Genomic DNA, 56,179 nt, shown 5'->3' with positions numbered 1-56,179 from the left:
CGACAAGCAGATCGACACCGGTTACGAAGCTTGCCGCGGGCGACAGCAGGAACACCGCCGGACCGACCATCTCATCGACCGCTGCCATGCGCTGCATTGGCGTCTGCTCCTCGAAGAGCTTGGTCTGATGAACCATCTCAGGACGCGTGTTCATGGGCGTCGCCGTGTATCCGGGGGAGATAGTGTTGACGCGAATGCCGCGGTCGACCCATTCCATGGCCAAAGACTTCGACATGTGGATGACGCCCGCCTTGGAGGCGTTGTAGTGTGCTTGGTTCAGCCCCCGGTTAACGATCACGCCGGACATCGATGCGATGTTGACGATGGAGCCGCGTCCGTTCTTCAGCATGGCGCGGGCCTCGGCCTGGCAGGAAAGGAATATGCCTTTGAGGTTGATGTCCATCAACGTCTGATATTGATCCTCCTCCATCTCTTCCGCCGGGTTCGCGTTAGCGATGCCTGCAGCGTTGACTGCAAGCGTCAGCGCGCCGAGATCCGCTTCGGTCCGTGCAACGGCATCTCCGAGGGACGATTTGCTCGTGACATCCGCCGCGATCTGGATCGAGCGGCGACCGGCGGCGCGAATATGTTCAGCCGTCTTGGCCAACCCGTCGTCGGTTCTGCGATCGAGCAACGCCACGTCGGCGCCGCATTGCGCAAGGCCGATGGCGATGCGCTGGCCAATGCCGCTCCCGGCTCCGGTAACGAGGGCAACCTGGCCGCTGAGATCGAAAAGGTTGGGGGCGTTCAGAGTGATGTCGGACACCGCTCTTCCTTTCTCTGTCTGGTTAGATGGTAGCTAACTCCATGACCGAAACGTCATTCGCCTGGTCACAATCGAGGATCCCTGCCTGCTTTCCCTGGGCAAGGACGAGTATGCGATTGGAGACTCCGAGAACCTCCTCAAGGTCCGAGCTTACGACGATGACCGCAACGCCCTGTTTGGCAAGATTGACGATGATGTCGTAGATGCCGGCGCGCGCCCCGACGTCGATGCCTCTCGTCGGTTCGTCGAGTACGACGACCTTAGGATCGCGCATGAGCCATTTCGCGATAACGACCTTCTGCTGATTGCCTCCGGACAGGTCCGAGGCATATTGCTCCGCACGGCCCTTCACGCCGAACTTGGCAACTGCCTTCTCTGCAAACGTGCGCTTGACGCGCGGCGTAATCCAACGCCCGCCCAGCTTGTCGAGGTTGGCATAGATAATGTTCTCGCCGATCCGGTGCCCGACAACCAGGCCTTGCTCCTTGCGGTCTTCCGGGACCATGACAATGCCCTTGGCGATCGCATCCGCCGGATCGCGCAGCCTGAGTTCTTCGCCTTCCAGCCTAATGGAACCTGCACTGATTGGGTCCGCGCCCGAAATCGCGCGCACAAGTTCCGTGCGGCCCGCACCGACCAGTCCGGCGATGCCGAGGATTTCCCCCGGCGCGCACATCGAAGGTGACGTCACGGAAAGAGTTGTCCGGCGAGCTCAGCCCCGACACCTGGAGTACCGGATGATCTGTCGGAACCGGAAGGGCCGGGAACAAGCGGTCAAGCGGGCGCCCGACCATGCTCTCCACGATTGTTCGCACCGGAGTCGCGCTGTCTGAGAATTCCTGCACGCGCTCGCCATCGCGAAGAACGACGATCCGATCGGTTATCCGTTTGATCTCTTCCATGCGGTGGGAAATGTAGACGATGCCGACGCCTTCGGACCGAAGCTTTCTAACCTGTTCGAACAGGGCTTCCGTTTCTGCGCCGCCAAGGGCGGCGGTCGGCTCGTCGAGGATCAGGAGCTTTGCGTTGAGCGCCAGCGCCTTGGCGATCTCAATGAGTTGCTGATTTGCGGTGGAAAGGCCGGCAACCGTCCGCGTGGCGGGGATGTGAAGGTTCAACCGAGCGAGCTGCTCCTGAGCCCGACGAACCATTTGGCGACGGTCCACGACGCCGTTCTTCATCGGCCAACGTCCGATGAAGACGTTTTCCGCGATCGACAGCTGCGGCAGAAGCTGCAGTTCCTGGTGGATCAGGACGACGCCCTTGTCGATCGCTTCCCTTGGGGTGGCCGGGGCATAAGGCTGCCCCAGCCATGTCATTGATCCTTCGGAAGGCGTGCGCGACCCGGCGATAATGCCCGATAGCGTTGACTTGCCTGCTCCGTTTTCACCGAGAAGTGCAACCACCTCGCCCGGATAGACGTCCAAGCTGACACCCTTCAATACCTGGAGCGGTCCATAGCTTTTGGATATGTCCCTCAGGCAAAGAACTGGATCAGTCATGGCACACCTCCTCTGGACCTCGGCTTCATTACGGATGGTTGGCGATGAAGCCTGCGACGTTTTCCTTGGTTGTCAGCGTGGCATCCATGAGCTGTACCGGGGGTACCTTTTCTCCGGCGACAAGCTTGGCCGCATTCGCAACCGCATCGCGGCCCATCTTCTGCGTCTGCTGTGTCGCAGTTACGTTGAAGACGCCTTTGCTGAGCGCTTCGAGAGCCGCGGTGTCGCCATCGAAGCCGCCGACCACGATCTTCTGCGACGGATTGGCGACCTTGATCGCCTGCGCGGCGCCAAGTGCCAGGCCGTCGGCCTGTGCGAAGACGATGGAAACATCCGGATTGGCCTGCAGCATATTTTGCATGATCTGGAAGCCTTCGTCCTGGCTCCAGATGTTCGAATATTGCTCGGCGACAACCTTAACGTTTGGATAGGCCTTGAGCGATTCAGCGCAGCCCTTGGAGCGATCGACTTCCGGCGTCGTGCCCTTCTGGCCGTGGATGATGACCATCTTCCCCTTGCCGCCGGCTTCCTTCAGGATGTAGTCGCATACGGCCTTGGCAGATGCGACGGAATCCGTTGCAAGGAAAGTATCGCCGGGAGCTCCCTCGGCGTTGCGGTCAACGTTCACGACCGGGATGCCGGCGTTCTTGGCGAGCTTGACCGGAACCGTCGCAGCCGCCGCGCCTGCCGGAATGTAGATCAGGGCGTCGATTTTCTGGGTCAGAAGGTCCTGGATCTGGTTGACCTGCGTCGGCCCGTCACCCTTTGCGTCGACGGTGATGACTTCGATGCCGCGCTTTTTGGCTTCGGCTTCGACCGACTGCTTGATCTGGTTGAAGAAGTTTGCCTGAAGGTTGGCAACGGCGAGGCCGAGCTTCTTCAGTTCCGCCGCATGTACGGGGCCGAGCATGAGGCCGAGCAGTGCAGCAGACGCGAGCATGGTTCGGGCTATTTTCATTGTATTTTCCTCCGTTGTTTGATGGAACCCTCGGGTATTTCCTCCCCCTCGGGGTATTGATCCGACCCAAAGTTTTGGAGCGGAATTCCACGTCCGCCAATGCGGCGAACCATGCGCGTCAGGCGCGACGCCGACGAATGGTTTCTGCGCCGACCGCGAGCACGATGACGATCCCGATGATCACCTGCTGAAGGAACGGCGAGACGTTGAGAAGATTGAGACCATTGCGAAGCACACCGATGATCAGAACGCCGATCAGCGTTCCACCGATGCCGCCCGCGCCGCCGGAGAGCGAAGTCCCGCCGATGACGACTGCGGCAATGGTGTCCAGTTCATAGCCCAGACCACTGGATGGTTGGACCGAATCTAGCCGTGCGGCGAGCACGATGCCTGCGAGCCCCGCAAGGACGGCACTCACGACATAGACAGCTATCGTTACGAGCGGGACGTTGATGCCGGCCAGGCGTGCGACTTCTGCGTTGCCGCCCACCGCATAGAGCATGCGGCCCTCGGACCGGAAGCGCAGGAAAAGCCACGCAGCAAGAACAACCGCAAGCATCAGGAATACCGTGGCAGTCAGGATGCCGAAATGGCGATCGATTGCGAGCATCATGAACCAGTCGGGGAATCCGACGATCTGCTGGCCGTCCGTAATCATATTTGCGACACCACGAGCCGCAGACATCATCGCAAGCGTGGCGATGAAGGCTGGAACTCTGAACTGCGTCACCAGAAGTCCGACAATCAGGCCTGATATCGCCGAGGCGATCAGCGCAAAGGCGATCGCTACCGGCAGCGGCAGACCCGCGACGTTTGCGGTCCAGCCCATGACCATCATCGCCAAGGCAAGTGCCGAGCCGACGGAAAGATCGATGCCACCGATCAGGATCACGAACGTCATTCCGACGGCCATGATGCCGAGAACGGTGATCTGATCGAGGATGTTGAGGCCGTTTCGAACCGAAAGAAACGTGTCTGTGCTGAGGCTCAGGAAGACGCAAAGGGCGAGCAATCCCACGAGCGGGCCGGTCGCTCCCTTGACCTTGCTCAACCAAGCGCCGGAAGAAAGCCTGTGTTCATTGATATCGAGCGCCATTGCTCCTCCCTATGCGTTGGCTTGTATCCGATATTCGTGCAGGCTAGAATAAATATTCACATCTGCTGGAAAATTCATTAACAATTTGGCTTGTGGCTGTCAACGTCATTTTGCCGCTCGTCGCTCCCCAGGCCGGGCATAAGGGGCTTGACTAATCGGCCTCTTATGCAAAAATATTGCCGATTGAATATTTATTCACCGGAGAATATCCATGGATACGACAGAACTTGAGCGCATCGCCCGCCAGATCCGATTGCGCGATCTCCAGGCCGTCTTTGAAGCGGGCGCCGGCCATATTGGCGGAGAAATGTCGGTCATCGACATTTTGACGGCGCTTTATTTCCGTGTGCTGAATGTTTGGCCCGATCAACCGACGCACCCCGACCGCGACAGGTTCGTTCTTTCCAAGGGACATACTGCATGCGCTTTGTATGTGACGCTCGCCAAGCGCGGCTTCATCCCGGAGGAAGAGATTTCCACCTTTCTGCAGCCGCATTCGAGGCTGAACGGGCATCCGAACTGCAACAAAGTTCCTGGTGTCGAAACCAATACCGGGCCGCTTGGCCACGGCCTTCCGGTTGCCATAGGAATGGCAAAGGCCGCCAAGCTATCAGGCGCGAGATATCATACCTACGTCGTCACCGGTGACGGCGAGATGCAGGAGGGTTCAAACTGGGAAGCGATCATGGCGGCCGCGCAGTTCAAGCTCGACAATTTGACGCTGGTCATCGACCATAACAGGTTCCAGCAGGGCGCGGCCCTGGCAGAAACCAACGATCTTGCCCCGCTTCGTCCGAAGCTTGAAGCTTTCGATTGGGAAGTGACCGAGATCAACGGGAACAATATGAGCGAAGTCGTCTCAGCCCTCGAACACCGGGGATTGAGACCTCACTGCATCGTGGCCCACACCAACAAGGGGCACGGAATCTCGTTCATGCAGGACCGAGTCGACTGGCACCACAAGGTGCCGAGCAAGGAACAATACCAAACCGCATTGGCAGAATTGTCGGAGGCACTGTAATGAACGCGCCAATAAACGCACCCAAGCTCTACGATTGCCGCGACGCATTCGCTGCTACGCTTGAGAGGTTGGCAGCCGAAAACGAAACGATCGTTGCCGTCTGCAACGACTCCGTGGGCTCCTCCAAGCTCGGCGGCTTCAAGGCGAAGTTTGCGGAGCGCCTCGTCAATGTCGGGATCGCTGAGCAGAACATGGTGGGGGTTGGAGCAGGCCTTGCCAACGGAGGGCGCCTTCCGTTCGTGTGCGCCGCCGCTCCGTTTCTCACGGGACGGTCGCTGGAGCAGATCAAGGCGGATATTTCCTATTCGAATGCCAACGTCAAGCTGGTCGGCATTTCTTCCGGACTGGCGTATGGCGAACTCGGCCCAACCCATCACTCGATCGAGGACTTTGCCTGGACGCGGGTTCTGCCCAATCTTCCAGTCATTGCCCCTTGTGACCGCATCGAAACGGCGGCTGCGGTCGAGTGGGCCGCGGCGTATGCCGGGCCCTGTTTCCTGCGTCTGTCTCGCGTAGGAGTGCCGGATCTCCTTCCGGAAGGTCACAAGTTCGAACTCGGCAAGGCAAATCTCCTGCGCCAGGGCTTCGACGTCACCCTTATCGCAAACGGCACCTTAACCCATCGAATCCTGAAGGCTGCCGAGATTCTCGCAGACCGCGGCATCAATGCCAGAGTGCTCAACCTTGCAACGGTTCGTCCAATCGACGAGGACGCCATCATCGCCGCAGCGAAGGAAACCGGAGCGATCGTTACAGCCGAGGAGCATTCGATCTTTGGCGGGCTCGGTTCCGCGGTCGCCGAAGTGGTCGTCGACAATGCTCCGGTCCCGATGAAACGTCTTGGAGTTCCCGGCATCTACGCCCCGACCGGATCCGCCGAGTTCCTGCTCGACGAATTCGGAATGGCGCCGTCCGCAATCGCCGACGCCGCGCAGTCGCTGATCAGCCGCAAGTAACTGGGGTCCCGTGACCAGCCGGGACGCTTTTCTCGTGGCCCGGCCGCCACCTGATCTGGGGAGGATAGAATGCGGGCAATTCTGGCAATCGACCAGGGCACGACCAATTCAAAGGCAGTTCTGGTTTCCGAAACGGGAGAAATCGTCGGCAGAGGTTCGGTTCCTGTCGGCATTTCCTACCCGAAGGCGGGCTGGGTTGAACAGGACCCGCGCCGGCTCTACGCATCGGTCTGCGAAGCGATCGACGCCTGCCTGACGGCCGCCCCCGATGTGACTGTCGAAGCCCTGGCCATTTCCAACCAGCGCGAGTCCGTCACTGCCTGGGACGCCGAAACGGGAGACGCGCTTGGACCGGTGGTAAGCTGGCAGTGCCGTCGAACGGCACGGGATTGCGAACGTCTCATTGCCGAAGGCCACCTTGACCGCGTGCTGGCGCTCACAGGCCTGCCACTGGATCCGATGTTCCCGGGCTCGAAATTCCGATGGCTGCTCGACCGCATTCCGAAGGGGCGTTCGGTCCGGCTCGGCACGATTGACAGCTGGCTTGTCCATTGCCTGACTGGCGGCCGCCGGCATGTCTGCGATGCTTCCAATGCCGCCAGAAGCCAGCTGTTCGATCTCCAGGAGCAGAGATGGAGCGAGGAACTTGGCGAGATCTTCGGCGTCGATATCCCGCTCCTGCCAGAGGTACTCGACAGCTCTGCCGACTTCGGCAGGACGCAAGGGTTGCCAGGCGTGCCGGACGGAACTCCGATAATGGCCGCAATCGGCGACAGCCATGCTGCGCTGTTCGGTCACGGAGCATTCCAGCCCGGCGATGGCAAGGTAACCTTCGGCACCGGCTCTTCGGTGATGACGACGCTTCCGCGATTTGTTCCTCCACGCAACGGCGTCACAACCACCGTTGCATGGCGTTTGAATGGAATGCCGACTTTCGCGTTCGAAGGCAATATTCTCGTTTGCGCCGCCAGTCTCCCATGGATGGCAGGCATTCTCGGCCTTTCGGACGTGGCGGCCCTTGTCGAACTTGCCGCGAGCGCCGAACCGGGCGGACCGGGCTTCGTGCCGGCATTCGTAGGACTGGGCGCACCCTATTGGAACTCCGATGCCCGTGCCCTGTTCTCCCAGATCGACTTCAACACGACACGTGCGCAAATGGCGCGATCGGTCACTGACTCGATCGCCTTCCAGGTACACGACGTGATCGCCGCCATGCGGGCACAGAGCGGCGGCGAACTCGGCGCGCTCTATGTGGATGGTGGACCGAGCCAGAGCCGCTTCCTGATGCAGTGTGTCTCGAACCTCATCGAACATCCCGTGATCCAATGCGAAGCACCCGAGGCTTCTGCCTTGGGCGCCGCTTACCTGGCGGGGCTGTCCCTCGGCTTGTGGAGCGATCTCGACATGGTCGCGAAGCTGCCGCGAAAGTCGCATGTCATTGAGCCACAACCCGTGGATCGAGCGGCACTTCTCGATACCTGGAATGATGCGCTCGCCCGCTCGACGTCCCGCCAAACAAAGGCTAATGGTGAATAAAAATTCACGCCGGGATTACCGATGACTCGCCTCAACGAACTCCGCCTCATTTCAAGGGTCGCCCAGATGTATCACCTGGAGGGACGGCGGCAGGCGGAGATCGCGCAGCACCTTCGCCTTTCGCAAGCGACGGTCTCGCGTATGCTCAAGCGTGCCGAGGCTGAAGATATCGTGCGAACCAGCGTGATCCCTCCCGTCGGCACCTACAGCGAGCTCGAGGGCGCGCTTCGCGAGAAATACAATCTGCCGGAGGCAATCGTCGTCGAATGCACCGAAGATCGCGACGGAGCCATTATGGCCCGTATCGGAGAGGCAGCGGCCCATCTTTTGGAAGTGACGCTTGCGCCAGGCGAGATCATCGGCGTTTCGAGCTGGAGCCAGACTATTTTCAAGATGGTCGAGAACATCCATCCTCAAAAGAGCGCTCAGGCGAAGTATGTCGTCCAGACTCTTGGAGGCATGGGTGATCCTTCCGTGCAGACGCATGCCACACAGCTTACTACTCGTCTGGCTCGGCTGACAGGCGCCGAGCCGAAGCTCCTTTCGGTGCAAGGTGTGACCTCGTCGCGCGAAGCCAAACTCCTGATGCAGGCCGACCCGTTCGTCCGGGAGACGATGGACTTGTTCGGCAGCATAACGCTTGCAATTGTCGGTATCGGCGCGGTCGAACCGTCAGAACTACTCGCCAGATCGGGAAATATCTTCTCCTCGCGGGAACTCGCCGACCTTGCCGAAGCGGGCGCCGTTGGAGACATCTCACTGCGGTTCTTCGACAAGGACGGCAAGCCCGTGAAAACGCCCTTGGACGAACGTGTCATCGGTCTCCCGCTCGAAGAGCTTCAGCGCGTGGATCGAGTGATTGCGTTGGCCGGGGGCGCAAAGAAAACCGACGCAATTGCAGGTGCACTGAGGGTCGGCGTCATAGACACCCTGGTGACAGACAAGTTTACGGCCCACCGCCTCGTGGACTAGATATCACGATTTATTTGATGTGTTTCGTTGTCCACCGTCGCCGCCGGTGTCGTTGGCGGCATTATCACGGATATCGCCAAATTGTTTGAAGCAACTTGCGCGCGAGCAACTGGACCGAGCGACCGTGAGGCACGGGTTGGCTCTTGTCGATTTTTTGCAAATGTATTTACAACTCAGGGGCCGGAAGGCACCGGAAACGGAATATCGAATGAACGAAACAACGACCTTGTCCATCCAGGCGCTTTATGAGCGCGTCGAAGCCCTCCTTATCCGGGCCGGGCTTGATGCAACGCAGGCCAGCGCGCTGGCCCGCGTGATCGTCGCCGGTGAACGCGACGCCTGCAAGTCCCATGGCATCTACCGTATCGAGGGCGTTCTGCGCACGCTGAAGGCTGGCAAGGTCGTGGCCGATGCCATGCCCGAACTCATCGGGGACGAGGCCACAGCCATTGTCAGGGTCGATGCGAAAGGTGGCTTTGCCAATCCGGCCTTCGAACTTGCCCTGCCACACCTTGTCGCCCGCGCCCGCAGCCATGGGGTTGCAGCCCTCGTCGTCAATGATTGCGTCCACTTCTCCGCGCTGTGGCCGGAGGTCGAGGCCTTGACGGATCAGGGACTGGCCGCGCTCGCCATGTGCCCAAGCTACGCCACTGTCGCGCCGACCGGCGGCAACAGCCCGCTCCTGGGCACCAATCCCCTGGCATTCGGCTGGCCGCGCATCGACAATCCGCCTTATGTCTTCGATTTCGCGACCTCGGTTGCTGCCCGTGGCGAGATCGAGCTTTATCGCCGCGCCGGAAAGCCATTGCCGGAAGGCTGGGCGATTGATGCCGGTGGCGCGCCGACCGCGGACCCGACAGCGGCGCTGGCGGGGGCGATGCTGCCGTTCGGTGGCCACAAGGGTTCGGCCATCGGCACGATGATCGAACTTCTGGCCGGAATCTTGATCGGCGATCTGACGAGCCAGGGCGCACTCGAAGTGCTTGGCAGCACGACGCTTGCACCGCGCCATGGTGAACTGGTGCTCGCCTTCTCGCCACAGGCCTTTGCGGCGGGCAGGCCGGGCGACCCCTTCGCACGGGCCGAAATGCTGTTCGAAGCCATTGTCGGCCAGGGCGCGCGCTTGCCCTCGCAGCGTCGCTTCAGGGCCAGAGCGATAGCGGAAAAGGATGGCATCACCCTGACGTCAGCGGAGATAGAACTGCTCGACACGTTGCTTTCGCGCGGTCTCGACGCCGTGTGAACACGAAAAAGCCGCCGGGCGAACCCGGCGGCCCGTACCCTCTCCTGTCAGCCAGTCTGGCCCGTGATTACGCTCTGCAGGTCTGAACTGCGCCCGGCAGCTTGCTCCACTCAGCATACCAGTTGTTGAACAGTCTGAACTGCGCCTCGACATAGCCACGCTGGCTGTCGGACAGTGCATCGGTTTCGTTGAAGTGTAGCGTATATTCCCTGTCGCCCTTCAGAACCATCATATGCTTGAAGAACAGCACCAGATCCGGGCCTTCATCGAAGGACGAAAGAACGGCCAGAGCCTGCTCCAGTTCCTGCGCCCGCTGGCGGGCATCGGCATTACCGGCAGCGGCGGCCTGCGACAGCTTGCACAGATGGATCACTTCCTTGGGCAAAACATTGCCGATACCGGTGATCGCACCCGTTGCGCCGCAATTGACGAAACCGTGGACGACGGCAGTATCGACACCGATCATCAGCGTCACCTCGTCGTCACGGCTGGTGATGTTTTCCGCCGCATAGCGCATGTCGGCAGGACCGCCGAATTCCTTGAAGCCGACGAGGTTCGGATGCTCGGCGCGAAGTGCAAAGAAAAGGTCGGCACGCGTGGCAAAGCCGTAATAGGGGCTGTTGTAGATCACCGCCGGGATATCGCCCCCTGCGGAGAGCACAGCCTTGAAATGAGCCTTCTGGGCAGCAATGACAGTGCCACGCGAAAGAACGCGCGGAATGACCATCAGGCCCCTCGCGCCCACCTTCCGGGCATGGGCCGCATGGGCAACAGCGGAAGCTGTGTTGACAGCGCCCGTGCCGACGATGACGGGGATGCCCGCGTTGACCAGACGCTCAACCCCTTCCATGCGCTGCGCATCACTCAGAAGCGGCCAGTCGCCCATCGAACCGCAATAGACAACGGCGGACATGCCGGCGTCGATCAGTTCCCTACCCTTGCGCACCAGCGCGTCGAAATCGGGGGTGCGGTCTTCCATGCATGGCGTCATCAGGGCGGGAACCACGCCGGAGAAGATATTGGCAGCCATCATTTGCTCCATCGCATGTCGTTTTCAATTGGGGTCCTGACAGGAGGCCAGCCCCGGCATGAAACCTTTCTACATCTTTGTATTTTATCTGTCGACAAAAAATATACAGGCTGACGATCTTGCTCTACAACCGGATGTCCAAGCTGTCGCCACGCACCATCAGTTTCTGTACTTGCAGCACGATCTGCCGGGCATGCTCGCGCGAAAGCTGTTCAGCCCCCGCTTCGTCCCGCGTCTCGATTGCAGCGATGATCTCGTCGTGTTCCTCAACAAAGCGGCGCGGCAGACGGTCCTCATAGGACTGGTAGTAGAGGCGCAGGATGCGCCGGCCCTCGTCCAGAAGACGTTTGAAAAGAGCGGTGAAATAGGCGTTACGCCCGGCTGCTGCGATGGCGAGATGAAAGTCGGCATTGGTGGCGATCACTGCCAAGGCATCCTGGGCTCCGACCGCACGGCTGAAGGCGGCCTGATGCTCGCGGATGGTGACCAGATCCTCCGACCGGTGATATTTCGCCGCAAGCTGGGTGGTCACACGGTACATCAGTACCAGCGCATCAAAATAGGTGTGCATGTTGAGGAAGTCGATCGGCGCCACCATGGTCGAGCGATTGGGCAGTGTGTCCGCCTTTGCGTCCGGCTTGCGCCGGCGGAGCGAGATTGCCGGGCCGCGATGCGAGCAACTGACCGTCGAGCCGCCGATCGAGATACCGGATGGCCCTCCCCTCCCCTCTCTCGCCATCCATCTCGGTCGCACCAAAACATCCACCGGCGAGCAGGACGAGATCGTTTATCTGACCGGTCGGCCGGTGGACGCGCTGAATGCCTGGATGACGACGGCCAAGATTGAGAACGGGAGCGTGTTTCGGGGACCGGACGCTGGGAAAGCGTCTCGCGGCGGGCGCTCGATCCGCAGTCGGTCAGTGCGATCCTCAAGCAGGGGCGGAGATGGCTGGGTTGGACAGCGGGGAGTTTTCGGCACATCGATTGCGGTCAGCCTATTTGACCGAACCCACCAATCGCGGCATCCCATTACCTGAAGCGATGGAGCAATCGCGCCACCGATAAGTGCGGCAGGCGTCGAGCTACTAGGACAGTGCGACACTGCGTAGCGGTCGGGCCACGCAGCGGCTCACACAGGCAAAATTATCCTTGCAATTACGGATCACAACTCCATAAATGCAAGGATGATTAAGCGAAGAATTGAGGCCAAACTCCAGCATCTGTTAGACGAAAGCCCTGCGGTTGCGCTGTTGGGCCCTCGCCAAGTCGGGAAAACGACGTTAGCAATCATTATTGGCGAAACCCGGCCCTCCACCTCGTCCAGATGCTAGGTATCTTCTTGCGACGGCCTCTTTCTGAGCAACTGCTTTGCGTAGGCAGCACCGAATCTTCGACCCCAGCGCCGGATCGTTTCGTAGGATACTATAATGCCGCGCTCCAGCAGCATTTCTTCCACCAGCCGCAGGCCTAACGGGAACCGAAGATACAGCCAGACCGCATGGGCGATGATCTGCGGCGGGAAACGGTGGTTCTTGTAGCTGACGGTCGGCGCGCTCATCACGTCCGGTTATCCGTCAACCGTTAAGCCGAGGACAACCTGACAGCACCCCCGTGCGACCTCGAACTTGTGTGTGCCGTCTATGTGGTGGCGGCCCCCTGCCCCACCACGTGCGCGCCTTCATCGAGCACATGGGTGCAACATTGGGTGATCAGTCCCTGCTGAATGGGACGTCCTGACCCAGAGGGACTATTAGAAAGGCGAATTCGAAACGCCTCGCCCTTCATCTTGCATCAATCACGATACTCTGGCGCCTGCCGGTCGAGGACCCGCCGGATGCTTTCCAGATGCAGCCTTGCGCTTTCCGGATCTCCCTCCCGCATCTGCCGTGCTGCCTCGGCTGCGATCTCCGGCAAAACCGGCAGCAGTTTGCGGCCGGAGCCCATCGCCTTCAACTGGACTTCAGCCGCACGCTCGAGATAGTAGAGGTCGTCCCATGCCTCGGCGATATTCGGCGCGCAGACCATCACCCCGTGGTTTTTCATGAACAGGATATCCTTGTCACCGAGGACAGAGGCGATCCTGTCACCTTCGCTTTCGTCCAGGGCGAGACCGTTGTAATTCTCGTCGACGGCCACGCGACCGTAGAATTTGAGCGCCGTCTGGCCTGCCCAGACCAGCGGTTCGCCTTCCACCATGCTGAGCGCGGTCGCATTCGGCATATGGGTATGAAAGGCGGCCCCCACGCGAGGCGCCATCTTGTGCAGGCGCGCATGGATGAAAAAGGCGGTTGCTTCGGGCACGCCATCGCCGGCAACCACATTGCCGTCGAAATCGCAGATCAGCAGCGACGAGGCGGTCGCCTCCTGAAAGGCCCAGCCAAGGCGGTTGACGATGAAGAGGTCGGGATGACCGGGCACAACAGCCGAGAAGTGGTTGCAGATACCTTCTTCGAGGCCGAGACGCGCCGCCATCCGAAGGCTGGCGGCGAGATCGACCCGTGCTTGCCAAATCTCTTCGGTATCCAGCAAAAGATTGGGCCGCAGAGCAGCGTTGACCTGCGAAATATTCAGTTCGTGAGCCATGTTGGTCTCCTTGTCCTACATCCAGCCTGCCGCGGCAAGGATGGCAGGCACCTTGTCGAGCGTCGAGACGATTCCGTTCGGGCGGTAATCGTCCAGTGGTTTGCGGCCTGTGCCACGATCGATCCAAACCGTGCGAAATCCAAGTTCACGCGCCGCAGCAAGATCGAGATGCGGGCTGGCACAGATATGCACAAGTTCCTCCATGCCGATACCGAGGCTTTTCCAGGCATGATGGAAAATCTGGGAGGAAGGCTTATAGGCACCGGCCTGCTGGGCAGTGATAACCCGGTCTACATGGCCACCCAACTGAGCGACATTGCCGGCAATGACGGCGTCGTCCGTATTCGAGATGATCGCCAGACGAAAACCGGCTGCCTTCAGCTTTTCCAGTGTTGCAACCACTTCCGGAAACGGTGGCATCTTCCCGATCGAGGACGTCAGGATCTCGGCATCCGAGACCTCAAAGGGCAATCCAAATTCGCCCATGGCTCGTTCCAGCGCAAGGGCGCTGACGTCTGCGAAAATCCGGTGAGGGCGTTCCTGTTCCAGCACATGTTCCTGGCGGTCGTAGACAGAGATGAAGGCCGTCTGATCGATGTTTCGACCTTTGGCCGATAGTATCTGGTCCACGGCCGCAAGCAGCCCCTCGTCCCATTGAATGAGCGTCCCGTAGCAATCGAAAGTCAGCCAGGTCGGCTTAGGACCAGAAAGCGTCATGTCTCGTCTCCTTCGTTTTCCCGACATTGACAAAACTTGCATCTATTGCAAAATTAAATCTCATCATCGTCTTCATCGAGAAATCAAATGAGCTTCGGTTTCGATCTGGATCTTCTGAAAACATTTGCTGCGGTCGTCGATTGCAGCGGCTTTACCAAAGCGGCCGAACGGGTACACCTGACACAATCGACGGTGAGCCAGCAAATCAAGAAGCTGGAGGTCAATTTGGGCACCTTGCTGCTGCATCGGGATAAATCGACCGGAACTGTTGAAACGACGGAAGCCGGCGAGTTGCTGTTGAGCTACGCGCGTAAATTACTCGCCATGGCCGATGAAGCCGCCGAGGTCATGCGAAGGCCTTCGGCTCCGCGCACTGTCCGTCTTGGCGTTCCTGAAGATTTTGCCGGGCGGCGCCTTATCGATCTGCTGTCGGGATTCTCGGCCGCATCACCTCATATCAGGCTCGACACGGTCAGCGGATGGAGCATCGAGCTTCGCCGCCTGCTGGATGCGGGCGAGATTGACCTCGCGTTGATCAAGCGCGAGCCTGGCGATGGGGCATGTCTTGCGAGCTGGAAGGAGGAACTGATCTGGGTGGAAAGTGCCACCCGTCCAGTCGAGACGGACCCGGTCCCTCTCGCGGTTTTTCCCGTCGGATGCATCTACCGGGATCGCGCGATCGGCGCGATCGAGCGCAGTGGTCGCCGCTGGCGGATCGCCTATACCAGCCAAGGCCTGATGGGTGTGCAGGCAGCGGTTGCTTCCGGCCTCGGAATCAGTCTGCTACCTTCCGACGCGGTGCTACCCGAACACCGACAACTCGGACCGTTGGACGGGTTTGGTTACCAGCCCGCGTCCGAGATGGCGCTAGTGAAAGGACGGGGGAGCCTCTCTGCAGAGGCGCAGTCCGTCGGGCAATTTCTGGCGGATAGTCTGAGGTCGTAATAAAGGTGCGCTTCGACCTTGCCAACATCTCAGGAAAGACGAAGCGCCACCTTCAAGCCCATGATCTGCAGATCGAGCCCAAACGCAAAACGTTGATCGGCATTGGCTCCGGCAATCTCACGCATCGCAATTGCAGCCAGAGGAAACTTTGCTGCCAGGGAGATTTCGTCCTGGCCCGCTGGTTCCTTTTTGCGTCCAAGACCCTGCTCCTCGATAACGAAGCCGATCACAAAATAGACCAGCGTGAATGCGCCCCAGCTTGCGGTGCGATCGTCAGCTCCGGCTTGCTTGAGAGAGCTGATCAGCAACGAGCCGACACGCAGCACGTTATCGGATAAAGGATAGGTGCCGGCAAAAACACGAGCAGCATCGCGGCGCGACAGCAGGGCGTCGCGCACCTCAGAGGCCACGCGCACAAGCCTCGCATCCCACGCCTCGCCTTCCGGATTGCTTGCGGCGACAGGCTCCATCAGCGCATCCGCCATTCCCTCGAGCAGGGCGTCCTTGTTCGCGAAATGCCAGTAGAGCGACGGCGCCTGAATGTTCAAGGCGTCCGCCAGCTTACGCATCGTCAACCCCTCCATGCCGACATCATCCAACAGCTTCAGCGCCGTCGCGATGACTTCGGTTTTCACGATACGCATGTCCGTCTCCAGTTTTACTGTTGACTCTCTAACATTGTTAGGCACATCTAACAACGTTAGATTGGAGAGCTCCTCATGAAAATGAACTACGATGTTGTTGTTGTCGGCGCCGGACCTGTCGGGCTGTGGCTGGCATGCGAATTGAAGCTTGCCGGTGTGGATGTCGCCGTTCTCGAGCGGCGAACGGAGCGGACGGCGCAGTCGCGTGCGCTCACCGTCCATGGACGTTCGCTCGAAGTGTTTGCCCTGCGCGGTCTCGCCGATCGCTTCCTCAGCACCGGCAAACCGATCCCGACCGGCCACTACGCGGTCCTCGATACAAGGCTGGATTTTTCACCGTTCGACACCCGCTTTCCCTACACGCTGTTTATCCCGCAGGCCGTGACCGAGGAGCGTCTCGAAGAACGCGCGACTGAACTCGGCGTCGTCATCGTGCGGGGCATGGCGGCAACAGGAATTCTGGACGACGGGAGCCGGGTCCACATCTCTACCGACAGCGGAGAGTTTTCCAGCTCCTATGTGGTGGGAGCGGATGGCGCTCGCAGCATCGTGCGGGAACAGGCGGGCATCTCATATGAGGGGGCAGAGGCCCGAAATTCGCTCATGCTTGCAGACGTGGTTCTTGCCTCACCACCGACAAAACCCGTCGTGTCGGTCACCAATGGACATGGTTCGGTCATGATCGCGCCTCTCGGTGACGGTAAGCACCACCGCATCGTGCTCGTGGATCCCCAACGAACCCATGTGCCGCGCACCGAACCGGTCACTCTGGAAGAGGTAGCAGGACCGACCGCGCGCATTATCGGCAAGGACTATCAGCCTCGCGACCCGATCTGGCTTTCGCGTTTCGCCGATGAGACGCGCCTTGCCGGAACCTATCGCAAGGGACGCATCCTGCTCGCCGGCGATGCCGCTCATATCCATGCTCCGATGGGCGGACAAGGCATGAATGTCGGACTGCAGGACGCATTGAATCTCGGCTGGAAACTGGCCGCGGTCGTGAAGAGCGAAGCGCCCGACAAACTGCTTGACACCTATGACGAGGAACGGCGTCCAATAGGACAAATCCTCTACACCAATACCCTGGCGCAGGCTGGGCTCGTCACCCGGTTCGATCCGGCAACCCTTGCCTTGCGGGAGACGCTAAACCAGCTCCTGAAAATTCCTGCGGTCAATCATCGTCTTGCCGGTGAGCTTTCCGGCTTTGACGTCGCCTATGGCACCGATGCGACGGCGGCCGTTGCTGCCGGACGATTGGCGGCAGGGTTACGCATTCCCGATATAGAACTGGTCGGCAAGAACGGCGTATCGATGTCGCTCTACAGCCTGCTGGTCGAAGAACGTTGGCTTCACATTTCCTTCAAACCAGGCGCAACGGTATCCGGGCCGGAATGGTTGCGATCCAGCAGCGTCAAATCCCTGACGGCAGCTCCATCCGACCACGCCGCCCTTCGCGGCGTTCGGGCGTTGCTGGTCAGGCCCGACGGTTATGTCGCCGCTGTCGATCAGGAATAAGGGAGGCATCGATGGAAACTCTAAATCCCCCGTCCCTGACGGGTGTCTTCTCGCACCTGATTGCACAGATCGCCATCACCCCACCTGGCGCGCGGCTTGCCGCCATCTCCGGCCAGGTCGCGGTCGATAGGTCAGGTCAACTCGTCGGTGGAAACGATCAAGCGGCCCAGGCGAGGCAATGCTTCAGCAATGTCCTCGACGCCCTCGCGGCCATAAAGGCGGATCCTAAAGACATCCTGCAAATGAAGATCTACGTGGTCCGCCACGCTCCGGGTCTCGTTCCAGCGATCTTCGGGGCGGGCGCTGACATATTCGGCGAAAAATGGCCGGTTTGCGCAAGCACATGGATCGGCGTCGAAGCACTAGCCATGCCCGAATGGCTCCTCGAGATTGAGGTCTTGGTCGCCCTCCCGTGACAACGCAGTATGGGACGCGGTCCGGGACGCGGGACACCTGCGTCTCATTCCATGAAGGCCGCGCACATGATGCGACCATCACGCCTTGAGCGGAAGCGAACTGGAGCCCCTCATTCCATTGAACTGCGTGGGGTTCACTCCAAACCTGAGTCAGTTTTGGAACGCACCCTGGAATGTGGAAATGTCGCTGGTGTTGTTTGGAAGTTGGAGCTATTTCGCAATTGATGTGGACAGCAGCAACGCCGGTATGGCCGGGTCGTCCGCATCGGTGACAAGCAGGAGATCCAGTCGGTCGCCGCACCCTCGAGCACTGATGCCCTCCACTTTGAATGGCCGGTCAAATTGCTGCAGGGATAACAAGTGTCCATCGTTGCTGAGGATCCCGATTGCAGCGCCGATACAAACCCCTCGTTATTAGCATCTTCGGTATCTTCCGCTAAGGCGCAAAACACCATGTCACCGTTGGACAAAGCCGCTTTATCGGTGAAGCAGAAGGGAACGCCTTCGATCGAACCAAGGTTGATCCGATTGGTGGCGGATGGCGCGATGGAATACGCGTGCGCGTTACACAAGGCATTGAGGACTTGCGAAAGGGAGTAGCGGATTATCGCGTTGTCGACTTGACGCTTGTTGCCGCGCTGGAACAAGCGCTACTCGTCGCCAACGACAACCGCGCCCTCGATGTTGAGGTCGGCGAACATGTCATGAAGCGGACCGAGAATGGGGCCCATATCCAGTTCCTGGGGCGGACCACAGACCGCGCCACTCCCGTCGAGGCCGAGCAGCGCGCCGCGTCCACGGTTTTGCCTTGACATGCTGACGCCTAAGCTTTGAGCGGCCGGCAGGAGGTGATGTCAGCGTGGGTCGAGCACGCGTACAACCTTTCGCCTTGAACCAACAAGAACCTACGGGCCGACATCCCTTCCCGCGTATCGGCGATCGCCACCATCTTCCGTTCGGCAGCGGCCGCACACAACGGCAGTGGTCCGTCGCGCGCCACCTTGATCGTCCAGAGTGTGTCCCGGACGCTCAAGCTTCAGCGAGGGAAGAAAAGCATCGGCCTTGGCAAGCTGGACAAACGCCTCCGATGGCACCCCAGACCGGCGCCAGATATCGTCGACGGAAGCAAAGGCAGTGTCCATGCGTGCCGCGGCGATGCGCAGCGTCAGCGACCGCCAATCCTTTCACCTTCCGGAAACCGAGCCGCACGGCGTCCCGGCCCGAACTGCCTATCCGCTCCAGCAAAAGCATCTTGGGAAAACCAACATCCGACCTCGATGAGCTTGCGTACTGGCGGCGGCAGGCCCGGCCGTATCGTGGCTTTTCACTTCTGGCTGCTACGGCAATCAGTCAACAAATTTGACGATGACCCCCGGTTTGACCATGCCGGCCAGCTCTTCGACGTCCCAATTCGTCAGGCGAACGCAGCCATGCGAACCGACCTTGTCGATCAGTTCGGGCTCGGGCGTTCCGTGGATGCCGTAGGTGGGTTCCGTCAGATCGATCCAGACCGTTCCGACCGGGCCGTTCGGGCCGCCCGCGAGTTGCAGGACCTTCTTGTTGCCGCCCTGCTGAAAATTGATCTTCGGGTTGTAGGTATAGGTGGGCATGCGCGACACACCCTGAATTTTATGTGTGCCTGTGGGCGACGGGGAGCCCTCGCTCCCGATCGTAGCAGGATAGACTGCAAGGAGCGATCCGCCCTCTGCAAAAGCAAAAGCTTCGCCTGATCGCCTGCGTACCTCGATCGTTTTGACCGCGCCGGTTTTTGCGGAACCGGGTATCGCTACCGCGATGGTTTCGCCGGGCGCGAAAGCGGCGGTCGGGTTGAGAGCCTTGAGGAGCCCGATGTCCATGTGGAACCGCTCGCCCAGCTTTTCGGCGACGCTCGTATATCCGAGGCGCTCCATCTTGGCCTGCTCCGCGTAGTCCTTTGGAATGCTGTCGACCAGATCTTTCGCGTCGTCCGCCGTGATTGCATAAGCCTGGACGGCCGGAACATCGTCCATCAGTCCGCGAAGAGCTTCGGGATCCAGTTTTCCATCAACCGGGAGGCCTCGCAGGGCCTCGAACCCGGCGATCGCCTTGATGAGGTTGCTACCCAAATAGCCATCGATAACGCCTGGAGAGGCGCCGGCGCGATCCAGCAGGATCTGCAGACGGACGATGCGGGCATCCGGTTCATTCGGCTTTTGCGGTGGCGCTTCGGTCGGTAGTCCCTCGAAAGACGCTGTGTTGACAGCCTGTGCGTCGAACGGAGCGGCGATCGCCGGACCGCAGAAGGTGAGAGTGATTAAAAGTGATTGGCACAAAACAGCATGTTTCATGGCCATAGAAATAATGATCGCACGAACTTGTTCCGTGTAGTTCGACAGCTGATGTTGGAAAAAATCAGGCATTCCGCATCGTTGGTGAAGGCGGTGTGGCTGGCGCAACGTTTGCGCCAGCCGGTAGAGAGGATATCAGCCTTCGGCATTTTGATTGACGACCGATGTGGCGATCGATGTCAGCGCAAGATCTGTCGCCTGCTCTTCATCGAGTGTCGTCTGCAGGAGCTTGGCGGCATCCTTCATTCCAAGTTCCAGTGCCCAGGTCCTCAGCGTACCGTAGCGCGACATCTCGTAATGTTCGACGGCTTGCGCTGCGGCAAGAAGGCCAGCGTCGAGGGCGGGCGACCCCTCGTATTCCTTCATGATTTCATCGCCTTCATTGGTAATCCCGAGAATGGCGTCGCAGGTCTTCTTTTCCGGCTTGGCGCCGATGATCTTGAACACCTGCTCGAGGCGCTCGACATGCACCTTCGTCTCCGCGAGATGCTTGGCGAATGCGGCCTTAAGCTCCTTGTTCTTGGCAGCCTTTTCCATCTTCGGAAGGGTATCGACGATCTTGCCTTCGGCAAAATAGACGTCCTTCAGTGTATCGTGAAACAGCCCGTCGAGCTTCTTGACTTCCTTGGCCATGATCATCTCCTGATTGCGGCCAGCATCCGGTGACCTCGGTAGGCACGAGTGAATGCGCGTCCCGAAGGACGCGCACGCTGACGTCAGAGCCCGGCGCTGCGATAGCGGCCGCGCTCCTGCTCGATCTGCTCAGGACCGTAGGGGGCGAGGCTGTCGTCGAATTTGGTCCAGCCCTGCTCATTATAAGCGGCACGGCGCTCTGCCGGATCAACCCAGCTAGAGCGCTTGAGGATTGCTTCAGCTTCCGCGACGAGCGTGTCATCGACCTTGGCCGTAACGAGCGAGCCGCCGCGACGGACGCCTTCGGCATAGACGTGGGCATCCTCTTCCGAAACGCCGGAACTCGTCATCGCCCCGATAATCCCGCCGGCAGCGCCACCGGCGACCGCGCCGGCAACTGCGCCCACTGCCGTGGCAGCAAGCCAACCGGCTGCAACGACCGGGCCGACGCCCGGGATGGCCATCAGACCGAGGCCTGTCAGGAGACCGCCGGCACCACCGACGACGGCGCCGATCCCAGCACCTGTGCCGGCGCCTTCGCCGGCATTGGAATCGCCGTGGCGCTTGTCGGCATTGTTCGAGACGATGCTGATGTCCTTCGACGGAACGCCGGATGATTCAAGCGCGCTGACAGCTGCGCTGGCATCGGTATAGTCGTCGAAAAGACCTGTAATGGTTTTCATGGGTATCTCCCTGTGATTATCGTTTTCAATTATTTAGCGACGACGTTGCCCTGATAGTCGAGGGCGATCACGACGGCCTTGCCGTCTTTCATACCCGCAGCCATCCAGATGCCCTTGTCGTCTTTCTTCAGGTCTTTGACACCCGAGAACCCGGCCTTTTCGATGCGGTCTTTAGCCTGGGCTTCGGTGAAGCTATTAGCGCCCTCGACCGGAGCCGTGACATTCTTGGAATCCGGTGTGGCCACGGCCGGCTTATTGCCGTTCGCGTTCGGCGCGGGTGTCGTCTGAGCGAGCGCGACAACCGTTGACGCGCCAAGCAGCGCGGCTGCAAAAATTATCTTTTTCATGAAGGTTCCTTTTATTCGGGTCATGGATCACAGACCCGTGAACACAGAACCCGCCAGCTCTCTATTGGTTCCGCAGCCATCCAACCGCGGACATGCCCAAACGAAGCAGGACTACAGGCGCGGCCTGAAATCTAGGGGCGAAAGAATCGAAACTTAGGTAGTTGCGCCGATGTGATCGCCGGAAAACCCGACTATTAATGTCTTCTACCCCTCCTCGGGGACCTGCGAATGAAGCTTGAACACGCTGCACCGGCGGTACCTGCCCTTCGTGGGTTCGGGCTCGCATGTTGACGCACGAGGGAATTGCGCATTCATGTCGACCATCGCCGCCAGCGCCTTTCTTGCCTTTTCGGTTGCCCTTCCATTCGGCCCGGTTTCGTTGATGTGTGTACAGCGTAGTCTTCTAAGCGGGGCGTTGCGCGGATTGATCTGCGGCGCGGGGGCGTCCACGGCTCATGGATTGTTTGCAATCCTTGCAGTCGTGGGCGCGGACGCCGTGGCCGGATCACTCATTGGCTGGCAACCCGCCGTCCATTTTGCATCAGGTGCCATCCTTATGGCAATCGGCCTAAAGATGGTCATGAGGACGGCAACTGCACCTTCTCTCCTCGACACAAAAGGAGGAGGCGGTGCCGACTATCTGGCTGGCCTGATGCTGGCGTTGACAAACCCTGCGACAGTTCTTCCCTACCTGGCACTCGCCGGTTCCGGCCTGTTTGTCGGCAGGGACGGCTTTTTCACCCTACCCTTGACCGTCGCCGGTGTCCTTCTTGGCAGCGCTGCCTGGTATGCAACGCTGAGCGGCTCGGCTTGGGCGCTAAAGGAGCGTCTGCCGAAGCGCGTGTTATCTAATCTTCATCTTGTCGCTGGACCGGCTCTGATTGGAATGGGATTACATATGGCAATGAGGTAACAGCCGGGAGGGCAACCGAGTTGACTCAAGGAGTTTAAGTCGATCATCAAATTTTAGTCTGCCGACAAAAAAATAGTCCCGTAGCAGTTCATTGAGCAATCCAGACAGTCTATAGTTTCCACCTTCCGTTTGAAGGCACGGAAAGCCGGATCTGCCAGACTATTTCATGGTTATCCGTCGAGTGGCCCGGTTTCGATATTATAACCGGCGTTAACAGCAAGACCAAAGGTCGCTGCATGGAACGGGCTTGATGCTGCTGGAAAGAGAAGCCGCGACAGAAACGTTGGTGGCGACATTGCGTGAAGCGTCCACTGGCCGGGGACGCATGGTCGTGATCGAAGGCGAACCTGGCATCGGCAAGACCGCCCTGCTGCAGTCATTCTGCGACATGATGGACGCAAAGCTCAGAGTCCACTGGGGATGGAACGATCCCTTCACGACGCCGAGACCGCTCGGCGCCCTTCACGACATGGTGGCGACCTTTAACTCGGAAGTGGGTGACATGCTGCGCAACGGCGCATCGCCGGACCTCATCTTCTCGACCGTGCTCAATGCGCTTGCGCGCGCGGCGGAACCGTCGATTCTCATTTTCGAAGATCTTCACTGGGCCGATCACGCGACATTGGATCTCATACGTTTCCTTGGGCGACGGGTCTCGCTGCTGAAAGTCATGATCGTGGTGACGATCAGGCCGACCGAGCTTGACCGAGACCATCCGGCAACCATCCTTTTGGGAGATCTGCCGACAGCCGCTGTCACCCGAATAGCCCTGATGCCTCTGTCGCGCGAAGCCGTAGACATGCTTGCCGGGGACCGGAAAGAAGATGGTGACCTCTATCGAGCCACTGGGGGCAATCCTTTCTTCGTGACGGAATTGCTCGCGGATGGCAATGGTGGCGAAGGGCACTTGCCGGTTTCGATCCGGGACGCAGTGTGGGCACGATGGTCGCGCCTGCCTGCCGCCATCCGTTCGTTTCTGGAGATGATCAGCATCCTGCCGAGCGGTGTGCCTGCGTTCATGCTACCGCATTTGATAGGCGAGGACGCGGACCGGGTGGTCGATCAGAGTATCGAGCGGGGATTACTCAGGCGCGACGAAAAGGGAGCGCTTATTTTTCGCCACGAGCTCGCCCGGCAAGCCACTCTCGAACGAATCTCGCCAGCCAATCAGCGCGTTCTTCATGCCCACATGGACGATATTTTCGCAGCGCTGCCAAACGCCGAAAGCAACACCAACCTCCTGGCGCAACGGCTCCACCATATCGCGCTGTCGGGCAATGCCGAGCGCTTGCTCCAGCTCGCCCCGAAGGCCGCGGCACAGGCGGCATTGCTTGGCGCCCATCAGCAAGCGGCAAACCATCTGGCGACCGCCCTAGACCATGTCGCCCTGGCACCACCGCCGCTTGCAGCCCAGCTTTATGAAGATTGGGCCCACGAGACCTTCCTGGCAGGAAGCGTCTCCTCGGATGAAACCATGCGTGCCTATAATTTTGCGATCTCGCTTTGGCGCTCACAGACACAAATCGAGAGGGTCGGGCTCAATCTCTGCCGTCTTGCCCGCCTGCACTGGCGCCGGGGCGAGACCGATCGGGCAATCGCCTATACCGAGGACGCGGTTCGCGAACTGGAAAGCCTGCCGGCGTGCAGGGAACTTGCGCTCGCCTACAGCACGCGATCGCAATTTCTCATGCTGCAGGACCAGTTCGAAGAGGCGATCGTCTGGGGCGAACGCGCGATCGAACTTTCTGACAGGCTGGGCGAGGTCGAGACGAGGATCCATGCTCTCAACAATGTGGGGACGTCACTTATATTTTCCGGGCAATCCGGCGGCAGCGGCCTGCTGGAGGAAAGTCTCGCCCTGTCGTTGCAGCACGGATTTCACGACCATGCCTCGCGGGCCTACACCAATTTTGCCGAAGGCTGCATGTTGGCCAGGGAATTCGAGATGGCCGAAAGGCTGATGACGGAAGGGATTTCCTACTGCGTCCAGTATGATCTCGATGCAGCAGCACATTATCTGCTTGGGCGGCACGCCCAGCTGCGGATGGAGCAGGGCCGCCTGCACGAAGCCCAGATGATTTCCGAAGGCGTCATGTCCAAAACGGGTTTTCCGCGGGTCATGCGGCTGCCTGCCTTTCTGGTTCTTGCACGCGTGAAGATGCGACTCGGTCAGGCGGAGGGGGTCGATCTTCTGAACGAGGCACTCGGACAAGGCGTGACGACCACCGAGCCTCAACGGATCATCCCGGTCCGGCTCGCCCTTCTGGAGGCGGCCTGGCTGCGGGAAAACCGCGATGAGGCACGCGAACATGTCGACGCACTCGTCGACATAGGACTTAAGCAACTGTCCTCATGGGATCTCGGCGAGATGCTGGTCTGGCTGCGGCGCCTGTCCCTGCCGATATCGTTCGAAACGCCTGACGCAGACCTGCCGGCGCCGCGCGCTGCGGAACTCGAAGGAAAGTTCGAACAGGCGGCAAACCTTTGGTTGACCCTGGATCAACCCTATGAGGCAGCGCTCTCATTGATGCAGGTCGATGACGAAAGCACGGGCGAGGCCTTGTCCCGCGCCGTCACCTTGTTTGAAGAGCAAGAGGCAAAAGCCGCGGCGGTCTTGGCACGCCGGCGAGCGACGCGTTTGGGTTTGGCGGATGCATTGCCAAAAAGGCGTCGCGGACCTTATACGTCGGCGCGCCAGCATCCACTCGGTCTGACACTCTCGGAAGAGAAAGTTTTATCCCTTCTCGTTCGGGGATTGGGCAACAAGGAGATCGCGCGTACACTTTCGCGTTCGCTGCGCACCATCGAGCATCAGGTCTCATCGGTGCTGGGGAAATTCAACGCGAGCAACCGGTTGGAAGTGCTCCTGAGGGTTCGAAGCGAGCCCTGGCTTGTTCAAAAGGCCCGAGAGAGCGCCGGCCCGAGTTAGCGCTACCGTCGAAGATTTAGGGACATCCACAAGGAGCCCGATACCGGCAATTCCGATGAGGCGCATTTCCCACGCCAGACACGGACCCCATCTCGACGGATCGCAATTGCCGTCTCTTTCATTGATACGTCTAGGCCGATATACTCGTCCATGGCTGTTCTACGTTGATGCTGGGCCCGGCGTCCAGTCGAGATCCAGAGGGGCATGGCTCCCGCGATTACCCCATGTGGATGCCCCCGCCGGCCGGCATTGTCGTATGATGCCTGAGAAGGAGTATTCCGCCGGACGTCCAAATATATGGATTGGTGATGCGAAAGCCCTGTATCTCATACTCGTTTGTCCTTTCGATTTGCGCACATAGACTTGCGGCAAACAATCGGCTGCGAGCTCTTCGGCCTTTGCGTCACCGCCGATCTGACGGCCATGAGACTGCATGTGATGCCCCTGTTCGTGGGCAAGTGGAAACATCTCTTCGCAGTGGCCATTTGCGCCATCAGCAGGCCTATTACCGATGAGCTAGTTGAGAAATTGGCAATCAGTTCGCGTCGCAAAATGAGATTTTGGGGCTTTGATCAATAGCCTATTCCACCTCTAGCGGTTTCCGGCGCCCTTATCCCTGCACTGAACAGAGCCACAACCTGTCCACGTGAAATCGGCCGTGACAACAGGAAACCCTGTAAGTTGTCGCATCCAAGCAAGATCAAGGCGTCTCGTTGTTCGTCAGTCTCGACTCCCTCGGCCGTCGTATCCAACCCCTGAGCACGAGCCATGGTAATAATCGCCTCCACGACGGCTCTACTTCGGCGTTGAGCGATGTCCTGAATAAACGATTTGTCGATCTTGATCCGGTCTACAATTATGTTCTGGATCCTGGAGAATGACGAGTGTCCGGTTCCGAAGTCATCAATGGCGAGCCGCACGCCCGCTTCTCTCAACATCTCAACGTTGCGGGTGGTCTGCTCTTCTCCACTGACCGCCAGACTCTCGGTGATCTCAACTTCGAGGCGGTTCGGCTCGACGCCCCACTTCGCCAGTGTCGATAGGACACGCAGAGGATACCCAGGAGACCCGAGCTCAACGGCCGAGGCATTGATCGCGACATCTATCGACGGCAGATCAGCGAGCATGCTACACGCGTCCTCAAGGACGAGAGCTCCAATTTCATGAATGACGCCAATCTCCTCCGCGAGGGGGATGAACACGTCAGGAGGAATGAGGCCCAGTTCCGGATGCCGCCACCGCGAGAGCGCCTCCAATGAGCATGGGAGGACACTATTGGCAGGGTAGACGGGTTGATAGAAGATCTCGATCTGCGCTCTGCGTTCCAGCGCCGCACGCAGGTCGTGCTCCAGGCGCCTACGCTTGCGAAGGAGATCGTCCATATGGTCTCCGAAGATCGCGTAGGTGTTACGTCCGGCCGCCTTCGCATGATAGAGCGCGATATCGGCTCTGCGTGTCAGTTCGACGGCATCTAACCCACCGGTTGCTAGCGCGGCACCGACGCTCGCCCCAACCACAACATGAGCGCCATCGATGTCAAAGGGTTCGCGTAGGCGTTTTACGATACTCTCCGCCAGAATGCCGACTTCTTGAAACTCGTAGCTCTCAGCCAGGACGGTAAACTCGTCACCTCCGATCCGGCCAATCAGGGCGTTCGGAAGGAGATCAACGAGCCGTAGCGCGACGAGAGAAATCAGTTTATCCCCAGTCGGATGCCCGTAGGTGTCATTGACCGCCTTGAAACGGTCGAGGTCTACGAAAAGCACACCGAGGTTATCTTGCGGCAGTGCGCTCTCGAGCCGGCTGGTAAGCTCCCGTTCGAAATGAGCCCTGTTGGCCAATCCTGTGAGGCTGTCGTGCAAGGCGAGATGTTGAAGTTCCTGGCGGCTAGACGCGAGCCTGACGGAGCGCTTCCAGATTGCTCGCCCTGCAAGGCTGGCGGCACCGTATATTGAGAGGACAGAAAGTCCGATCACGGGAAGCGTCGCATAAAAGACGCTCAAGCCCGGCTCGAATGGATGCCAGTTGAAGAAACCGATCAGCCGCCCAGATGCGGACTTGAGGGGGATTTGAGAATGGCTCTTGTCCTGAGGTTCATGAACGGTGAACTGCATCTCCGCGAACTGGTACTCGTTGGCGATCTCGGTGAGAAAATCACCGTCCAGGAAACGCACGGCGACGTGCAGGTTCTCCTCGCCTGCCCGCTGCTCAATCTCGCCGGTGTCGGAAGTGATTGGTTTAACGCTCACGATCGCAGGTCTTTGCCCAACATATGTCAGGTCGCTTTGCCCGATCGAAAGGACAGTATCCGAAACCCCTTCTTGGTCGGCCGCGCTCAGCCTCCCACGAAGGCGCCTGGCCAATGGCAGGTAAGATTCACGTAAGTCGTCTGCAGAAGGCGCGTTGTCTGACACCGCGATGAACTGATAAATTAACAATCCTTCGGGAGAGAGCACCACTGCGGCGTCGTGGCCGAAGTAGGTGTTCATCCACTGCCCCAGGTTGGTGCCGAGCCACTCGAGATCGCCGGCCTTGGTCTTGATGACGGCGTCATCCCAAACGGTCGCACTCTCTTGATCGTGGGCCACCGAGGCTTGCATTTTGGAGACAATCAGAGTGACCAGGTCCTTCTGACGTGCCGCAGCCACCTGATCGGCATTAGCCGCGGCCCAGTACAATGTTCCTAGGAGCAGCCCTCCGACTAATGCCGATGCGATCGTGGGGAGGAGCCATTTCAAGAACCACTGCGACTGACTGATCATGCAAATATCTGCCTTTTCGTATTTAAGCAGAGAATAAAACGCGCAGATTAAGCCTCCCGCAATCGATTTGGTTAACGACCGGAAATATCAAGCGAAAATGAAGGATGGCGCAACCTCAACGTGGCACTTGATCAAGCGGGAGGTACAACTTTTCCATGGTGGTATCTCGATCGGAGGACCTGTTGATTCATGCGAACCGCTGTTCCATCATCGGCGAGGCGGGAGAGTCGTGGAGATGAGACCAGATCCTACTCAAGCAATCCTATGTCAGGACGCTGAAGGGCATGCCATAGAGGTGCTCCGCATCCCCGACCAAAAAGGTGATCGCTATTTTTACATCGACAGTCATCGAACCTCTCGGCTGCTCATCCTGCAGGCCGATGGCACCTTCCTGGAAGCTATCAATTCGAGACGGTTTTGGCCGATTTCAATAAAGTCCTCCAACATTGTCTTCCCTCGCAAGGGCTGACCTAGCAACATGGGTTGGAGGCGAGATGGTGATGGACATCCTCCCGGAGCGTGCCAACGTCGGAGCGCGGCGGGAACAAGAAGGAGCGCCGCTACCCTCCCCGCGGCACTCCCTCCAGACGTGGCGACCGAAGTCAGACCACGAGAATGTAAACGATCTCGTAGGTATCCGGCTCGACGATCACGATGCGATTGTCGGCGAGCACGAAATAGCGGTACGAGCGATAGGCCGGGAGAATTTCGACGACCCTCGGCGGAAGCGGATGCAGTTCCACCGTTTTGGGGACTGCGACGCCGACCGATACACTGAAGCTCGGCTTGATCGGCTCGACCTTGTTCTCCACGATGACGTTTCGAATTTCGGTCTTCTGCTCGGTTGAGATATTGATGCTGCCTGTGACCTCGTTCGAGGGCCGATCAGCCGAGGCCGCGGTCGTCTCGCTCGACTGGCGTTGCTGGGTACCGATCGCTGTGTTGGTGTCGGAGCTTGTTTGAGTGTTGCTGCCGGCCGCGTTCATATCCTTCTTTTCGGTCGAAGTGCCGGAGCCCTGTGCCGACTGCTTTGTCTGATCAGCGCTCGAACCGGCGGCGGCGTCCTGGTTCATGTTCTTTCTCTGGTCGCCAGTCTGCGCCGAATCGGTGCCAGTCTTGCTCTGGCTCTCCTTCGTGGCAGCGTTCTGGGCGTCCTTCGACGCGCCGCTACCTGCTTCACCGGGCTTGCGAAGCTGCTCCGACTGCGCCTGCTTCTGCGCCGGCTGCTGCTTTGCCTCCGGGCCGTTGCCGCCTGCTGACTGGCTCGAGGCGCCCGCCTCCGGCGTGGTGGCCTTGGTGCCTTGGCTACCCGAGGCAGAACCCTGCTTGGAGGTTCCCTCCTTGGGAAGAAGTCTTGGATCGGCAGAGCCACTCGACGAGTTCTGAGCGAGTGCAGGAAGCGAAAGTGTAGACCCCGCGAGCAGGGCAACGAGAAGGGCTTTCCTATCAAAGAGTCTCATGCTGGTTCTCCATCTTGTGTTTACGGCGCCCACATATCTGGCGACTACCAGGACGCGAGATTTCCAAGCTGATTAATTAATGACGTGCACGACCTTGCGCGTGCTCGGCTCAACCAGCACGGTTTTGCCGCCGACAACGGCGTAACGGTACTTGACGTCCGGGACGTCGACCGTGTGAAGTTCAACCGTATCGGGAAGCGATGCCCCGACGCTGACGGTGACATTCGGAACATCCACGGACTTCACCTTCTGCTTGGTGACGTACTCCTTGATCACCGTTTCCTGCTCCGGGGCGATAACCACGGTCTGTGCCGAAGCAGCGAAAGTTCCTGCCATGGCGGCTACGCCTGCCGCTGCGAAAATCACGTACTTTTTCATCACGTTATCCTTCTTTTCCTTGTTCACGCACTCGCCTCGCGAGGGTATTGGAACAACCCCGGAAGGTTCATCGTGTTCCGGGCTCGGACTTCGGTCCGAATGGTCTGGGACCAAAGGCCCAACCCTCCTCCCCAGCATCGGGTACAAAGGCCTATGGCGCTTGGACCGAAGTCCGAAGGGAGGAACGTGGCAGCTGGGGCCACGTTAGTGGCTCACGGCTTCGGCCGCAGCAACGAAGGAGGAAATCATAGTGAGAAATCAACTCATCCTGGCAACGGCCCTGTTCGCGCTGGCAGGCGGAACGGCCTTTGCTCAGTCATCCACCGTCAATGGAGCCGCCGGCGGTGCGGTAACCGGCGCTATCGTCGGTGGTCCAGTCGGGGCTGCGGTCGGTGGCGTAGTCGGCGCGGTCGCAGGTACGGCGATCGATCCGCCGCCGCCGACTGTCGTCACCTATGTCCGTGACTTGCCCGCACCAACGGAACGGGTCGTCATGAAGGAGAAGGTGGTCGTCGGCCAGCCCTTACCCTCGACTGTCGTCGTCAAGGCAATACCGGACAATCCGAACTACGCCTACGCAGTCGTGAACGAGCAGCGCGTCATCGTCGAGCCTTCCTCGCGGAAGGTCATCCAAGTCATCAACTAATTAGCTGGATCGGGCGTCGGATACACGCCCGATCGTCTTGGATCGGTCCGTGATGTACAATCAGCCCAGAAGCAGCCGCAGCAGCACTCCCGTCCTTATGGTTTTAATGGCCATGGCGGGAATGGTCGTCGCACTTGTCGCACTCAACGACTCGTCGAAGAACTCCTCTGCCCGTGTCTTTATTCCTGAGGACTTGGAACTCAACACCAAATCCTGAAGCAGACGCTTGCCAGGATGCAGAGTTACAAACCTACCCGCGCCGGAAAGAAGAGCAGCGGTGCGGCGGCGGCCTGGGCGGTTTTACTCACCTCCTCTGTGCCGATGAGTGGGCCCTGAAGGGAGCGCCCGGGGACCGTCCTGATCTCAAAGCCATTCGTGCCCATGCAGTAAACAACGGCGATCGCCACACTGCTGAACGCCTCCACCATGAATGATGTCGTGTCGAAGGGTTCTTAACTCGATGCGGCGAATGCCCTTATCTCGATGCCCTCGTGATTTGGGGACCATCGGATTTTGCGAAACTGCGTAGTGGCGATCTGCGGAATCCAGGGCACCCCTACCAGCCGATCGCGCCACCGGCCTTCGGTTAAAAAACAATCTGAAATCGTGGCACACCTCCTAAAGGCAGCACGCCACCAAGCCTTGCGGTGCTATGATATCCAAGCCGCATAAAAGTCGTGCGACGACTCCGCCAAGACGGCGAACATACCTAGTAAACATTCGACACCACCAATGGCCGTAGTGTAGTTTGCCGGGATGAGCCCTTTTTGCGGCCTCTCGCTAAACATCGCCGATGCCCTTGGCATATGAACTCTGCGGGTACGGCGCCTGCATGGGAGCATCGGCCGGAGACTCATCGCGGAACGCAGGTGGGGGGTAGCTCGGAATTGCAGGTGAGCAATGATAGGAGCGGGATCACTTGCGTCGCTGACGGTGCGCCGGGAACAGCATCCTTCCACGGAAGTTCGGTTTGCTAAGCTTCAAGGAGGAAAGCATGCCCCGGTATTACTTCCACGTCCGAACAGCCGGTGTCCTTGAGATAGACCCCGATGGCACTGAGTTTGCAACACCGGCTCTCGCGTATGATGAAGCCGTTAAAGGGGCGCGGGAGATGATGGGAGAGAAGGTCGCCAAAGGCGAGATTGTCGATGGCGAGACCTTCGAAATTACCAGTGAAAGCGGCGAAGTGATCGCCATCCTGCCGTTCAAGTCGGTTGTCCGATTTGAGTGAAGGCCGACATAGGGGGCACAGGTTGTGTAAAGCACGCTCAATCCCCTCTTGAACTCATCTCCGAGCAAGCCTCCGCGAGCATCAAGCGTCGATGATGCCGAAAAGCAGAAACCCGACGAAGGCCCTAATCCACGGGACAAGCCGAAGCCAACTGTCGCCGCCCGCGACATGTTCGTACCTGACCTTCATGTCGATACGCTGATCGCCTCTGCGCAGGTGATGATGTTGCGTGCCCAAAGGTCCGCCCGCAGAAAGGCAACCGGTTGCTGCCGCAGGGTGAGCCCGGTATGACTGTAGCCTTCAATGACGTTGTGGCCGTCCGTCGTTTGCCGAAGAGCAACCTCCGGCTCCCGCTGCTCCGCAATCGCGACCATCTCACGTTCGGCCGCGGCAGCAAACAAGGGCAAGGGTATTGCCAAGTTGTTTGACTTTTGCGTGGGCTGTCCAAGTGGGATGAATATCCCGTGCCAAATGCCGCGTCTGAAAGGCTTCGCTTTGCCCGTGAAATCATCGCCTGTGCGGTATGGGCTTATCATCGCTTCGCGCTCAGCACCGCCGACGTGTAAGACCTGCTCGCCGAACGTGGTGTCATTGTCAGCCGGGAAGCAATCCGGCTTTGGGGTCAATCGCTTCGGGCGGCATTTTGCAGTTTGTGTCCGGCGAGATCGACGTGCGCCTCGCGATAAATGGCACATCGACGAGGTCGGGATCGCGATCCGTGGCAAAAGCATTGGCTATGGCGGGCCATCGACGCGGACGGCCCTGTGCTCGACATTCTGGTTTAGCCACGTCGAAATGCGAAGGCCGTAAGGCGTTTCCTGCGCGACCTGGTTGCTCGGTTCGGCATACCAAGGGTCGTCGTTACGGACAAACTCCGCAGCTACATCAAGCCGATCCGAACCCTCGGGCAGGCGCCGAGTGTCGGGGGCACAAAGGGCTCAATAATGCGGTCGAAGTCTCGCACGGGCCGACACGAACAATTGACAAAAGGCCTGATGTGATGGGATTCGCTCAGACACCCGGCGGTTAAATACTTGCTGCAATCTGCGAGATCCGGCTATGGGATTGATTATTTAAACTAGGTTGTCCAATCTTCCACTCGTAGGCCGGGCACGCGATCAAATTCCCGGCGGTTATTGGTGACCATAATCAGTCCCCGCGAGCGCGCGTGTCCCGCAATCAATTGATCATATGGACCAATCGGAGTTCCGCTACGCGCCAATTCAGCTCGCAGTTGACCGCTATGGTTTGCTGCCATTTCGTCGTACGGCAATACCTCGAGGCGCGCTACGAAGCCCTCCACAACGGAAAGGTTCTTTTCAGGACTGACTGACTTTTCCGCTCCGTAAATCAATTCCATTAAGCAAACCGAGCTGATGCACAGCTGATCATGGGAACGATTAAACGCGTCTCGCACCTGCTGCGGTCGATTTTTGATCGTAAAAATGCAGATATTGGTGTCGAGCATGTACTTCAACATCAAAATGCCTCACGCTCCTGCAAGGCAGGTTGATCACGCTCGCTCATGAAGTCGGATGTCGCCTCCGCTCCTTCAAACCAGCTGTCCCAGATCTCACCAGCTGGTGCAATGATACGAGTGCGTCCCACCGCAACGATGTCGACACGCTTTACATCATCGGGCAGAGCAACCGACTTTGGCAAACGGATCGCTTGACTACGATTGCTCTGGAATACTGCACCCTGCGCCATCTGCACGTTTCCGAATTGCATTGATCACGACGTAATTACATAGCCCTCTTGACGGGATATGTCAATGGGATATACGATTCACGCCTGCTACACATGCGATCCATGCCGCACGAGTCGCTCTCGCCTTGAACCACTAGGAACCTACGGGCCGACATCCCTTCCCGCGTATCGGCGATCGCCACCATCTTCCGTTCGGCCGCGGCCACACACAATGGCAGTGGTCCGTCGCGCAGCACCTTGATCGCCCAGAGTGTGTCCCGACGCTCAAGCTTCAGCGGGGAAGAAAAGCATCGGCCTTGGTAAGCTGGACAAGCGCCTCCGATGGCACACCAGACGGTCGCCACATATCGTCGACGGAAGCAAAGGCAGTGTCCATGCGTGCCGCGGCGACGATAAGAAGTCGATGTTGCCGTCAACATGGCCTGCGCGATTTCCGAAGAGATGTGGAGGCCAAGCCCTTCTTCGCCTTCATCGGTCCACCCATAGCGGGAGCACGCCCCGTGTGAGGCGCACCCGCGCCTGCCAGCGCCACCGGCTGTGAAGCATTTCAGACCTCAGCTTCGTCCCCACCGCTTGAAGGCGGTGGTTACAGCCATGCCCCGACCTGGCCCAGAATCAACTTTGATCCCGGCACTAGCATTGCGCTTGACCGACTGCGCAATCATGGCGCTGAGCTTGCCTCTTCTTGGCCAATCGGCTTCATCCGAAAGTCCAACACCATCGGCAGCGACGAGAACCTTTACAGCCCTCATCATCAACGGCGCAGCGCACCTTGATTTCACCGCCGTCGCTACAGGCGAATGCGTTTTTGAAGGCCCACGGGCATGGCGACATTGTCCGATACCGGCCATGTGTCAACTTTCATGCTCAACCGACTGCCGTCGACCGCGTGAGCCGCCATCACGGATGAAGCGACCAGGCTCACATAAGTACCGAGATCGACGGTTTCTGTTCCGCCGCCGGCGTAGAGAGCGATAGAGGCTCGACAACGACTGGATCCGCCCCCTGCGACCCTCCTGACGGGGGACCTCGACATTGCCCTGAACCACGCCATATCGCGCGAGGTCTTATTCAGCCTAATCGTTGTGCCAGACCTGAAAGCCCGTCTTTAATGTAAAACCGTGCGTCCGCTAGATGCCAGGCTGCGCGGCGGCGGTAGCGGACTTGTCCAGAGGCCGCCTGACCCGAATTTTACGGGGGGGCGCCATCACTGATGGCGGTGCATCCGACAGCGCTTCGCGGGCAGTGGATGCCAAGGTGGAGGTAATGAAGTCAACCTCGTCGAGCGCGGGCGGCGGAATGTCCTGCTCGCGCTCGGCCCACAGAACCGCGCCGACGCGGGTTGTGGGGAACAAGCGCTTCAGCCGGCGGATGAGTATGCCCGCATGCTTTGCGGAGTCCTCGTTGAGAAAGCAAACGACGATGGCGTCTGCTTGCTTCGGTAAGAGGGTCATGGCGCGACGATTGGCGATGTCGGTGTGCTTCGCTACGACAACCTCGGTACCCTGAACCTGGAGAACCTGGGCGAGCATTGCCGCTGACGCGTCGTCGAGCGCGCCCCTGCCTCCGATGCAAAGGATAGTCTTGCCGCGTCCGTCCGGAAGCGCCCCTTCATCCCCATCTAATCCCTCGCCGAGCGTAGTCGGCCGTCCGCTTAGCGTTTCTTTGTTCTCCTGCCCCTTTTCTTCCTGCTCCTCTTCCTGGGCGATTTCGGCTAGGTTCGAGACCAAAGTGATGGCGGTCGCGAAGACCTGTTCCATCTGCTGCTCGGTTAAGACACCTCGACGCCGATCCTTCTCGGCGAGCAGAAGTGCCGGAATGGCAACTTTGCCGTAATAGTCCTCCAAATAATTCTCCTCAAGGATTTCCTCAGCATAATCGGTCGCCTCGTCAGGATCCCCGGCAAGAAGCCTCTGGTAGAGGCGCTCCTTGGGATCAAGTACAGGATCGCTGCCAAAAAGGACCTCCAGGAACTCGAATTGAGGCACGTATCGTCCCAGAACTGCAAGGCACACGGTCAGCGGCGTCGACAGGACAAGACCGACCGGTCCCCAGAGCCATGCCCAAAAGATTGCAGCGACAATGATTGCCAGTGGAGAGAGGCCCGTTCGAGAACCATAGAGCCAGGGTTCCACGATGTTGTTGCTGATCAGTTCCAGCAACAGAAAAATAGCCGCAACCCACAGAACGAGTGTCCAGCCGGGGTCGACGGCAAAGGCCAGAAACATCGGCAGAACCGTTGCTATCGCTGGCCCTATGTAGGGAACAAATCGTAGGACGATTGCGAGCATGCCCCAAAGCGCTGCATTGGGGATCCCTACCGCCCACAGGCCAAGTGCCAAAGGGATCCCGTAAGCACAATTTACCAAAAGCTGCATGAGGAGGTAACGGGCCACGCGGCTGCCCGCCTCCTGGATGGCTTCTGTTGTGCGGTGGAGATCTCCATATCCGACGAGCCGAATGAAGCGGTCGCGAAGTTCCTCGCGCTCCAGAAGCATGAAGATGACAACAACAATGATCAAGCCCAGCGACGCAATGGGACCGAGCAGGGGGCCAATCAGGCTGGTCAGCGTTTCAATAGGACGATTAGGTGAGAATATCTCAACGAGCAGGGGCTCCCTCGGAGGAGATCCGCCACCTGGAGCCGATGGCTGCTTCCCTGCACTGTTTAGTTCGCGACCGACGCTCTCGACAACCGATGTTAGGCGCTGAAGAACACCACTGTCTGTTCCGCTTTCCTGGACGGCCCGGATCTTTGTTATGATGTTATTCTGGTACGCTGGGAGGTCTTGAGCGACGTCAGCAACGTGTCCCGCCACCACAAGCCCGAACAAGACTAGGACAAGGAAAGCGAGCGCGACCGTGATTATCACCGCCAGAATCCTCGGTAGACCAAGCTTTCTTAGTCGAGAGGAAATCGGGGCCAAGGCGAAGGTCAACAAGACCGCAATCGCAAGGGGAAGAAGCACTTCCCTTGCAAAAAACAAAATCGCGATGACCGCGAGAACACTTGCAAATGCGGGCATGCGCGAGGGAGAGGATGGCGAGATCGAATAGACACGGCGGAGGCCCCCGAGGTCATTTTTCAACTCCGCCTCCGATCTGCTGTAGCTGGACAAGGTCGCCGTACGCGTCTTATCGATAGCCTTCAGCAAATAGGGCCCAGATTGGCAACGGCAATGGGATCCTTGTCTTGAATAGACGCTGTTAACCCGTTTGCGTTGCGGCGGCAGCCGCTCAAGAATAGCTCAGCCGCCCCCTTCCATTGTGCCAATCGCCATGAGACGATGCCCATGGATTTCGATTGCTGAGTGCCTCAGGTGGGACAAACAGATTTCGGACTGCGGAGAAGACGCTGACGAAATGGAGATTGTCGAGTGCAGGCCGGGGCCGACATCTACGCCGACTCCAAAACGACGCTATAGCCGATAGAAGCGCGCGGCGTTGTCGTGAAACAAGGCAAGGCGCTCGTCTTGCGTATAATGGGCCGTGATCACCTTGAACCCCTCCAGGATCTTGTCTTAGCTGTCAAACAGCTTGTCGACCGGGAAGTTCGAAGCGCACATACACCTCTCGACGCCACTCCACGACGGGAGCATGATCGGACCAATCAGGGAGAGGGAAAGCCCATAGGGCCGCAGGGCCGCGTCCACCAACCGGTTGAACACCCGGGCAGCGTGGATGGCAAGATATCCCGGAGCAACTGCGGCCTCAGGATGAATATGTTCGTCATGTTCTGACATAGCTCTTACTAGGACGAGCGCGATCATGTTCCAGCGAAAGACAGCTCCAGTGTACTGTCTTCTGGGAAACTCTCGTGGCTCATCCAGGAGTGCCATCACCCAAAGCCATGATGACCAGCCCCACGATGAGGCCGGCTGCGAACAGGTTCAATCCAAAGACGACACTCCTGGCTGACAGGCGTCGCCGCTTGGCGACGCCTGTATCGGCTTGATTGACGGCTGAGGCACCAAAGGCAATGTTTTCCAGGATCGGCTCCGGGGACGGTCGGACCTCCTGCGGAGCCGGTTGTGCAACTCCCGAGGCAAGGGCATTGGCGACCGTGACCTGCCGGATATTCTCTTCGTCGTATTTTACGGTGAATTCTACGGCGCCGCCTGACTGTAACTTCGTCAGGGCTTTCCGAGCTGCTTCGACTTCATCCTCGCCTTCCACGAGCGACGTCTGGGTGACGAGATAATACGGCATGCGGGCTGCTTTCTATTCGCGCGATGCAGCGTGATCGACCAGAACACTTGCCCCGTCAAGGGCACCTCGGCCTTGAACACCTCTCATCCGCTTCCCAAATCATACCTGACCCGCCGGTCCGGGCCCCTCTGGTGAAAGTCTTCGGCGCTTTCGCGATGTCCGACCTTAAACCGACAGATGCCGTACGCCACGGGACCAGAATTATGATCGCAGACATTGCCGCATGGATTTTTACGCTGTTCGTTGTCGATCCGCTTAACGCCGAGATGCGGCAACATCTCGATCGTCCAAACGTGCCGGTAGAAATCGTGCAGCAGTCGCGCCGCTGCCTGGCCATCGAGGTACCACGCCTCATCGACAAGGCCGGCAATGAGCCAGGTTGGGCGACGGCGACCGCGATCGGTATCTCGACCGGGTGGATGTCACCTCAGCGGCTGTTCGACGGAGCCGATCCAGCCTGCAACGCGTTGCGGGGACTAATCGGCACAGAGAACACGCGCGAGGCGGAAGGTTGACCTTGGAAAAACTAGTCTGCGGGCGCAATACCAGCACGGCATCCACGACCTTGTTCCGTCTTGTGGCGGAAGCACGCAGCCGGGATGGTCTGACGATCGCTGATGCCCTCGGGCTCATGGGACGGTCCGGCTTCGGTTTCGTTATGCTTCTCCTGGCACTGCCGGCGCTGATCCCCATTCCCGGTCCCTTCGGGATGATATTCGGCTCCGCGCTTGCGATCGTTTCGCTTCAATTCGCGATCGGGTTCGAATCCCTGTGGCTTCCGTCGCTGCTGGCCAATCGCCGCATATCGGCGAAGGCATTCGAAGCGTTGGAGCGGTATGCGGCGCCGCTGGTCCGGCGGATCGAGCATTTTGTCCGGCCGGGTCGGATGAAGGCGTTCGCCGGGCCGCGCATACCTTACCTGCTTGCGCTTCCGGTCTTCTGCCTTGCGGTCGCCGTCGCTCTGCCAATCCCGTTTGGAAACCTCGCCCCCGTCGCGGCACTCTGTGCCATCGCCATCGGGCTGATCGAGCGTGACGGGCTCGTGGTTCTCCTCGGGCTTGGAATGACACTGATCGCGCTGGCCGTGACAGCAGCGCTCGTTTATGCCGCAGTTGGTGTCATCCCCTGGATTTGAACTCAGCCTGTCGTGCCCTCGGCCTCCTTTCTTGAACGCGAGGAGCATCGATTTCAGATCGTCCTCGCGGACGCGACGCGCGGCTTCATCGGGGCTGACCCAATGAAGCAGACGTCGGCCGCGTTCCTTGAAGTGTCGGACGATTGACGGTCCTACAGGGTGTCGCAACTAATTGCTGCCGTTGCGTTCTGGGGAAGTCGCGAGGACAAACCCCCGTCCCTCAATACATAGTTCGTCGCCCCACGAACACGCTCTCGCGACACTCTTCACCGCAGCCACTCTTGGACCAGCACCGGGCAGCAGCTCTTCCGTCTGCCGACGTCGCTTAAGCTTCTATTTCCCTCCGATGACGATATTCCCGCCCCTACTGTCGGGGTCGGCCATGAGAACAAGCACCTGTTTTGCCAGTTGGCGATCGAGATCCCGCTGCAGGAGATAGTTGAGGCCACCGCAAAGGCCGGGTGGGAAGAGGCCGAGGTGCTGACGGCGATTATCAAGGGTGCGGATAACCTGGTGCTGGCTCATGGATCGAATGCCGATCTCGACGCGCTGCTGAAGGCGCCAGCTGCGTGACCGCGCAAATCAAGATAGACCGTGTTCCCTTGGTCAATCATGAGCCGCCGATCGGTTCTGGGATCACCAACCAGTCCGCTCTGCCTGTCCTGCTTCGCTACGATGTCTGGCGCAACGCAAGCAACCGGCGCGCGGACTCACAGCGTGGACGGCTTGTTTTCATTTTCACCGTCGCAAAGTCTCCTTGCGTTGAGAAGCCCCCATCCAAACACACGGTCTCTCCCGGGCTCTCCGATGTCATCGGTGAACTGCCTGATCTTTGCCTCAAGACCTTCAAGTGACATACCCGGGTTGTTTGCAATCAGCACTGAGACTGCCGCCGTCACGAAAGGGGCGGCGAAGGACGTCCCGGTTTTTTGGCGCGCACCGGTGATGGACGCCGCGGTCCAGACCCCAACACCGGGAGCGGCAATGTCAATGTAATCTCCACGCACCGCCCGACGATAAGGATTGCGCCCCTTGTCGACTGCCGTTACGGCGATCGTGTCGTCATAGGCTGCCGGATAAACAGGCTTTGCGTTCGGGCCATCATTGCCGGCTGCTGCAACGAGGATAACTCCTCGGCCGGCCGCGGCTTTCACCGTCGTTTCGAGCACCGCATTTGCCGGACCGGTCAGGCTCAGGTTGATGACCCTGACATCGCGTTGAACAAGCAGGTCCAATGCACGCACGAGGTCATAAATGCTGGCGATGTCGGTCGACCCTTCAGTTCTTTTAAAGGCATCGACCGCGATGAGTTCTGCCCCGGGCAGGAGACCCGGAACGCGGCTGTCGGATCCACCCACCAGCAGGGCTGCGACGGCTGTGCCATGCTGCGCGCCCGAACCTTTTCCCTCTCCCTCATCAAGGTGGATGACCTCCAGCCGGGAATTTGCCAGGCTCACGTGGTCGGCATTGATCGCCGTATCGATGAGACCGATACGGTGCGGCTTTACACATCCGGCGGTATCGCCCTTTGGCCACCCCACGATCTCACGCACAAGCGTGCAACCCTTGCCCGCGCAGCCTGACTTGTTATCCGATTCCGGCTGATAGAAATGGTTCAAATCGACCGTTGCCGTGGTATCGCGGACAGCAACGGCAGCACGCGCCGCTTCGAGCGTCATCCCCCGCGGCACGATGAGCCGCACCATCTCCTCGTCGATGAGTGAAATTCGGGCACGACTATTGACGGTAAATCCTTCCTGGATCAGTCCGGCGAGCGCATCTTCCCCAAGGCCCACTGTGACGAGCTCGTTTTCCACATGCTCCGGAACTGCGGCTGGACGGCGTACAGCTGCGCGGCGCTCACGGGAAGGCCAGCGAAAGAGCGAGCGGAGGTCGCGCAGGGCATTGCCACCGCGATGATATCCATTGCTGCCGTTTCCGTCGCCGCCACCATTGCTACCACCGCCCTCACCACCGTCATCTCCATCATCGTCATCGGCAATCGCAATAGGAACGGTGAATGCAGCGTCATTCAGACGTAATGGCAAAACGGCGAATGCTACTGCGGCGATTGCGGCAGCGAGGAGGCGCAATGGTTTTATTTTGACTATGAGCAACACGGCAGGTCTCCTGTGGCAGCTTCCCAATCAGCTTTCAGGTCGGGAAGCGCCTTTCGATCAAACTATCTGGGAAATACGTTGGACTCGACAGCTTATTCCCTCGCATGCAAAAAAGCCGGATGACTGACGACATGCTGACTGTCCCAGAACGGCTGGTGGCCTTCCTGCCGAACCTCAGACGCTTTGCGATTTCGCTCTGCCGATCGCGAGAACTCGCGGATGATCTTGTACAGGCCGCCTGCGAACGGGCGATCCTGGGCGCGGACAGTTTTGCGCCCGGCAGCCGGTTCGATGCCTGGATGTTCCGCATCCTGCGCAACCTCTGGATCGATCATCTACGCCGCCAGAAGACCGCCGGTCCACATGACGACATTGACGAGGCACGCGATGTTTCCGTTCCCTCCGGCGAGGCTGCTGCCCATGCTCGCATGGATCTTGTCGCGGTGTCCGCCGCCCTGCAGAAGCTGCCGGACGAACAGCGCGAGGTGCTGGTGTTGATCTGCGTGGAGGATTTCAGCTACCGCGATGCGGCTGAGGTGCTCTCCATCCCGATCGGCACTGTGATGAGCCGGCTGGCGCGTGCGCGGAAGAATCTGATGGAGCTGACGGGAATAAGGTTTGGTGAAGGCCGTTCACCAGATACGAAAGGCAGCGTTCTATGAATAAAATCGACTTCGACGACGAGACATTGATGGCGTTTGCCGATGGCGAGCTGGACGCGGCGGGGAGCCTTGCGCTGGAGGAAGCGCTTGCAACCGATGACGCGCTTGCCGAACGGCTTGCCGTCTTCCTCGATAGCCGTCAGCTGGTGGGCGATGCGATGAAACCGCTGATCGACGAACCGGTGCCAGCGGCGCTCCTCGCGTCGGTGGGCCGCGTGGCGGAGGAGGCCCGGCAGCAAGCAGCAGCAGCGCGGGACAATGTCGTCTCGTTTCGGCAAAAGACGCAACAGCAGCTGCAGCCAACAGCACGGCGCTGGCTTATGCCGATTGCGGCAAGTCTTGTTGCGGTGATCACCGGCGTGGTCGGCTTTACCGTTGGCCGCATGGGGTTCTCCGAAACAGGGACGGCTTCAGAGATCGCCGCGGTCCTCGATCGCGAGGTATCCGGCAAGGATGTGCGGCTTGATGTTTCCGGCACGGTATTGCATGTCGTTGCCACCTTTCGTGATGAGCGCGGCGAACTCTGCCGTGAATATGAGCTGAAGCAGCCTGCACGCAGTACGCTCACCGTCGCCTGCCGTCAGGAAGGCGACTGGGAGACGCGGCTTGCGCTGACAACCCCGCAGGCGGACGGTTACGTGCCGGCCTCCTCGCAGGAAACGATCGACGCATATCTCGCCTCCATCCATGCTGGCTCACCACTTTCCCCCGAGGAAGAGCGCAAGGCGCTTGCACCCTGATACCGTTGTCAGGCGCCTCCGCTGCAATCCCGGTCGACCCGCTCGTGGATGCAGTCGCCTGGCAACAACTTGCTGTCTGAGAAGATCGAGGTCGAAAAGCCCACATCCGGGGTGGCACGAACGGCTCGACCGCACGAAATACATCGTGATGCGTGAGACTTTTCTCCCCCTTGCTGAACAGTATGACGATCGCCCAGGAACAGAGGCCTTGCTGCCCTTCGTGTCGGAGACGGCTTTCCAGGGCGACAGAAAGCAGGCTGGTGGATGAAGGCCGTGCGGCTTGACCTCGACGCAACGGGCAACATCATGCGCGCCCCAGCGGTCGGTCCAGCTCTATCGCGTCACCTGACCACGTTTTTTATGGGAAATTTTTTGGTCCCCCCGGAATAAGCTCCTTCCATCGCCGTTCCTCTCGCATCGCACTACAAGGAGAACAGCGATGGCACTCGCCCTTCTGAAGAAGCCGCAGCCCCGATTGACCTTTCTCTGCCGCGAGGAGGACGAGGGTGTCATCCCGCCGCCGGTGCGCGCCAGGACGGCGCTGCCCGACTGGTTCCGCAAACTGCCCGCTGTCGACGAGACGCGGATCTCGCCCACCAACAGCGGCATCACCGTGAAGCGCTGCATGCCCTTCCTCGACGCCATGGCCGCCGGCTGGGTGATCGGGCTTGCGGCAAGCGTGCGCATGGAAATCTCCGACGGCGGCAAGACGGTCGATTGCGGCTGGGATTTCGATCGCACGCTGGTCAGCAACCATGCCAGCCATCAGGTCGCCGGCAATCCCCGCGAGCCGCTGCCGCCTTGCAAGTTTCATAATTACTGGACCATCCGCACACCGCCTGGCTGGAGCTGCCTGTTCATTCCGCCACTCAACCGGCCGAACGGTGTCTTCGAGGTCGTCGCCGGCGTTGTCGATACCGATACCTACCAGTCGGAAATCCACTTCCCCTTCTTCGCCATCGGCGAGGACGGCCTGCATATGCTGGAACGCGGCACGCCGATCGTCCAGGTCATCCCCTTCCGCCGCGATGCCTCCGATCTCGACGCGGACATTCGTGCCGAAAATGCGCCGGAGAGCGTGGTGCGCAAGACGATCCTGCGCAAGACACTCGCCGCCGACGGCTGGTATCGCAAGTTCGCCCGCGCCCAACGATAGGGTCTAAGCCGGATAAAACGCCTTGGCCGTCGCTGCGCGCCGCAGCGGCGGCAATGCCGCATGTTCCGAAGAAGGAGATTATCCTATTGAAATTATTTCGATTTTATCGGGAATAGGATTCGCCCGCCACCGTTTCTCCTTCGCAGCCAACGAGGCTGTCACTCAAAGGAGAAACACCATGAAGAAGGTCATCGCAATCTTGAGCGCATTCCTGGTGGTCGGCGCCGCAGCCCCCGCGCCCGCCGTCGCCGACGACCCGGTTTACCGCTTCCTGCAGAAGATGACGCGCTCCAGCAAGGCGAGCCAGGCCCGCTACAGCCGCGACCGCGACGACGATCGCCGCGGCGGCTGGAGCTCGAATCGCGACTCCAACAGCTCGTCAAATTCCTCGCGGAATTCCAATTCCAACTCCAACCGCAACTCGAACTCCAACAGCAGCTCCAATTCGTCGAGCAACTCCAGCTCAAACAGTTCGTCCAACTCTTCGAGCAATTCAAGTTCGAATTCTTCCTCCAATTCGTCGTCCGACGACGATTGAGATAGCAACCTGCAAGACCGAAAGGAGGGCGATCATGGCCCTTTATGCAATCGCCCCTCCCGGACCCCACGCCGATCGGCGTGGGGAACTGTCCCCGATGCTGGAGCCGAGCATGCCGCTCGCCCGCGTCAAGCAGATCGTAGCAGTGATCGTGCTGGCTTTCAGCGCCATACTGATCTTTCTCGCGATCGACGGCCTCACCATGAACATGCGGCTGACGCTCGCCGTCTTCGTGGCGACGATCACCGCCTGGACCATCCTCGACCTGCCGGATACGCCCGTGGCGTTGGCGGGTGCTGCCCTCCTGCCGGTCGTCGGCGCGATCGATGAGGACGTGCTCTATCGCTCGCTCGGCAATGATATCGTCTGGTTGATGCTGGCGGCCTTCGTGGTGGCCGGCGTGCTGAGACAGGTCGGGGTGATCGAGCAGATCATCCGCCGGTTACTCGCCCGACTTGCCACCGTTCAGGGCCTGTTCTGGACGGTGACGCTCCTGATCTTCGCAACCGCCTTTATCATCCCCTCGACGTCAGCGCGTGCCGCCATGCTCGCACCGGTTTATCTCGGCCTTTCCGCGGCCATCGATAATGCGCGGATCAACCGCGCGCTTGCACTGCTCTTCCCCTCGGTCATCCTGCTTTCGGCCGGCGCATCGCTGATCGGCGCGGGCGCCCATCTCGTGGCGGCCGGCATGATGGAACGCCTGAGCGGCCAAAGCCCCGATTTCCTCCACTGGATCGCGCTTGCCGGTCCCTTCTCCCTTCTCTGCTCACTGCTGGCCTGTGCCGTGCTGCTGAGGTTTTTCCTCACCCGCGAGGAACGCGCCATGACCATCGCACCACAGGGTAAAAGAGATATGCCGACATCGCTGACACGCCAGCAATGGACCGTTCTCGCCATCACCGGCGCGATGATCCTGCTCTTCGCCGCCCAGCCCCTGCACGGCATCGGCATGCCACTCATCGGTATCGCCGCCGCTCTGCTGCTGGCGACCGAACGGATCTCCGGCCTGGCGCTGAAGGCCGCGCTCAAGGGCGTGGAATGGAACCTGCTGCTGTTCCTCGCCGGCACGCTTGTCATCGGTGAAGCCCTGATAGAGACCGGAACAGCGAACGTGCTGGCCGAACGGGTGGTTGGCCTTGCCGGCAGCAGCATCGCAGCCTGGCCCGCCCTCGTCATCGGCTTTGCCGCCGTCGTTGCGACCCTCTCCCACCTCGCCATCACGTCGCGCACCGCGCGGGCGACCGTGCTCATTCCAGCCCTCGCCCTGCCGCTCGCGGCCCTCGGCGTCGATCCGCTCAATCTCGTGATGGTGGTGACGCTCGCAAGCGGCTTCTGCCAGACACTGATGGTCTCCGCCAAGCCGGTGGCGCTGTTCGGCGCGATGGACCCGCCACCCTTCGGTCAGGGCGACCTGTTGCGGCTCGCCATGATGCTGGTCGTGCCCTTCATGGTGCTGCTCGTCGTCTTCGCCACGCTCGTTTGGCCACTGCAAGGCCTGCCGCTCAGATGATCCTCATGGACAGACCAAAGAAAAGGCCGCCACGTGCGGCCTTTTTTTTATTTAGTCGGCTCATTTATTTTCGGTTCGCCGGAATAGATTCCGAGCCGTCCCGTTCCTCCCCTGTCACATGATCGTCATAGCAGAAAGGAACGCTCCCATGTCTTTCACGGTTCTCGTTGCCCCCTCCGGTTTCAAGGAAAGTCTGTCGGCCGATCAGGCAGCCGACTGCATCGAAAATGGCGTCCTGCGCGCCTTTCCCGGTGTTACTGTCATTAAGGCGCCAATGGTCGACGGCGGCGAGGGTTTCACAAAGGCGCTCGTCAAGGCGACCGGCGGCGTTCTGCATCAAATGACGGTGACCGGTCCGGTCAACGAGCCTGTCGAGGCGCATTTCGGCTTCCTCGGCGGAAGCGGCGAGCTGACCGCGGTCATCGAAATGGCGGCTGCCGCAGGCCTCAGCCTTGTGCCGCGCGACCGGCGCAACCCCTGCTTGACGACGAGCTACGGTGTCGGCGAACTGGTGCGCGCTGCGCTCGACCAAGGCGCACGCCGCATCCTTCTCGGTTGCGGCGACAGCGGCATCAATGATGGCGGCGCCGGCATGGCTGAAGCGCTCGGCATCCGGCTGCTGGACGGCAAGGGAAACCTACTGCCTCGCGGTGGCGCTGCGCTGGCCCATCTTACTGCCATCGATATGTCGGGCCGCGATCCGCGCCTTGAGGGCGTGCGCATCGATGCTGCCGTCAACTGGCATAATGTGTTGCTTGGCGAGCGCGGCGTTGCCCGCGTCTTTGGACCGCAAAAGGGCGCAACGCCGGCGCAGGTGGAAATGCTCGTTGCCGCAATGGAGACGTATGCTGCGGAGATCCGGCGCACGACGGGCATCGAGGTTGGCATGGCGCCCGGATGTGGTGCGTCGGGTGGTCTCGGTGCTGCGGTGTCCGGTCTCCTCGGCGGCGAACTGCACCCGCGTTATGATATCGTCATGCAGTATCTCGAGCTCGACCGTTTCATGGCAAAGGCTGATCTCGTCATCACCGCAGAGGGCAGTCTTGATGGGCAAACGCCGTTCGGCAAGGTGCCTGCGGAGGTGGCGGCTCGGGCAAAGACTGCCGGCGTGCCCGTCATTGCGCTTGCGGGTACCATCGGCAAAGGCGTGCGGCTTAATTTCGAGCATGGCATTGATGCCTTTGCCTCGATCCTGAGCAGGCCGTGCTCGCTGGAGGACGCTATCTTCAGCGCTCCGAAACTCCTATCCAGGGCAGCTGAGGATGCTGCCCGCATGGTGCTGGTCGGGATGAGACTTGGGGCAAGGTCAAGATTTACATCGGAACATCGCAGACCGGAAGCTGCCAACGGCGGAGTAAAAACCGGCCACGCGGCGGTGCAGTGCGCGACCATCAGGATGTAAACGTCTATGTGGCGCAGGGCATTGCGCTCGGTCGCGTTGGTCAGCCTGACGATGTTGGCCGCGCTTTAGCCGCGATTCTATCCGGCGACCCGGAGTGGGCGAACGGCACAACATTCGACATCTCTGCTGAACAGGTCCGCGACGACGAAGTCACCCTCACAACCACCTGCGAAAAGACGAGATAATCATGCCAGAGCCCAATCTGACGCTCATGAGCAGTCCACTTTGCCCGCTCGTTGAGCGGGGCCGTCGTTCTTCTGGAGAAGGGCATGCCGTTCGACCGGATCAATGTTGACGGGGCTGTCGCGTTGTTGGCTTAACGGTGCGCCGAAAGGCAGGCCTGATGAATGCCCTTAGTAGCTCACAAAACGGATGACGAATAGACGCGTCAGGCTGCAGGAAAGGCGAACCATTCCCATCCTCCCTGCCCCGATCTCTTCCGACGGTAAAGGGCTTGATCCGCGTGGCGCATCAGCGTCTGCAAATTTTGCCCGTCCTGCGGATACAGGCTGATTCCGATGCTGGCGCCGATTTTGACGATGGACCCTTCACAGTGGAAAGGAGTTGACAAAGCCTCGCTTACACTTCGGCAGATCGCGTCTGCCTCGGTGGTGTCTTTGAGGTACGGCAAGAGCACGACAAATTCGTCACCGCCGACGCGTCCTACAAGATCCGTAGGTCGCACCGATAGTCGAAGTCTATCCGCTACCATCTTCAACACCGCGTCACCGGCCTCATGCCCAAGTTGGTCGTTGATTGGCTTAAAACCATCGAGGTCAACAAGCAGAACCGCCATCCTCGACGGCTGCGCTTTGCTTCTTGAACTGACTTCACTTTGCCAACCGTCCTGCAGGGCGCGACGATTGGCAAGTCCGGTCAAGGGATCTTCGAGCGCAACCCGACGCATGACATCTTCTGCCAGCTTGCGTTCAGAAATGTCCTCGAAGGTGGCGACTCCGATCCCGATGTCCCAAAGAAGCATGCCTCGATGCTGGGTTGTCTTGAATGTGCCATCCGCACACCGAACTCGCAGCTCCAGCGGCTCGATCTCACTGACACCGGTGTGTTCACCTTGCCATAGTGCAGCCCACCGCTCACGTGCCGTCCTCTGCTCGAGTGGCGTTTCGTAGACCTCAGTGATCCAGTGGTCTACAGTCGGAAAACGCCTTTCGTCATAGCCAAACATACGCTGGAAAGTGCGATTGACGTATCGAATATGCCCGCCGGGAAGTGTAGCCCAGGATAGAGCAACCGGTAAGGCGTCGAGAATACTATATAGATCTCGGTACGAGGGATTATTGCCCTCCGCCGCCCGACCAAACAGCTCTTTCATCAACCCTCCGAAGTACCTCTGGCTGCTGACGCCCGCTGGCTGACAGATCTTCTTTACCAACGCAAATCACTACTTTAAGCGGGAGACGTTAAAGTTCTGCGTTGCCGCGTCTATGAATATCCATCATTGAATGATTTGAGAGGTTACGGATTCAGGTGTATCTGTGTCATGGCTGCCGACGTTGCGGTAACTTCAGGACCGCGCGATATGGACAGCTTCATATCATCCAGGCATCCTCGCTTTTCCAGGAGACGGACGCAGTGCGACCGCGACCTACTCCCGGCTCCTCACTCGACTCTTGTTCAGGTTGTGGCATTATTCCCTCTACGTGGGGGAATGAATGGGTAAGAAGGGTGTTGCTGGCTGGATAATCGCGGGAACCTTTGCGTTCAGCTGGCTGAGCTCCGGTGATCCAAAGTCTAGAGCGCCGACAGAGACGCTCAAGCCGCAGTCGACTTCGCCATGGGCGCCGACAGCTCCGAAAAATTCAGCCCCGAGTGCTCCCGCCCCGGCCTCGTCTAGGCCTGCCCCTCCTTCGTTGCCGCCTGCGAAGGTGGAGGAGGAGCCAACGGAACTTCGTCTTTTCACCACCACACAAGTCCGCCTGAGAGCAAGTCCGTCGACCGCCGCGCCTATTATTTGGACGGCGCCCGCCGGCTCTGACGTGATCTCGATCCGGAGAGAGCAAGAATGGCATTACACTACGGTATCGGGCTATTCGGGTTGGATACGCGGAGACCTCCTCAGTGCCACAAAACCGGCCCCCGCGGCAGCATTCAAACTAGAGCGATCTCAACCGCCAGCCGCATCTCCAGCAAAACCACGCTCCGACCGGAGCGGAGAGGCGATCCGCGATCCCGTTATCGGTTCGTGCGACTGTCCTTACGATGTGATGAGGAATGGTCGCATGTGTGGCGGGCGATCAGCGTACAGTCGACCAGGCGGCCGAAGACCGCAATGTTATTTCTAGAATCAGGCGTCAGGCTCGAACGACACGCCCGGATTAATCAATACCGCGACTGGCGGTTAGCCACCTGGTGAAGCAATCCTCTGCCTTTCGTCCCGGTCGAGCCGCTCCCGAAGATCGAGAATGATGTCGCGCTGGCCGTAGACGCTCCCCTGTGCGTCTTCACCTCGTCGATCTGGCGCTGCTGGTCCTGGAACCGCTGATCGTAGTTCGCCCATACGCGGTCTAGCGCCTCGCGCGGGACCTAGGCGTCGCGGACTTCCTTCAATGCGGCTTCCGCGCGAGCCCTGTCCTCAGAGCCGCGGTTCGTCCGCCATTCCATCTCCTTTTGCGTCACCATCTTTTCGGTGATGAGCTTCGGCAGGTGTCTCGTCGCGACTTTTCTGCAGGGCTTCAACGTCCCTGTCGGAAAGCTCGGCGTCGCGACCAATGGCGGTCAGCAAGGAACCGAGCTTGACACGTCCAGGAGGACGAACTGCGGCTTCGATAATGTCCCGAATCTCGGCCTCGGTGCTCCGGCCGTGATGAGCCGCTCGCACCCGCAGAGCGCGATGTGTTTCATCAGAAAGGTTTCGAATGGTGACTGCCGGCATTGATATCATATCCATATGCATGATGGCTTTGATATCAAGATATGCGCAATGACCGCAGACTCCAAGGAGGTTCGTTAAAGAGGACGAACCTGTTTAGGTATCCCGCCTTGAACGATCAGAACCGAGGTTGTGCGGGCTTTTCGGACCATTTCAACCCGTTACACGTTTTATGAGGCGCTGTCCCGTTCATGGAACCAAGTCTCGATAGTCCGCGCAACTTGTCTGTTAACACAGCATTTACGGACAGCCGCAGTCCATTGCTCATCGAAACGTCATTTCTCAAATGTTTGCAGCCGTGTAGATGTCAAAGGGCAGCACATTTTGCGTCATCCCAATCGGCTCGCCTTTGTTCATAGCGGCATCTCCCATTGCGCGCACCAATGTCTTTGTTAGCTGACGTGCAGGATGGGAAAGAACAACCTTCAGCAGCCCCTCCGCTAAACCCGCACGCGTCTCATTCGTCAGTTCATGAGCCACTACGACCAACCTTTGAGCTGCGGGACTACGATCCTCCCGAAGGGCTTGCATTACTCCTGTCACTCCGCCCCCTGCGACGTAAAGGCCCACCCAGCGCTCTTGCGACGCTAGAAGTTGCTTTGTCAGCTCGTAGGCCGTCTCTGGCTCCTCCAGAGTCGCCAACGTCTCGAGCATCCGGAATTTCGGTGCCGCCTCCCGGAAATACGATCGAAAGCCCATTTCGCAAAGTTCTTGGGCCAAATAGCGATGGCTCCCTACGAATACCGCTACTTCGCCGGGCCTTGCGTTGAGATGAGCAATGAACCAAGCTGCCGTTCTCCCCTTCTTTGCGCAATCATTACCGACAAAGCCTGCTCTTTCGGGAGCCGACACATCCGAAATCATCGTCACGACAGGGATGCCATCAGCAGCAAGGTCGGCGATGACGTGATTAACCTGAGGATGATCCGAGGTGATCATCCCGATGACGTCAGCCTCCCGGCTGAGGGCATGAATAGCCGCAGCCGCCTTATCAGGCCCAAGGTCATCCATAAAGCGCACGATCGCCCGCCCGTGGGCCTCGGGGTAGGCATCGACAGCCCTGGTGAGCAGTTCGCTCCACATCTGGTAGAGCTTTCGGTGCTGTTGCTTAAGCAGAAAACCGAATTTGATCACGGGTTTGTCCGCCTCGATTCGTCGTTTGATCGCCGTGAGGCCATGAAACCCGATGCGCTCGGCGGCCTCGAGAACGAGTTCGGCTGTCTTCGGCCGCACCGGATGGCGGCCATTGATGACCCTGTCGACCGTTGAAATTCCAACATTCGCTGCTTTTGCCAGATCGGCAATCGTCGGTCGTGACACAACATATTCTCCCAATTCATGAAAGCAATACTGAACGAATTTGAGAGAAAATTATAGAGGGAAATTGACATAAAATGAGGAAATAGACACAGAATGCAAACAGAAAAGACGCCTTGCGGCGCCGGGCTTGGGAGAGCCTGTGGTTAGGAGGAATATTCATATGACTTCGGTGGGAGGAGCCCCGGCGACATCATTCGCCGCGGCCAATAACGAATATGTCCTTGAAATGCGGGGGATTACCAAATCTTTTCCGGGCGTCCGCGCACTTGACGGTATGAACCTGCGCGTCCGGCCAGGCAGTGTTCACGTCCTGGTCGGCGAAAACGGTGCCGGCAAGTCCACCCTAATGAAGATCCTGAGCGGCATCTACGCGATCGATGAGGGTGAGATTTTCTTTCAGGCGGAAAGGCTTGACCATCAAAATGCCGCGGCGGCTTTGGAGCGCGGGATCTCAATGATCCATCAGGAACTCAGCCCGGTCCTCGACATGACCATCGCCGAGAACATCTTCCTCGGCCGTGAGCCGACGATCGGGCGAAAGGGCGTGTTAGCTTCGTTCGTTGACTTCACTCAGATGAACGCTGAAACACAAAAGCTCTTTGAGGCGTTAGGGCTAAAATACTCGGCCGACACAAAAATGCGCGATCTTTCGATCGCTGCCATGCAATTGGTTGAGATCGTCAAGGCGATCTCCCGCGCAGCCTCTCTCGTCATTATGGACGAGCCGACGTCGGCAATCAGCGACACTGAAGTCTCCATGCTTTTTCAGCAGATCGCCGACCTCAAGGCGAACGGCGTTGCGATCATCTACATAACCCACAAAATGGAAGAGATTTTCCAGATCGCGGATGACATTACCGTCATGCGAGACGGTCAGTTCATCGCCACAGGGCCGTCGAGCAGCTACACCGAAGCAAAGCTGATCTCCCAAATGGTTGGCCGCACCATTTCAAGTATTTTCCCGAAAGAGGATGTGCCCATCGGCGACGTCGTTCTGTCCATTGAGAATGTCAGCCGCACCGGAGTCTTCGAGGACGTCAATCTGACGGTGCGGGCGGGTGAGATTGTCGGATTGGCAGGATTGATCGGTGCGGGACGAACGGAAGTGGCCCGCGTGATTTTCGGACTCGACAAATGCGATGCCGGGACTATTCGACTCAATGGGACGCCGATCAAGATCGGGTCTCCGACTGACGCAATCCGCCATGGCATCGCCATGGTCTCGGAAGACCGGACGGCAGAGGGCCTCGTGCTGTGCCGATCGGTCGGTGAAAACATCTCGCTCGCCAATCTGAAGAAATTCGCGGCCGGGCTGTTCATCAGCAAGCGGCAAGAGGAAACAGCCGCCAAGCGAATGATAAAGTTGCTTCAGATCAAGACGCCGAGCACGGAGATGATTGCCGAAAACCTGAGTGGCGGCAATCAGCAGAAGATAGTGCTGGCGAAATGGCTGCTGGGCGATCTCAAGGTCTTGATCCTGGACGAGCCGACGCGCGGCATCGATGTCGGCTCCAAGTCTGAAATCCACAAATTGATGACTGAGTTTGCCCGCCAGGGCCTGGCGATCCTCATGATCTCGTCGGAACTTCCCGAGGTGCTCGGAATGAGTGACCGCGTGATGGTGATGAGCGAGGGCCGGGTTGCTGGCGAACTGACAAGAAGCGAGGCGACGCAGGAAAGCGTCATGCGCCTTGCGACGGGAGGACACTGATGAGCATCGAAACAGCAACCAAAAGCGAAAAGCAGGGCGCCAAGGCGTCGCTGTTGAGCAATGTGAACTTTGCGCAGATTTACCGCAAATACGGAACGGTTCTGATCTTCATTGGCATCTGTATTCTGGCGTCGCTTCTGAGCCCGACATTCCTGACCGAAGCCAACTTGACCAACGTGCTGCGGCAGGTCGTGGTCGTCAGTCTTCTTGCCTGCGGCGTTACTTTCATCATCATCCTTGGCCATATCGACGTCTCGCTCGGGTCGGTGCTGGCACTTTGCGGTGTGATCGCCACAAGCGTCATGGTCATGACTGGCAGCGTGGTTCTTGCCGTCTGTGCCGGGACCGCGGTCGGCGTCCTTACCGGGCTGATCAATGGCTTTGTCATCACGTTCTTCCGGATTCCGTCTTTCATCATGACGCTTGCGATGACGACGGTCGCTCGTGGCGCCGTGCTGCTTTACACTGGGGGCTCGCCCATCACCGGGCTTGGCGACTTCAAGATCATCGGTCAGGGTTCGCTCGGTCCGGTTCCTATTTCCGTGCTCATCCTGGTGGCTTTTGTCATCTTGTCGTGGGTTCTTCTGAACAAGACGAAGTTCGGGCGCTACGTTTACGCGGTCGGCGGTAACGAGCGGGCGTCGAGGGCCTCCGGCATCAACCCCGATAGCATCGTCGTCAAGGCGTTTATTCTCAACGGGATCCTCTGCGGGGTCGCAGGGATCGTACTGATGTCGCGCATCAATTCCGGTCAGCCGGCGGGAGGCGTCGGCTACGAATTCGACGCGATCACGGCAGTCGTCGTCGGCGGTACAAGCTTGATGGGCGGAACCGGCACGATCACCGGGACAATCATCGGTGCAATGATCATCGGCGTCATCAACAATATCCTCAATCTCCTCAATGTCAGCTCCTACTGGCAGCAGATCATCAAGGGACTGATCATTGCGATCGCGGTCATCCTCGATGTCTGGACAAAATCGGCCCGCAACAAAAAGAAGGCCTGACACCGTTCGGGCCGCACCACAAGGGCGGCCGGGACCAACTATATGCGCGCCTAGCGGCGCTGAACGTAACCTAGTCTCAATTGGGAGGATCCTATGAAACTATTTGCCAAACTTACTCTCGCCTGCGCTGTCTCCGTCTCCGCACTATCGACAGGTGCCGCCTTTGCCGCCGACAAATTCATCGTCGGCTATGCGAATATGGCCGACACCGACGTCTTCGTCATGGCGCGCAAGAATGCCTTCATCGAAGCCGCCAAATCCGATCCGGCTGTCGAAGTCAACTTCTCCGACGCCAACAATGACGCTAGCAAACAGCTTGACCAGATCGACAACTTCATCGCCCAGAAGGTCAATGCGATAGTTGTCGTCCCCGTCGATTACCAGGGCATCGTCCCAGGCGTCGAAAAGGCCAACGCGGCAGGAATTCCGGTCATTGCTCTCGGTATTCAGTCAGCCGGTGGCAAGTACACCTTTGTCGGTTCCAAGAACATCGACGCCGGCCGTCTTCAGGGCGAATTTATGAAGGCGAACCTGCCAAAGGACGCCAAGATCCTCTATCTCGAAGGCACGCCGGGCCTGTCGCATACGCAGGAGCGCAAGAAAGGTTTCGGAGACGCCCTCGGCCGTACCGACGTCAAGACGCTCGCCAGCCTCTCGGCAAATTACGATCGCGCCGAAGGCATGAAGGTGACTGAAGACTGGATCCAGAGCTTCCCGAAGTTCGACGGGATTATCGCCGCCAATGATCAGATGGCGCTGGGCGCTCTCGAAGCTCTCAAGGGTGCAAACCGCGTCAAGGGCGTGCTCATCTCCGGCGTCGACGGTGTTCCGGATGCATTGACGGCCATCAAAGCCGGTGAAATGTCCCAGACGATATTCCAAGACGCAGCCGGTCAGGCAAAGGCCGCCTTCGAGGTCGTTGAGGGTATCAAGAAGGGCGAACAGCCGCCGGCCGAGAAGCTGGTTCCCTTCGCCTCCATCACCAAGGAAAACGTCAACCAGTTCATCAAGAAGTAGTACCTCCCGGGCGTGTCGGGAATCCGTTTCCGGCACGCCGAACCTTTCACCTGTCCATCAGCCATTTGTCCGAAACACAGGAAAGACCATGACAATAAGAATTGCAGTTATCGGCGCAGGCCTGATGGGCGCGGATCACGCGAAGATCGTTGCAGAAGAAATGCAGGGCGCCACCCTTCAACTCGTCTGCGATATGGACGAAAGCCGTGCGCGCAAGGTGGCCGATTTGTATGGTGCCGCTGATGTCGGAAACGATCCGGAAGCGGCTATCAGCCGTGCCGACATTGATGCGGTTATCGTGGCAAGCCCCGATTTCACCCATGCCCCCCTTTCACTCGCCTGTATCGCAGCTGGAAAGAAGGTCCTTTGCGAAAAGCCTCTGTCACAGTCATCCGACGAATGCCTGAAGGTGATGAACGCCGAAATGGCAGCCGCAGCCCGGTTCGTGCAGCTCGGCTTCATGCGACGGTACGACCAATCCTATACGGAAATGCGGCAGGCGTTAAAAAGCGGCGCGATTGGGCGTCCCCTGATGATGCACAATTTTCATCGCAATGTGGAAACGCCAGCATCTGACTTCACGGGCGAGATGGCAATTACCAATTCGGCGCCGCACGAATTCGACGTGGTCCGTTATGTGCTGGGCACAGACTATGTGTCGATCTCGGCGTTTCAGCCGAAGCGTTCGGATGCGCTGGTCGCTCCTGTCGTCATGGTTCTAGAGACCGCAGATGGACAGCTGGTGAATATCGAAATCAATAACAACGCGGCCTACGGCTACGACGTGCGCGCGGAGCTCGTTGGTGAAACAGCCTCGATCGCGATGAACCCGATTGCATT

The 56,179-nt window shown here is 59.2% G+C and carries 50 protein-coding genes and 11 pseudogenes (2 of these 61 cut by a window edge); 30 read left to right on the top strand and 31 right to left on the bottom strand.

The genetic code is table 11. From position 1 onward, the window contains the following. The 4 genes and pseudogenes from ACZ9EJ_RS25395 to ACZ9EJ_RS25380 form a co-directional block, all read right to left on the bottom strand. Window positions 1-766, bottom strand: partial view of an SDR family oxidoreductase gene (locus ACZ9EJ_RS25395; protein ID WP_046630122.1) — the 5' portion only. It extends 23 nt beyond the left edge of the window; the window shows 766 of its 789 coding nt (coding positions 1-766); its start codon is at window positions 764-766; its stop codon lies beyond the left edge, outside the window. 22 nt (window positions 767-788) lie between these two features. Further along, window positions 789-2,268: pseudogene (locus tag ACZ9EJ_RS25390) on the bottom strand (sugar ABC transporter ATP-binding protein). Between the two features lie 28 nt (window positions 2,269-2,296). Beyond that, on the bottom strand, window positions 2,297-3,226 hold the full coding sequence (locus tag ACZ9EJ_RS25385; protein ID WP_046630120.1) for a sugar ABC transporter substrate-binding protein: 930 nt from the start codon (window positions 3,224-3,226) through the stop codon (window positions 2,297-2,299). Window positions 3,227-3,344: 118 nt separating this feature from the next. Then, window positions 3,345-4,322, bottom strand: a complete 978-nt coding sequence (locus ACZ9EJ_RS25380) for an ABC transporter permease (RefSeq protein WP_046641335.1) — start codon at window positions 4,320-4,322, stop codon at window positions 3,345-3,347. A gap of 211 nt (window positions 4,323-4,533) precedes the next feature. On the opposite strand from ACZ9EJ_RS25380, the gene ACZ9EJ_RS25375 reads away from it, so the two are divergent. The 5 genes from ACZ9EJ_RS25375 (at window position 4,534) to ACZ9EJ_RS25355 (ending at window position 10,050) form a co-directional block, all read left to right on the top strand. Then, the gene (locus tag ACZ9EJ_RS25375) at window positions 4,534-5,343 is read left to right on the top strand and encodes a transketolase (protein WP_046630118.1); all 810 of its coding nucleotides are present in this window, start codon (window positions 4,534-4,536) and stop codon (window positions 5,341-5,343) included. Continuing rightward, entirely contained in the window at window positions 5,343-6,299 is a 957-nt protein-coding gene (locus ACZ9EJ_RS25370; RefSeq protein WP_046630117.1) for a transketolase family protein, read from the top strand. The genes ACZ9EJ_RS25375 and ACZ9EJ_RS25370 overlap by 1 nt, the downstream gene beginning before the upstream one ends. A 69-nt stretch (window positions 6,300-6,368) precedes the next feature. Next, entirely contained in the window at window positions 6,369-7,835 is a 1,467-nt protein-coding gene (locus ACZ9EJ_RS25365; protein ID WP_046641334.1) for an FGGY family carbohydrate kinase, read from the top strand. Window positions 7,836-7,856: 21 nt separating this feature from the next. Then, on the top strand, window positions 7,857-8,807 hold the full coding sequence (locus ACZ9EJ_RS25360; RefSeq protein WP_046641332.1) for a sugar-binding transcriptional regulator: 951 nt from the start codon (window positions 7,857-7,859) through the stop codon (window positions 8,805-8,807). 208 nt (window positions 8,808-9,015) lie between these two features. Then, on the top strand, window positions 9,016-10,050 hold the full coding sequence (locus tag ACZ9EJ_RS25355; RefSeq protein ID WP_046641331.1) for an Ldh family oxidoreductase: 1,035 nt from the start codon (window positions 9,016-9,018) through the stop codon (window positions 10,048-10,050). Between the two features lie 67 nt (window positions 10,051-10,117). Here ACZ9EJ_RS25355 and ACZ9EJ_RS25350 read toward each other — a convergent pair whose 3' ends face one another. Both ACZ9EJ_RS25350 and ACZ9EJ_RS25345 read right to left on the bottom strand, forming a co-directional pair. Then, window positions 10,118-11,080, bottom strand: coding sequence for a dihydrodipicolinate synthase family protein (locus ACZ9EJ_RS25350; RefSeq protein ID WP_046641372.1), 963 nt, complete (start codon window positions 11,078-11,080; stop codon window positions 10,118-10,120). Window positions 11,081-11,204: 124 nt separating this feature from the next. Next, on the bottom strand, window positions 11,205-11,819 hold the full coding sequence (locus ACZ9EJ_RS25345) for a GntR family transcriptional regulator (RefSeq protein WP_080955792.1): 615 nt from the start codon (window positions 11,817-11,819) through the stop codon (window positions 11,205-11,207). On the opposite strand from ACZ9EJ_RS25345, the pseudogene ACZ9EJ_RS25340 reads away from it, so the two are divergent. Continuing rightward, window positions 11,704-12,169 (top strand): annotated as a pseudogene (locus ACZ9EJ_RS25340) (tyrosine-type recombinase/integrase); the annotation flags it as partial. The gene ACZ9EJ_RS25345 and the pseudogene ACZ9EJ_RS25340 sit on opposite strands and share 116 nt — an antisense overlap. Window positions 12,170-12,410: 241 nt before the next feature. Here ACZ9EJ_RS25340 and ACZ9EJ_RS25335 read toward each other — a convergent pair. Then, window positions 12,411-12,651 (bottom strand): annotated as a pseudogene (locus ACZ9EJ_RS25335) (IS6 family transposase); the annotation flags it as partial. A gap of 38 nt (window positions 12,652-12,689) precedes the next feature. On the opposite strand from ACZ9EJ_RS25335, the pseudogene ACZ9EJ_RS25330 reads away from it, so the two are divergent. Then, a pseudogene (locus ACZ9EJ_RS25330) lies at window positions 12,690-12,817 on the top strand (LysR family transcriptional regulator); the annotation flags it as partial. 54 nt (window positions 12,818-12,871) lie between these two features. On the opposite strand, the gene ACZ9EJ_RS25325 reads toward ACZ9EJ_RS25330, so the two are convergent. Both ACZ9EJ_RS25325 and ACZ9EJ_RS25320 read right to left on the bottom strand, forming a co-directional pair. Then, window positions 12,872-13,663, bottom strand: a complete 792-nt coding sequence (locus tag ACZ9EJ_RS25325) for an aldolase (protein WP_046630112.1) — start codon at window positions 13,661-13,663, stop codon at window positions 12,872-12,874. 15 nt (window positions 13,664-13,678) lie between these two features. Continuing rightward, window positions 13,679-14,380 (bottom strand): haloacid dehalogenase type II, encoded by a 702-nt coding sequence (locus ACZ9EJ_RS25320; RefSeq protein WP_046641329.1) that lies wholly within the window; start codon window positions 14,378-14,380, stop codon window positions 13,679-13,681. Between the two features lie 87 nt (window positions 14,381-14,467). Between ACZ9EJ_RS25320 and ACZ9EJ_RS25315 the strand changes: the two genes are divergently transcribed. Then, a complete protein-coding gene (locus ACZ9EJ_RS25315) occupies window positions 14,468-15,325 on the top strand; it encodes a LysR substrate-binding domain-containing protein (protein WP_046641328.1) in 858 nt (285 codons plus the stop codon). Window positions 15,326-15,354: 29 nt separating this feature from the next. On the opposite strand, the gene ACZ9EJ_RS25310 is transcribed toward ACZ9EJ_RS25315, so the two are convergent. Next, window positions 15,355-15,969, bottom strand: coding sequence for a TetR/AcrR family transcriptional regulator C-terminal domain-containing protein (locus ACZ9EJ_RS25310; RefSeq protein ID WP_046641327.1), 615 nt, complete (start codon window positions 15,967-15,969; stop codon window positions 15,355-15,357). A 75-nt stretch (window positions 15,970-16,044) separates the two neighbouring features. Between ACZ9EJ_RS25310 and ACZ9EJ_RS25305 the strand changes: the two genes are divergently transcribed. Further along, window positions 16,045-17,484, top strand: a complete 1,440-nt coding sequence (locus ACZ9EJ_RS25305) for an FAD-dependent oxidoreductase (protein ID WP_052764648.1) — start codon at window positions 16,045-16,047, stop codon at window positions 17,482-17,484. Between the two features lie 11 nt (window positions 17,485-17,495). After that, window positions 17,496-17,900 (top strand): RidA family protein, encoded by a 405-nt coding sequence (locus ACZ9EJ_RS25300; RefSeq protein ID WP_046641326.1) that lies wholly within the window; start codon window positions 17,496-17,498, stop codon window positions 17,898-17,900. Between the two features lie 210 nt (window positions 17,901-18,110). On the opposite strand, the pseudogene ACZ9EJ_RS25295 reads toward ACZ9EJ_RS25300, so the two are convergent. The 7 genes and pseudogenes from ACZ9EJ_RS25295 to ACZ9EJ_RS25265 all read right to left on the bottom strand — a co-directional run bounded on the left by ACZ9EJ_RS25295 (window position 18,111) and on the right by ACZ9EJ_RS25265 (window position 21,890). After that, window positions 18,111-18,547, bottom strand: a pseudogene (locus ACZ9EJ_RS25295) (DUF6910 family protein). Window positions 18,548-18,550: 3 nt separating this feature from the next. Further along, window positions 18,551-18,715, bottom strand: coding sequence for a hypothetical protein (locus ACZ9EJ_RS25290; protein ID WP_251089501.1), 165 nt, complete (start codon window positions 18,713-18,715; stop codon window positions 18,551-18,553). Between the two features lie 107 nt (window positions 18,716-18,822). Continuing rightward, window positions 18,823-19,142 (bottom strand): annotated as a pseudogene (locus ACZ9EJ_RS25285) (helix-hairpin-helix domain-containing protein); the annotation flags it as partial. A 104-nt stretch (window positions 19,143-19,246) separates the two neighbouring features. Then, a complete protein-coding gene (locus tag ACZ9EJ_RS25280; RefSeq protein WP_046641323.1) occupies window positions 19,247-20,233 on the bottom strand; it encodes a L,D-transpeptidase family protein in 987 nt (328 codons plus the stop codon). Window positions 20,234-20,362: 129 nt separating this feature from the next. Continuing rightward, window positions 20,363-20,860, bottom strand: coding sequence for a YciE/YciF ferroxidase family protein (locus ACZ9EJ_RS25275; RefSeq protein ID WP_080955798.1), 498 nt, complete (start codon window positions 20,858-20,860; stop codon window positions 20,363-20,365). Window positions 20,861-20,943: 83 nt separating this feature from the next. Continuing rightward, the gene (locus ACZ9EJ_RS25270) at window positions 20,944-21,543 is read right to left on the bottom strand and encodes a general stress protein (RefSeq protein WP_046641319.1); all 600 of its coding nucleotides are present in this window, start codon (window positions 21,541-21,543) and stop codon (window positions 20,944-20,946) included. A gap of 29 nt (window positions 21,544-21,572) precedes the next feature. Continuing rightward, window positions 21,573-21,890 carry a hypothetical protein gene (locus tag ACZ9EJ_RS25265; protein ID WP_046641318.1) on the bottom strand — a complete coding sequence of 106 codons (318 nt, stop codon included), beginning with the start codon at window positions 21,888-21,890 and terminating at the stop codon, window positions 21,573-21,575. A 313-nt stretch (window positions 21,891-22,203) separates the two neighbouring features. Here ACZ9EJ_RS25265 and ACZ9EJ_RS25260 point away from each other — a divergent pair, with 313 nt between their 5' ends. Both ACZ9EJ_RS25260 and ACZ9EJ_RS25255 read left to right on the top strand, forming a co-directional pair. After that, window positions 22,204-22,803 (top strand): LysE family translocator, encoded by a 600-nt coding sequence (locus ACZ9EJ_RS25260; protein ID WP_251089500.1) that lies wholly within the window; start codon window positions 22,204-22,206, stop codon window positions 22,801-22,803. A gap of 250 nt (window positions 22,804-23,053) precedes the next feature. Next, entirely contained in the window at window positions 23,054-25,732 is a 2,679-nt protein-coding gene (locus tag ACZ9EJ_RS25255; protein WP_046641315.1) for an ATP-binding protein, read from the top strand. Window positions 25,733-26,304: 572 nt separating this feature from the next. Here ACZ9EJ_RS25255 and ACZ9EJ_RS25250 read toward each other — a convergent pair. From ACZ9EJ_RS25250 to ACZ9EJ_RS25240, 3 genes are all read right to left on the bottom strand, one after another. Next, window positions 26,305-28,494, bottom strand: coding sequence for a putative bifunctional diguanylate cyclase/phosphodiesterase (locus ACZ9EJ_RS25250; RefSeq protein ID WP_046641313.1), 2,190 nt, complete (start codon window positions 28,492-28,494; stop codon window positions 26,305-26,307). A gap of 602 nt (window positions 28,495-29,096) precedes the next feature. Further along, complete coding sequence (locus ACZ9EJ_RS25245) at window positions 29,097-29,954, bottom strand: DUF1236 domain-containing protein (protein WP_052764647.1); 858 nt, start codon at window positions 29,952-29,954, stop codon at window positions 29,097-29,099. 72 nt (window positions 29,955-30,026) lie between these two features. After that, window positions 30,027-30,359 carry a DUF1236 domain-containing protein gene (locus ACZ9EJ_RS25240; RefSeq protein WP_311521774.1) on the bottom strand — a complete coding sequence of 111 codons (333 nt, stop codon included), beginning with the start codon at window positions 30,357-30,359 and terminating at the stop codon, window positions 30,027-30,029. Window positions 30,360-30,582: 223 nt separating this feature from the next. On the opposite strand from ACZ9EJ_RS25240, the gene ACZ9EJ_RS25235 reads away from it, so the two are divergent. Continuing rightward, complete coding sequence (locus ACZ9EJ_RS25235; RefSeq protein ID WP_046641312.1) at window positions 30,583-30,978, top strand: DUF1236 domain-containing protein; 396 nt, start codon at window positions 30,583-30,585, stop codon at window positions 30,976-30,978. A gap of 994 nt (window positions 30,979-31,972) precedes the next feature. Further along, window positions 31,973-32,209: a DUF6894 family protein gene (locus ACZ9EJ_RS25230; protein WP_046641310.1), complete on the top strand. Its 237-nt coding sequence runs from the start codon at window positions 31,973-31,975 to the stop codon at window positions 32,207-32,209. 197 nt (window positions 32,210-32,406) lie between these two features. Here ACZ9EJ_RS25230 and ACZ9EJ_RS25225 read toward each other — a convergent pair. Next, window positions 32,407-32,619 (bottom strand): annotated as a pseudogene (locus tag ACZ9EJ_RS25225) (hypothetical protein); the annotation flags it as partial. 43 nt (window positions 32,620-32,662) lie between these two features. On the opposite strand from ACZ9EJ_RS25225, the pseudogene ACZ9EJ_RS25220 reads away from it, so the two are divergent. Next, window positions 32,663-33,215: pseudogene (locus ACZ9EJ_RS25220) on the top strand (IS6 family transposase); the annotation flags it as partial. 72 nt (window positions 33,216-33,287) lie between these two features. On the opposite strand, the gene vapC reads toward ACZ9EJ_RS25220, so the two are convergent. The 5 genes and pseudogenes from vapC to ACZ9EJ_RS25195 form a co-directional block, all read right to left on the bottom strand. Beyond that, window positions 33,288-33,689 (bottom strand): type II toxin-antitoxin system tRNA(fMet)-specific endonuclease VapC, encoded by a 402-nt coding sequence (vapC, locus tag ACZ9EJ_RS25215; protein WP_046641308.1) that lies wholly within the window; start codon window positions 33,687-33,689, stop codon window positions 33,288-33,290. Then, window positions 33,689-33,919: a type II toxin-antitoxin system VapB family antitoxin gene (gene vapB / locus ACZ9EJ_RS25210; protein WP_046641367.1), complete on the bottom strand. Its 231-nt coding sequence runs from the start codon at window positions 33,917-33,919 to the stop codon at window positions 33,689-33,691. The genes vapC and vapB overlap by 1 nt, the downstream gene beginning before the upstream one ends. 140 nt (window positions 33,920-34,059) lie before the next feature. Further along, a pseudogene (locus ACZ9EJ_RS25205) lies at window positions 34,060-34,310 on the bottom strand (hypothetical protein); the annotation flags it as partial. 739 nt (window positions 34,311-35,049) lie between these two features. After that, a complete protein-coding gene (locus ACZ9EJ_RS25200) occupies window positions 35,050-36,945 on the bottom strand; it encodes an AI-2E family transporter (RefSeq protein WP_255742786.1) in 1,896 nt (631 codons plus the stop codon). Window positions 36,946-37,741: 796 nt separating this feature from the next. Further along, window positions 37,742-38,128: a hypothetical protein gene (locus tag ACZ9EJ_RS25195; RefSeq protein ID WP_046641307.1), complete on the bottom strand. Its 387-nt coding sequence runs from the start codon at window positions 38,126-38,128 to the stop codon at window positions 37,742-37,744. A gap of 203 nt (window positions 38,129-38,331) precedes the next feature. Here ACZ9EJ_RS25195 and ACZ9EJ_RS25190 point away from each other — a divergent pair, with 203 nt between their 5' ends. Continuing rightward, on the top strand, window positions 38,332-38,643 hold the full coding sequence (locus tag ACZ9EJ_RS25190; protein ID WP_046641306.1) for a hypothetical protein: 312 nt from the start codon (window positions 38,332-38,334) through the stop codon (window positions 38,641-38,643). 2 nt (window positions 38,644-38,645) lie between these two features. After that, the gene (locus ACZ9EJ_RS25185) at window positions 38,646-39,263 is read left to right on the top strand and encodes an exopolysaccharide biosynthesis protein (RefSeq protein WP_251090018.1); all 618 of its coding nucleotides are present in this window, start codon (window positions 38,646-38,648) and stop codon (window positions 39,261-39,263) included. An 18-nt stretch (window positions 39,264-39,281) separates the two neighbouring features. Here ACZ9EJ_RS25185 and ACZ9EJ_RS25180 read toward each other — a convergent pair. After that, window positions 39,282-39,395: pseudogene (locus ACZ9EJ_RS25180) on the bottom strand (NUDIX hydrolase); the annotation flags it as partial. A gap of 276 nt (window positions 39,396-39,671) precedes the next feature. Here ACZ9EJ_RS25180 and ACZ9EJ_RS25175 point away from each other — a divergent pair. Then, window positions 39,672-39,836 (top strand): hypothetical protein, encoded by a 165-nt coding sequence (locus ACZ9EJ_RS25175; protein ID WP_255737514.1) that lies wholly within the window; start codon window positions 39,672-39,674, stop codon window positions 39,834-39,836. A gap of 137 nt (window positions 39,837-39,973) precedes the next feature. On the opposite strand, the gene ACZ9EJ_RS25170 is transcribed toward ACZ9EJ_RS25175, so the two are convergent. Next, entirely contained in the window at window positions 39,974-41,383 is a 1,410-nt protein-coding gene (locus ACZ9EJ_RS25170) for a S8 family serine peptidase (protein WP_046641305.1), read from the bottom strand. Between the two features lie 119 nt (window positions 41,384-41,502). Here ACZ9EJ_RS25170 and ACZ9EJ_RS25165 point away from each other — a divergent pair, with 119 nt between their 5' ends. From ACZ9EJ_RS25165 to ACZ9EJ_RS25130, 8 genes and pseudogenes are all read left to right on the top strand, one after another. Then, the gene (locus ACZ9EJ_RS25165) at window positions 41,503-42,045 is read left to right on the top strand and encodes an RNA polymerase sigma factor (protein WP_046641304.1); all 543 of its coding nucleotides are present in this window, start codon (window positions 41,503-41,505) and stop codon (window positions 42,043-42,045) included. Continuing rightward, a complete protein-coding gene (locus ACZ9EJ_RS25160; RefSeq protein ID WP_046641303.1) occupies window positions 42,042-42,785 on the top strand; it encodes an anti-sigma factor family protein in 744 nt (247 codons plus the stop codon). The genes ACZ9EJ_RS25165 and ACZ9EJ_RS25160 overlap by 4 nt, the downstream gene beginning before the upstream one ends. 264 nt (window positions 42,786-43,049) lie before the next feature. Further along, window positions 43,050-43,175 (top strand): hypothetical protein, encoded by a 126-nt coding sequence (locus ACZ9EJ_RS25155; protein ID WP_441930798.1) that lies wholly within the window; start codon window positions 43,050-43,052, stop codon window positions 43,173-43,175. 49 nt (window positions 43,176-43,224) lie between these two features. After that, complete coding sequence (locus tag ACZ9EJ_RS25150) at window positions 43,225-43,941, top strand: DUF6065 family protein (protein WP_046641302.1); 717 nt, start codon at window positions 43,225-43,227, stop codon at window positions 43,939-43,941. 22 nt (window positions 43,942-43,963) lie between these two features. Further along, window positions 43,964-44,479, top strand: coding sequence for a hypothetical protein (locus tag ACZ9EJ_RS25145; protein WP_255742374.1), 516 nt, complete (start codon window positions 43,964-43,966; stop codon window positions 44,477-44,479). Between the two features lie 34 nt (window positions 44,480-44,513). Continuing rightward, complete coding sequence (locus ACZ9EJ_RS25140) at window positions 44,514-45,992, top strand: SLC13 family permease (protein ID WP_255742373.1); 1,479 nt, start codon at window positions 44,514-44,516, stop codon at window positions 45,990-45,992. A gap of 148 nt (window positions 45,993-46,140) precedes the next feature. Then, on the top strand, window positions 46,141-47,394 hold the full coding sequence (locus ACZ9EJ_RS25135; RefSeq protein ID WP_046641300.1) for a glycerate kinase family protein: 1,254 nt from the start codon (window positions 46,141-46,143) through the stop codon (window positions 47,392-47,394). Continuing rightward, window positions 47,364-47,579, top strand: a pseudogene (locus ACZ9EJ_RS25130) (hypothetical protein); the annotation flags it as partial. The gene ACZ9EJ_RS25135 and the pseudogene ACZ9EJ_RS25130, both read left to right, overlap by 31 nt. A 203-nt stretch (window positions 47,580-47,782) precedes the next feature. Here ACZ9EJ_RS25130 and ACZ9EJ_RS25125 read toward each other — a convergent pair. The 3 genes from ACZ9EJ_RS25125 to ACZ9EJ_RS25115 form a co-directional block, all read right to left on the bottom strand. Beyond that, entirely contained in the window at window positions 47,783-48,727 is a 945-nt protein-coding gene (locus tag ACZ9EJ_RS25125) for a sensor domain-containing protein (protein WP_080955796.1), read from the bottom strand. Between the two features lie 1,260 nt (window positions 48,728-49,987). Further along, window positions 49,988-50,287, bottom strand: a complete 300-nt coding sequence (locus ACZ9EJ_RS25120; protein WP_255742371.1) for a FitA-like ribbon-helix-helix domain-containing protein — start codon at window positions 50,285-50,287, stop codon at window positions 49,988-49,990. A 279-nt stretch (window positions 50,288-50,566) separates the two neighbouring features. Continuing rightward, the gene (locus tag ACZ9EJ_RS25115) at window positions 50,567-51,604 is read right to left on the bottom strand and encodes a LacI family DNA-binding transcriptional regulator (protein WP_046641299.1); all 1,038 of its coding nucleotides are present in this window, start codon (window positions 51,602-51,604) and stop codon (window positions 50,567-50,569) included. Window positions 51,605-51,764: 160 nt separating this feature from the next. On the opposite strand from ACZ9EJ_RS25115, the gene ACZ9EJ_RS25110 reads away from it, so the two are divergent. The 4 genes from ACZ9EJ_RS25110 to ACZ9EJ_RS25095 all read left to right on the top strand — a co-directional run. After that, a complete protein-coding gene (locus tag ACZ9EJ_RS25110) occupies window positions 51,765-53,315 on the top strand; it encodes a sugar ABC transporter ATP-binding protein (RefSeq protein WP_046641298.1) in 1,551 nt (516 codons plus the stop codon). Then, window positions 53,315-54,322, top strand: coding sequence for an ABC transporter permease (locus ACZ9EJ_RS25105; protein ID WP_046630099.1), 1,008 nt, complete (start codon window positions 53,315-53,317; stop codon window positions 54,320-54,322). The genes ACZ9EJ_RS25110 and ACZ9EJ_RS25105 overlap by 1 nt, the downstream gene beginning before the upstream one ends. A 93-nt stretch (window positions 54,323-54,415) precedes the next feature. Further along, window positions 54,416-55,339, top strand: a complete 924-nt coding sequence (locus ACZ9EJ_RS25100; protein WP_046641297.1) for a sugar ABC transporter substrate-binding protein — start codon at window positions 54,416-54,418, stop codon at window positions 55,337-55,339. An 88-nt stretch (window positions 55,340-55,427) separates the two neighbouring features. Beyond that, window positions 55,428-56,179, top strand: the 5' portion of a protein-coding gene (locus ACZ9EJ_RS25095) for a Gfo/Idh/MocA family oxidoreductase (RefSeq protein ID WP_046641295.1). Its footprint extends 253 nt past the window's final position; only the first 752 of its 1,005 coding nucleotides appear in the window; it begins with the start codon at window positions 55,428-55,430; its stop codon lies off the right edge, out of view.

It is taken from the genome of Neorhizobium sp. USDA 3394, from assembly GCF_056280385.1.
The sequence above is the reverse complement of the archived record's forward strand: the minus strand, read 5'-3'. Positions and strand labels throughout refer to the sequence as shown.

Bases quoted from the DNA above. Each gene is read 5' to 3' on its own strand.
- ACZ9EJ_RS25385 (WP_046630120.1), bottom strand. From the start codon at position 3,226: ATGAAAATAGCCCGAACCATGCTCGCGTCTGCTGCACTGCTCGGCCTC.
- ACZ9EJ_RS25380 (WP_046641335.1), bottom strand. From the start codon at position 4,322: ATGGCGCTCGATATCAATGAACACAGGCTTTCTTCCGGCGCTTGGTTG.
- ACZ9EJ_RS25375 (WP_046630118.1), top strand. From the start codon at position 4,534: ATGGATACGACAGAACTTGAGCGCATCGCCCGCCAGATCCGATTGCGC.
- ACZ9EJ_RS25370 (WP_046630117.1), top strand. From the start codon at position 5,343: ATGAACGCGCCAATAAACGCACCCAAGCTCTACGATTGCCGCGACGCA.
- ACZ9EJ_RS25365 (WP_046641334.1), top strand. From the start codon at position 6,369: ATGCGGGCAATTCTGGCAATCGACCAGGGCACGACCAATTCAAAGGCA.
- ACZ9EJ_RS25360 (WP_046641332.1), top strand. From the start codon at position 7,857: ATGACTCGCCTCAACGAACTCCGCCTCATTTCAAGGGTCGCCCAGATG.
- ACZ9EJ_RS25355 (WP_046641331.1), top strand. From the start codon at position 9,016: ATGAACGAAACAACGACCTTGTCCATCCAGGCGCTTTATGAGCGCGTC.
- ACZ9EJ_RS25350 (WP_046641372.1), bottom strand. From the start codon at position 11,080: ATGGCTGCCAATATCTTCTCCGGCGTGGTTCCCGCCCTGATGACGCCA.
- ACZ9EJ_RS25345 (WP_080955792.1), bottom strand. From the start codon at position 11,819: ATGGCGAGAGAGGGGAGGGGAGGGCCATCCGGTATCTCGATCGGCGGC.
- ACZ9EJ_RS25325 (WP_046630112.1), bottom strand. From the start codon at position 13,663: ATGGCTCACGAACTGAATATTTCGCAGGTCAACGCTGCTCTGCGGCCC.
- ACZ9EJ_RS25320 (WP_046641329.1), bottom strand. From the start codon at position 14,380: ATGACGCTTTCTGGTCCTAAGCCGACCTGGCTGACTTTCGATTGCTAC.
- ACZ9EJ_RS25315 (WP_046641328.1), top strand. From the start codon at position 14,468: ATGAGCTTCGGTTTCGATCTGGATCTTCTGAAAACATTTGCTGCGGTC.
- ACZ9EJ_RS25310 (WP_046641327.1), bottom strand. From the start codon at position 15,969: ATGCGTATCGTGAAAACCGAAGTCATCGCGACGGCGCTGAAGCTGTTG.
- ACZ9EJ_RS25305 (WP_052764648.1), top strand. From the start codon at position 16,045: ATGAAAATGAACTACGATGTTGTTGTTGTCGGCGCCGGACCTGTCGGG.
- ACZ9EJ_RS25300 (WP_046641326.1), top strand. From the start codon at position 17,496: ATGGAAACTCTAAATCCCCCGTCCCTGACGGGTGTCTTCTCGCACCTG.
- ACZ9EJ_RS25290 (WP_251089501.1), bottom strand. From the start codon at position 18,715: ATGTCAAGGCAAAACCGTGGACGCGGCGCGCTGCTCGGCCTCGACGGG.
- ACZ9EJ_RS25280 (WP_046641323.1), bottom strand. From the start codon at position 20,233: ATGGCCATGAAACATGCTGTTTTGTGCCAATCACTTTTAATCACTCTC.
- ACZ9EJ_RS25275 (WP_080955798.1), bottom strand. From the start codon at position 20,860: ATGGCCAAGGAAGTCAAGAAGCTCGACGGGCTGTTTCACGATACACTG.
- ACZ9EJ_RS25270 (WP_046641319.1), bottom strand. From the start codon at position 21,543: ATGAAAACCATTACAGGTCTTTTCGACGACTATACCGATGCCAGCGCA.
- ACZ9EJ_RS25265 (WP_046641318.1), bottom strand. From the start codon at position 21,890: ATGAAAAAGATAATTTTTGCAGCCGCGCTGCTTGGCGCGTCAACGGTT.
- ACZ9EJ_RS25260 (WP_251089500.1), top strand. From the start codon at position 22,204: ATGTCGACCATCGCCGCCAGCGCCTTTCTTGCCTTTTCGGTTGCCCTT.
- ACZ9EJ_RS25255 (WP_046641315.1), top strand. From the start codon at position 23,054: ATGCTGCTGGAAAGAGAAGCCGCGACAGAAACGTTGGTGGCGACATTG.
- ACZ9EJ_RS25250 (WP_046641313.1), bottom strand. From the start codon at position 28,494: ATGATCAGTCAGTCGCAGTGGTTCTTGAAATGGCTCCTCCCCACGATC.
- ACZ9EJ_RS25245 (WP_052764647.1), bottom strand. From the start codon at position 29,954: ATGAGACTCTTTGATAGGAAAGCCCTTCTCGTTGCCCTGCTCGCGGGG.
- ACZ9EJ_RS25230 (WP_046641310.1), top strand. From the start codon at position 31,973: ATGCCCCGGTATTACTTCCACGTCCGAACAGCCGGTGTCCTTGAGATA.
- vapC (WP_046641308.1), bottom strand. From the start codon at position 33,689: ATGTTGAAGTACATGCTCGACACCAATATCTGCATTTTTACGATCAAA.
- vapB (WP_046641367.1), bottom strand. From the start codon at position 33,919: ATGGCGCAGGGTGCAGTATTCCAGAGCAATCGTAGTCAAGCGATCCGT.
- ACZ9EJ_RS25200 (WP_255742786.1), bottom strand. From the start codon at position 36,945: ATGCCCGCATTTGCAAGTGTTCTCGCGGTCATCGCGATTTTGTTTTTT.
- ACZ9EJ_RS25195 (WP_046641307.1), bottom strand. From the start codon at position 38,128: ATGCCGTATTATCTCGTCACCCAGACGTCGCTCGTGGAAGGCGAGGAT.
- ACZ9EJ_RS25190 (WP_046641306.1), top strand. From the start codon at position 38,332: ATGATCGCAGACATTGCCGCATGGATTTTTACGCTGTTCGTTGTCGAT.
- ACZ9EJ_RS25165 (WP_046641304.1), top strand. From the start codon at position 41,503: ATGACTGACGACATGCTGACTGTCCCAGAACGGCTGGTGGCCTTCCTG.
- ACZ9EJ_RS25160 (WP_046641303.1), top strand. From the start codon at position 42,042: ATGAATAAAATCGACTTCGACGACGAGACATTGATGGCGTTTGCCGAT.
- ACZ9EJ_RS25155 (WP_441930798.1), top strand. From the start codon at position 43,050: ATGAAGGCCGTGCGGCTTGACCTCGACGCAACGGGCAACATCATGCGC.
- ACZ9EJ_RS25150 (WP_046641302.1), top strand. From the start codon at position 43,225: ATGGCACTCGCCCTTCTGAAGAAGCCGCAGCCCCGATTGACCTTTCTC.
- ACZ9EJ_RS25140 (WP_255742373.1), top strand. From the start codon at position 44,514: ATGGCCCTTTATGCAATCGCCCCTCCCGGACCCCACGCCGATCGGCGT.
- ACZ9EJ_RS25135 (WP_046641300.1), top strand. From the start codon at position 46,141: ATGTCTTTCACGGTTCTCGTTGCCCCCTCCGGTTTCAAGGAAAGTCTG.
- ACZ9EJ_RS25125 (WP_080955796.1), bottom strand. From the start codon at position 48,727: ATGAAAGAGCTGTTTGGTCGGGCGGCGGAGGGCAATAATCCCTCGTAC.
- ACZ9EJ_RS25120 (WP_255742371.1), bottom strand. From the start codon at position 50,287: ATGCCGGCAGTCACCATTCGAAACCTTTCTGATGAAACACATCGCGCT.
- ACZ9EJ_RS25110 (WP_046641298.1), top strand. From the start codon at position 51,765: ATGACTTCGGTGGGAGGAGCCCCGGCGACATCATTCGCCGCGGCCAAT.
- ACZ9EJ_RS25105 (WP_046630099.1), top strand. From the start codon at position 53,315: ATGAGCATCGAAACAGCAACCAAAAGCGAAAAGCAGGGCGCCAAGGCG.
- ACZ9EJ_RS25100 (WP_046641297.1), top strand. From the start codon at position 54,416: ATGAAACTATTTGCCAAACTTACTCTCGCCTGCGCTGTCTCCGTCTCC.